The organism is Mangrovicoccus algicola, from assembly GCF_014903745.1.
In the GTDB taxonomy this organism is placed as follows: Bacteria; Pseudomonadota; Alphaproteobacteria; order Rhodobacterales; family Rhodobacteraceae; genus Mangrovicoccus; species Mangrovicoccus algicola.
Genome location: NZ_JACVXA010000001.1, coordinates 1 through 55,483 on the forward strand (window position 1 = coordinate 1; position 55,483 = coordinate 55,483).

Consider the following 55,483-nt stretch of genomic DNA (forward strand, 5'->3'; position numbering starts at 1 on the left):
GCCTCCTGCCGCAGCGTCGCCAGCAGGGTCTCGCGCGCCCGGGCCTCGCGGCGGGCCTCGTCCAGCGTCGCCTCGCGCTCGGCCAGCGCGCCGCGGAGCGCGGCGGCGCGGTCCCGCTCCAGTCCCAGCGCCTCGGAGAGCGACCGGATATCGGCGCCCAGCTGGTCCAGCTCGCTCTCCTGGCCGGTGATCTCCTGGGTCAGCAGCGACTGCATCACCATGAAGATCGTCAGCACGAAGAACAGCACCAGCAGAAGCCCGGTCATCGCATCGACGAAGCCGGGCCAGATCGAGGCCTGGAAACGGCCGGAACGGCGGCTCAGCGCCATCTCAGCGCGCCCCGTCCGCCCCGGTGGCGGTCTCGATCACGCGGATCAGCCGGGTGAGGTCGTGGCGCAGCTCGGCCACGCTTTCCTGGCGGCCCGCATTGATGTCCTCCATCAGCCGCAGCAGCTGCACATCGATGCTGCGCAGCCGCATCCGGGCCTCGGCGCCGGGCTCGTCCTCGGCCTCGCGCTGTTCGGCCAGGACCTGAAGGGCCCGGCTCAGCCGCTCCTGCCCCTCGGCGACACGGCCCAGGGTTTCGGCCATGCGCGATTCCCCCTCCATGCGCGCGCCCAGCCGGTCCAGCGCCGCGCCCAGCCCGGCCAGACGGCTGTCCATCGCTACGCGATGCGCCTCGGATTCGCGCATGACGGTGTGCAATTCGCCCATCTGCAGCGCCACCTGGTCCAGCGCGGCGGCGATCGCCGCCCCGTCGGTGCCGCCCTCGCCCTCGCCCCCGGCAAAGCCCAGCCGGGTGATGGTCGACAGCCATTCCTCCAGCTCGCGGTAGAACCGGTTCTGCCCGTGGCTGGCGAAAAGCTCCAGCAGGCCCACGACCAGCGACCCCGCCAGGCCCAGCAGCGACGAGGCAAAGGCCGTGCCCATCCCGCCCAGCTGGGTTTCCAGCCCGCCGATCAGACGCGCGAAGACCGCGGTCGGATCCTCGCCCTCGGCGGGCGCCAGCGCGCGGATCGTGTCCACCACCGCCGGGACGGTCGTGGCCAGCCCGTAGAACGTGCCCAGAAGCCCAAGGAAGATCAGAAGGTTGCCGAGATAGCGCGTGATGTCGCGCGCCTCGTCGATGCGGGTGGCGACGGTATCGACGATGGTGCGCGAGGAGGCGGCGCTGATCTGCATGCGGCCGCGGCGCGACCGCATCAGCGCGGCAAGCGATCCCAGCAGGCGCGGCGGCTTGGCCGCTTCATGGCCCGGACGCTCGGCGGCGAAACCCTCGATCCAGCGCACCGAGGCGACCAGCTGCCCCACCTGCCAGAAACAGGCCAGCACGCCGATCACGAAGACGACGCCGATCGCCCCGTTCAGATAAGGGTTCGCGGAAAACACGCCCCAGACACGGGGCAGAAGCAGCCAGCCCCCGGCCGCGAAGGCGGCGGAGACGGTCACCATCATGAAGATCTGGCGGACCGGCTGGGAAAACTGCGGCGAGGCGCTTTGTTCGGACATGACCATGGCCCCGGTCTAACCGATTGCGCGCGCCCGATGAAACACGACCTGCAGCGGGTCGGCGCCGCTGGCAGTTTTGTCACACCGCCCGCGCGCCCCCGTCATGCGCGGGCCAGCGCCCCGGCCAGCCAGGCCATGTCGGCATCCTCCAGCCCCAGCTCCAGCAGGTGGCGGTGGGTATTGTCGAGGTAGTCGCGGTTGGGCCCCTTCCGGCCCGCGGCCGCGCCGATCACCGCCGCCTGCTCCTCCAGCGACAGCCCGCCCGCATATTGCGGATGGGCAGGGTCGACCACATAGGTGACCGCCTCCACCCGCCGCCCGTCCGGCAAAAGCACCGGCAGCCATTCCTCGCGATAGGCCGAGGAGACCAGTTCGCGTTCGCGCAGCGCCGCCAGCGCCGCCTCCCGGGCAGGGGCCGCGACGCGGAAGGCCACCCCGAGACAGGCGCCGCCCTCCGCCGCGTCCAGCGCCAGAACCAGCCCCGGCCGCTCGGGCGTGCCGCGGTAATGCACCGACCACATGCAGAAGGACCGGTGCCAGCCCTCCAGCCGCGCCAGCTGGCGTTCCGCCGGATCGAAACAGGGGCTCCATAGCAGCGAGCCGTAACCGAAAACCCACAGGTCGGGGGATGTCATGAGGCTGGTCCTCCCTTTGCCCGACTTGTACACAAGGCGCGGAGCCGGAGAAAAGGGACGCTCATGAAATATCTGCTTGCCGCGATCCTCGCCGCCGCCTGCGCCTGGGGGGGCTACTGGGTCTGGGGCGCCCATGCCACCGAGGGCGCCATCCGCGACTGGCTGGAGGCGCGCGCGGCGGAGGGCTGGGTCGCCAATTACGACAGCGTCGGGACGCACGGCTTTCCCAACCGCTTCGACACCACCATCGCGGCGCCCGAACTGGCCGATCCCGAAACCGGCCTGGCCTGGTCGGCGCCGTTCCTGCAATTCCTGTCGCTCAGCTACAAGCCGCATCAGATGATCGTCGTCTGGCCCGAGGAACAGGTCCTGGCGACGCCGCTGCAGACCATGACCTTGGCCGGGTCCGGGCTGCGCGCCAGCCTGGCGGTCGACCCGCTGTCGCGCATGGCGCTGAACCGCACCACGATCGAGGGGCAGGACCTGCGCCTGTCCTCCTCGCTGGACTGGCAGGCCACCGCCTCGGCGATGCAGCTTGCCGCGCGGCGGGTGGAGGGCGGGATGCCCAGCTACGACATCGCGCTGAGCCTGTCCGACGTGACCCCCCCGGCCTTCCTGGCGCGGCTGGCCGAACGCGCGGGGCTGGACCCGGGGGCGATGGGGGTGGCCGAGATCGAGGGAACGGCCGCCTTCGACGCGGCCTGGGACCTGGATGCGCTCGAGGAGGCCCGTCCGCAGCCCCGGCGGATCGAGCTGCGCCGCGCCCGCGCGGGCTGGGGCGAGCTGGAGCTGCAGGCCCGCGGCACGCTGGACATCGCTGCCGACGGCACGCCCGAGGGCGAGATGACGATCCGCGCGACCAACTGGAAGGCGATGCTGCAGGTCGCCCGCGCCAGCGGGGCGCTGAATTCCGAGATGGCCGGGCTGATCGAGGGCGGGCTGAACCTGGTGGCGCGCATGTCCGGCGGCAAGGACGCGATCGACGTGCCGCTGGCCTTCAGCGGCGGACGGATGACGCTGGGCGGGGTGATCCCGCTGGGCGCGGCGCCGCGCATCGTGCTGCGCTGAGCCCCCCCGGCCCGGCCCCGCGCGGGCCGGGACCGGTTCAGCGGCAATAGGGGCCCGAGCGGTAACTGGCCGTGTCCAGGTGGAAATGGTTGGCGTGGAACCGGTCGGATTTCGGCCCCAGCACGGTGCCGAAGATCCCGCAGGCCGCCTCGTGCAGCGACTTCAGCATCGGGCCCTCGCGCCGGGCATTCCAGCCCTCCAGCACGGTGATCTCGCTGCCGTCGCGCAGTTCGAACCCGCCGATATCGATGGCCTTGCCGCGCCCGTGTTCCGAGACCTTGGCCCCGGCGATGCCGTTGCGGGGCCGGCAGGTATAGCTGGCGAAGACCTTCAGCTCCGCCACACCGCCGCCGCGCCGTCCCACCGCAGGGCGAAGCCCGGTATCCACCCAGGATTTCAGCGCCTTCGCCGTGGTGCAGTCCACCACCGCCGGGGTCGAGAGCGTGATGCCCGAGACCGACATGACCCGCACCCCGTCCTGCAGGCCGCAGCCCGCCGCGCGGCCCTCGATCTGCGGGGCCAGCTCGCCCAGGATGCCAGTGGAGCCGCAGAGCCTCTGGCCCTGCAGCGCGCGTGCCGACCCGGTCTTCTCCGCCCCGTCCGAGCCGCAGCCCGACAGGATCAGCACCATCGCGGCGGCCGCCGCGGCCAAAGCGGCGCGGGTCATTCGCCCGGCCGCGTCTTGGCGCGACCGAAATCCGGCGCGGCCGTATCCTGCCCCGCCTCGATGATGCCCTTGCGGATTGCGCGGGTGCGCGTGAAGTAGTCGTGCAGCATGTCCCCGTCCCCGGTACGTATCGCCCGCTGCAAGGCAAACAGCTCTTCGGTGAAGCGGCCAAGGATCTCCAGTGTCGCATCCTTGTTGTTCAGGAAGACGTCGCGCCACATCGTCGGATCCGAGGCCGCGATCCGGGTGAAGTCGCGGAACCCCGCCGCCGAGAACTTGATGACCTCCTGGTCGGTCACGCGGCGCAGGTCGTCGGCGACGCCGACCATCGTATAGGCGATCAGGTGCGGCGCGTGGGAAATCACGGCGCAGACCAGGTCGTGATGGTCGGGCTCCATCTCCTCGACCGTCGCGCCCATGCCCGTCCAGAGCGCCCGCAGCTGGCGCAGCGCCTGCGGGTCGCAGCCCTCGGGCGGCAGAAGAAGGCACCAGCGCCCGTCGAAAAGCTCGGCAAACCCCGCGCGCGGCCCAGAATATTCCGTCCCCGCCATCGGGTGGCCGGGGATGAAGGTGACATCGGGCGGCAGATGCGGCGCGACCGCGTCGATCACCGACCGCTTGACCGAGCCCACATCGCTGACGGTGGCGCCCGGGCGCAGATGCGGGCCGATCTCCTCGGCCACGCCGCCCATCGCCCCCACCGGCACGCAGAGCATCACCAGGTCGGCATCCTGCACCGCCGCGGCCGCGCTGTCGGCCAGCATGTCGCACAGCCCGTCCTCGCGCGCCTGCGCCATGTGCAGCGCGCTGGCATCGTATCCGGTGATGGTCCCCGCCAGGTCGGCGCGGCGCATCGCGTGGATGAGCGAAGAGGCGATCAGCCCCAGCCCGATCACCGCCACCCGGTCATAGAGCCGCGTCATGGGCCGCGCCGTTCCGCCAGGAAGTCGCGCACCGCCTCGGCCACCAGCCGGCAGGCGCGCTCCTCGCCGATGGTGATGCGCAGGCAGCTGGGCAGGCCGTATCCCGCCACCTGCCGCACGATCAGCCCCCGCGCCTTGAGGAAGGCATCGCAGGCGACCGCCTCGTCGCGATCGGCGAAGCGGGCGAGGATGAAATTGGCGCAGGACGTGTCCGAGGGCACGCCCATCTCCGCCAGCGCCCGGGCCAGCCAGGTGCGCAGCCTGGCATTCTCGGCCAGGCAATCGGCGGCATAGTCGCGGTCGCGGATCGCGGCCTCGGCGGCGGCCAGCTGGGTCTCGGACAGGTTGAACGGCCCGCGGATGCGGTTGAGCACGTCGATGACGTCCTTCTGCGCATAGCCCCAGCCGATGCGCAGCCCGCCCAGCCCGTAGAGTTTCGAGAAGGTGCGCGTCATCACCACGTTGGGGTGCAGATCGACCAGCGACGCCCCGCCGTCATAGCCCTCGACGAATTCGGCATAGGCCCCGTCGAGCACCAGGATCACGTGATCGGGCAGCCCCGCCGCCAGCCGTGCCAGCGCGTTGCCGCCGATCATCGTGCCGGTGGGGTTGTTCGGATTGGCGATGAAGACGATCTTCGTGCGCTCCGTCACCCCCGCCAGCAGCGCGTCGATATCGGTGGTGCGCTCGCGTTCGGGGACCGACACGCTGGAAGCCCCGGCCGCCAGCGCCGAGATGCGGTACATCGAAAACCCGTGCTCGGTCTGCAGCACCTCGTCGCCCGGCCCGGCATAGGCCTGGCACAGCAGGTTGATGATCTCGTCCGAGCCCACCCCGCAGATGATCCGCGCCGGGTCCAGACCGTGCACCTCGCCGATCGCCGTGCGCAGCTCCGCATGATCCGTCGAGGGATAGCGGTGCAGCCGGTCGGCCGTCGCCCGGAACGCCTCGATCGCCCGGGGCGAGGGGCCGCGGGGATTCTCGTTCGAGCTGAGCTTGATGACCTCGGCAACGCCCTCCACCTTGGACTGGCCGCTTTCGTAAAGCGCGATATCCATGATGCCGGGCTGGGGAACGGGTGTGGTCATGACGGGCCTCCTAGGGCGCCTGTTAACCCCGCGCGGGCCGCATGACCAGCGGGAGCGCAGCAAAAAGGCCGCGGGCGGGATGCGCGCGGCCTTCGGGATCGGGTTTCCGGCCGGGGGCCGGGGCGCGCGGAACCTTAGTTCTGCGCGTAGTATTCGATGACCAGGTTCGGTTCCATGATGACCGGGTAGGGCACGTCGGCCAGGCCCGGGGCGCGCACGAAGGTGGCGCTCATCTTGGAATGGTCGGCCTCGATGTAATCGGGGACGTCACGCTCGGCCAGCTGCACGGCTTCCAGCAGGACGGTCATCTGGCGCGACTTCTCGCGCACGGTGATCACGTCGCCTTCCTTCACGCGGTAGGACGGGATGTTGACGCGGCGGCCGTTCACTTCCACATGGCCGTGGTTCACGAACTGGCGCGCGGCAAAGACGGTCGGCACGAACTTGGCGCGGTAGACGACCGCGTCCAGGCGGCGCTCCAGCAGGCCGATCAGCAGCTCGCCGGTGTCGCCCTTCAGACGCTCTGCCTCGGCGAAGATGCGGCGGAACTGCTTTTCGGTCAGGTCGCCGTAATAGCCCTTCAGCTTCTGCTTGGCGCGCAGCTGCAGGCCGAAGTCGGACATCTTGCCCTTGCGGCGCTGGCCATGCTGGCCCGGGCCGTATTCGCGGCGGTTGACCGGGGATTTCGGACGGCCCCAGATGTTCTCGCCCATGCGGCGGTCGATCTTGTACTTGGCAGACGTGCGTTTGGTCACGGCTGATCTCCTTCTGCGGCCCCTTGCGGGGCGATTGTCGAAGGGCGTTGTCCTCCTGCCGCATCTTCCGGGTTTGCGGGAAGACGGGCCGACAGGCCTCCCCTTGCGGGGGCCACCAACACCAATGACCCGGCCACCAAGCCGGGATGGCGCGCTCTACCCGCAGGGCCGGGCGGTGTCAATCCCCGCCGCGCCGGTTGCCGCGGCAGGCCCGCGCGGCTAGCCTCGGCGGCGGACCGTGACAGGGAAAGGACGCGACCATGGCCCCGCAGCCGCTGGAGATACCGCCCGGAAACGAGATGTTCGACGGCTACCGCGCGGCCTTCGAGCGCTACGGGTTTTCCCCGGCCGTCAGGTCGCGGGGGTTCCTGTTCATCTCCGGGCAGGTCGGGGTGCGCCCCGACGGCACCGCCCCCGGCGACATCGCGGGCCAGACCGAATGGGCGCTGCGCCGGGTCGCGGAACTGCTGCGCATCGCCGGGCTGGACATGGCCGACCTGGTCGATGTCACCAGCTATCACTTGGATATCGAGGCGACGCTGCCGGACTTCCTGGAAGCGAAGGCGCGGATCGTCACCCCGCCCTATCCCGCCTGGTCGATCATCGGCATCGCCGGGCTGAGCCGTCCCGAGCTGAAGCTGGAGATCCGCGCCGTCGCGGCGCTGCGCGACTGACGGCCGGTCCGGGCGCCCGGCCTCAGCGCAGCCTCTGCCAGCTCTGCGCGACGCAGAAGGGACCGACGCAGCCCGAGACCTCCATCACCTCGCCCCGAAGCCGCATCTTGGAGCGGAAGGTCTTGTCCCGCTGCGGGTCCCAGATCTGCCCGTTCTCGTATTGCCCCGCCCCCGCGGGCTGCATGTCCCAGACCACCGCGCGCCCGAGCGCGGTGCTGTCGCGCGGGCTGCCATCGGCGTTGAAGGCCGCCGCCAGCGTGCCGCACAGCGCCGCGCCGCAGGGCGCGATCCGCACATGGCCGAAGGCCCCGCCCCTGCCCGGCTCGGTCCGCCACAGGCCCTCGGCCGGGTCTGCCCCGGCCAGCGCAGGCAGCGCGGCCAGCGCCGCCGCCCAGATCAGATGTCGCATCCTTGTCTCCCCCCGGTTGCAACCACGCCCCGCGCACCCCCTCCGGGTCAAGCGGAACTTCGCGTCGCTTGGCTTCGGGGCGCGCTCGTGGCATGGGGACGCGGCAATCACGAAAGGGACCGACCATGATCCTCTATCCGGCCATCGACCTGAAGGACGGCGCCTGCGTCCGGCTGTTCAAGGGCGACATGGAGCAGGCCACGGTGTTCAGCGACGACCCCGCCGCGCAGGCCCGCGCCTTCGTCGAGGCGGGCTGCGAATGGCTGCACCTCGTCGATCTGAACGGCGCCTTCGCGGGCCAGCCGGTCAATGCCGCGGCAGTGGAGGCCATCCTGGCAGCCTGCAAGGTGCCCGCCCAGCTGGGCGGCGGCATCCGCGACATGAAGACGATCGAGACCTGGCTGGAAAAGGGCCTGGCCCGCGTGATCCTGGGCACGGTGGCGGTGGAGAACCCCGCCCTGGTGCGCGAGGCGGCACAGGCCTTTCCCGGGCAGGTGGCGGTCGGGCTGGATGCCCGCCACGGCAAGGTCGCGACCCGCGGCTGGGCCGAGGAGACCGAGATCGAGGTGACCGACCTGGCGCGGCAGTTCGAGGATGCCGGGATCGCCGCCATCATCTATACCGACATCAACCGCGACGGCGCGATGCAGGGTCCCAATATCGAGGCGACCGCCGCGCTGGCCCGCGCGGTCTCGATCCCGGTCATCGCCTCGGGCGGGGTCTCGTCGCTGGCCGACCTGATCGCGCTGCGCGATTGCGGCGTGGCGCTGGACGGGGCGATCTCGGGGCGCGCGCTCTATGACGGGGCGCTGGATCTGGGCACGGCGCTTGCGGCGCTGGCCGACTGACCCGCCGGGCTTAACGCCACCGAAACCACGGCACGTCCAGAAGGGACGGATCGAGGAGGTGGCCGATGGCAAGTCACGGAGCAGGGACCGCGCGGCAGGACCCCGCGGATGCCCCGCAGCAGGGCCCGGGCGGCAGCCTGTCGCGCGACACGCGCCTGCAGACCCCCGGCGGCATGCGCCGGATCAGCGACCTGAAGGTCGGCGATCTGGTCGGCACGCAGGACCGGGGCCCGCAGGAAATCCTGTGGATCGGGCGGACGCGCCTGTCGCGGGCGGCGCTGGCGGCGGCGCCCTGGCTTTGCCCGGTCCGCATCCGGCGCGGTGCGCTGGCCCCCGGCCTGCCCCGGCGCGACCTGATCGTCGCGCCGCTGCAGCGCATCGCGCTGCGCGATCCGGCCTTCCTGCGCCGCTACCGCTCGGCCACGGTGATGCTGCCCGCGCTCGCGCTGGTCGATGGCGGGGCGATCTCCACCCTGCCGCCGAATCGCGGCTGGACGCTCTACCAGCTGCTGCTGCCGCATCATGCGCTGCTGCTGACGGAGGGCTGCGCCTCGGAAAGCCTGGCCGGCGAGGCGGCGCTGCGCATCGGGGCGGAGCTGGCGATCCGCATCGACGGACTGCCGGTCGTGCGCAACGGCCTGCCGCGCCCCGCGCCCTCGCTGGGCGAGGCGCGCGGGCTGTGGCGGGGGCGCGGACGGCCGGATCCGGAACCGGGCTGAGCCTGCGCGGCTTGGCCGCTTTGCCCGCGGGCCCGCGGGACGGTATCCGGCCAGGGCGCGCAATCCCGGTCCCGTCATGTCCCTCTCCGTTCCGCTGCTGATGCGACACCTGCCACCACCGCGGCTCTGGCCCTGGCTGCTGCTGGCCCTGGCCATCGCAGGGCTGGTGCTGCTGCCGCTGGGGACGATCCTGTGGCTGGCCCTGGGCAATTCCGGCGGGGTCTGGTCGCATCTGGCCGCCACGACGCTGCCGCGCTACCTGGGCAACACGCTGATCCTGATGGGCGCCGTCGGGGCGCTTGCGGGGGTCAGCGGCACGCTGACCGCCTGGCTGGTGACCATGTACCGCTTTCCCGGGGCGCGCTGGCTGGGCTGGGCCCTGCTGCTGCCGCTGGCCATACCCGCCTATATCGGCGCCTATGCCCTGACCGACCTTCTGGACTATTCCGGCCCGGTCCAGACCGCGCTGCGCGGCATCTTCGGCTGGCAGAGCGCGCGCGACTACTGGATCCCGGAAATCCGCTCCCGCTGGGCGGCGGTGCTGGTGCTGTCCGCCGCGCTTTCGCCCTATGTCTACCTGCTCAGCCGCGCTGCCCTGCGCGAACAGTCCGCGGCGATCTTCGATGTCGCCCGCACGCTGGGCGCCGGACCGGTGGCGCGGTTCCTGCGGATCGGCCTGCCGCTGATCCGCCCGGCCGCTGCCGCGGGGATCGCCATCGTGATGATGGAGACCGGGGCCGATTTCGGCGTGGTGGACTTCTTCGCGGTCCAGACCCTGACCACGGGCATCTTCTCCACATGGCTGGAAGGCGGATCGGCGGCGGGCGCGGCGCAGATCGCGCTGGTCAGCCTGGCGCTGGTGCTTGTGCTGGCGGGAACCGAGAGGCTCAGCCGCCGCCGCGCCCGCTCCCATGCCCATGCGCGGGGACTGACGCGGCCCGCGCCGGTGCGGCTGCACGGGGGGCGCGCCTGGCTGGCGACCCTGGTCTGCCTCCTGCCGGTGGTGGCGGGATTCCTGCTGCCGGGCGCAATCATCCTGCATCTGGCGCTGCGCCATGCCGGGGCATGGCTGGACCCGCGGCTTCTGGGGGCGGCCGCCAACACGCTGGTCACGGCCGGGGCCGGGGCGGTTCTGACCGTCGCGCTCAGCCTCCTTCTGGTCTACGGGCTGCGGCTGGGCGGGGCCCGGGCAGCGCGCGGGCTGCTGCCGGTGACGGCGCTCGGCTATGCCGCGCCGGGGGCGGTGCTGGGCCTGGGGCTGCTCCTGCCGCTGGCGGCGCTGGACCATCGCATCGCCGACCTGGGCGAACGGCTGGGCCTGGATGCCGGCATGGTGCTGACCGGATCGGCGGCGGCGGTGGTGCTGGCCTATCTGGTGCGGTTCTTCGCCATCGGCCAGGGCGCGGCCGAGGCGGCGATGGACCGCATCCCGCCCAGCCTGCCGATGGCCGCCCGGTCGCTGGGGCGCAGCCCGGCCGGGGCGCTGCGCGACGTGCACCTGCCGATGATCCGCGGCTCGGTGGGCACCGCGCTGCTGCTGGTCTTCGTCGACGGGGTGAAGGAATTGCCCGCGACGCTGCTGCTGCGCCCGTTCAACTTCGACACGCTGGCGACGCGGGTCTATGACCAGGCCTCGCTGGAGAAGATCGGCGATGCCGCCCCGCCCGCGATGCTGGTGATCCTGACCGGGCTGTCGGCGGTGATCCTGCTGGCGCGCACCAGCCGCTAGGACGCGAAAGGCCGGGCACAGGCCCGGCCTTCCAACCGTTCCAAGGGCCGCAAGCCTACATCTGCACGCCCAGATGCTCGGCCACCGCGAAGATGTCCTTGTCGCCGCGGCCGCACATGTTCATGCAGATGATGTGGTCCTTCGGCAGTTCCGGCGCGATCTTCAGCACATGGGCCAGGGCGTGGGAGGGCTCCAGCGCGGGGATGATCCCCTCCAGCGCGCAGCAGAGCTGGAACGCGTCCAGCGCCTCGCGGTCGGTGATCGCCACGTATTCCGCGCGCCCCGTGTCATGCAGCCAGGCATGTTCCGGCCCGATGCCGGGATAGTCGAGCCCCGCGGAGATCGAGAAGCCCTCGAGGATCTGCCCGTCCTCGTCCTGCAGCAGGTAGGTGCGGTTGCCATGCAGCACGCCCGGGCGCCCGCCGGTCAGCGAGGCGCAGTGCTGCATCTTGTCGTCGACGCCCTTGCCGCCGGCCTCGACGCCGATGATGCGGACCTCCTTGTCGTCGAGGAACGGGTGGAACAGGCCCATCGCGTTCGATCCCCCGCCGATCGCGGCGATGATCGTGTCGGGCAGCCGGCCCTCCTGTTCCTGCATCTGGGCCTTGGCCTCCTGGCCGATGATCGCCTGGAAGTCGCGCACCATCGCCGGATAGGGATGCGGCCCCGCCACCGTGCCGATGCAGTAGAACGTGTCGCGCACATTGGTCACCCAGTCGCGCAGCGCGTCGTTCATCGCGTCCTTCAGCGTGCCGCGGCCGGAGGTCACCGGCACCACCTCGGCGCCCAGAAGGCGCATGCGGAACACGTTGGGCTTCTGCCGCTCGACATCATGCGCGCCCATGTAGACCACGCATTTCAGCCCGAATTTCGCGCAGACGGTGGCGGTGGCCACCCCGTGCTGGCCCGCGCCGGTTTCCGCGATGATCCGGGTCTTGCCCATGCGCCGCGCCAGGATGATCTGGCCCAGCACGTTGTTGATCTTGTGCGCGCCGGTATGGTTCAGCTCGTCGCGCTTGAGATAGATCTTCGCGCCGCCGCAATGCTCGGTCAGGCGCTCGGCGAAATACAGCGGCGAGGGACGGCCGACATAGTGTTTCCACAGCCAGTCCATCTCGGCCCAGAATTCCGGGTCGGTCTTGGCGAAATCATACTGCTTCTCCAGCTCCAGGATCAGCGGCATCAGCGTCTCGGAGACGAAGCGGCCGCCGAAATCGCCGAAGCGGCCATTCTCGTCGGGGCCGTTCAGGAAGCTGTTGATCAGGTCGTCGGGCATGGGACATCTCCTCTCGCTCGGCCCGCTTGAACAGCGAACCGGGCGCCGGGTCAATGGAAATGGGCCGGAAACCGCGCCGGGGCGTCGCGGGACCTTCCGCAGCGCGGCCATCCCCCCTAGGGTCCGTCCATCGGAAAGACGAGGAGAACACCGATGAGAGTACAGATCACCGCCGCGCTGATGGCCGGCACGCTTGCCCTCTCCGCCTGCGAAGGCATGACCGAACAGGACGGACGCACGGTGATGGGCGGCACGGCAGGCGCGGTCGGCGGCGCCGTCATCGCCCAGCTTCTGGGCGCCAGCAGCGGCTGGACCGCGGCAAGCGCGCTGGCCGGCGCCGCGGCCGGGGCGATCGTCGCGCGCAACCAGGAGACCCAGGAATGCTATTTCGCCAATGGCGACGGCACCTACTACAAGGCCCCCTGCGAATGATCGCGGGCCGGGCCCCGCGGCCCGGCCTTCCCGCCGCTCAGGCCAGCAGCCCCGTCTGCGTCCGCCCGGTGATGCGCGCGGGCACGATGCGGCCCTCGGGCCGGTCGGCGGCAAAATGCACCTCGGCGAATTGCGCGGTGCGCCCCATGCGCGGATTTTCCATCAGCACCTCGTGATCGCGCCCGACCTGCGCCGCGAGATGCCGCGTCACGGCCGCCTCGCCCGCGGCCCGCAGGCGCGCCGCACGCTCCTTGATGGCGCGGCCATCGACGGCCGGCATCCGCGCGGCGGGCGTGCCCTCGCGCGGGGAATAGGGAAAGACATGCAGCCAGGTCAGGCCGCACTCCTCCACCAGCCGCAGCGAGTTGAGGAACATCGCCTCGGTCTCGGTCGGGAAACCGGCGATGATGTCGGCGCCGAAGGTCATCTCGGGGCGCAGGCGGCGCGCCTCCTCGCAGAAGCGGATCGCGTCGTCGCGCAGGTGGCGGCGCTTCATCCGTTTCAGGATCATGTCGTCGCCCGCCTGCAGCGACAGGTGCAGATGCGGCATCAGCCGCTCTTCCTCGGCGATGGCGCGCATCAGGTTCTCGTCCACCTCGATCGAATCGATCGAGGAGATCCGCAGCCGCGGCAGCTCGGGCACCAGTTTCAGGATGCGCATCACCAGATCGCCCAGCCGGGGCGTCGCGGGCAGGTCGGCCCCCCAGCAGGTCAGGTCGACCCCGGTCAGCACCACCTCGTTATAACCGCGTCCGACCAGCCGCCGGATCTGGTCGACCACGACGCCCGCGGGCACGGAGCGGGAATTGCCGCGGCCGAAGGGGATGATGCAGAAGGTGCAGCGGTGATCGCAGCCGTTCTGCACCTGGACATAGGCGCGGCTGCGCGTGCCGAACCCGTCGATCAGGTGGCCCGCCGTCTCGGTCACCGACATGATGTCGTCGACCTGCACGCGCTCGGTCTCGCCGATGAAATCGGCCGCCATGCCGCGCCAGGTCTCGGGCTGCATCTTCTCGGTATTGCCGACGACGAAATCGACCTCCGCCATGGCGGAGAAACCGTCCGGGTCGGTCTGCACGGCACAGCCCGTCACCACGACCTTGGCATTCGGGTTCTCGCGGCGCAGCCGGCGGATTTCCTGGCGCGACTTGCGCACCGCCTCGGCGGTGACGGCGCAGGTATTGACCACCACGGTCTCGCCCAGCCCGGCGGATTGCGCCAGCTCCTTCATCGCCTCGGTCTCATAGGCGTTCAGCCGGCAGCCCAGCGTGGCGAATTTGGGGACGGGCGCGTCCATCACACGGCCTCCAGGAAGGCGGCATCGAATTCCGCCGAAAAGACATGGGCAACCGGACCCGATAGCCAGACGCCGTCCGCGCGCCAGTCGACCAGCAGACGGCCGCCATCGAGGTCCAGCGTGACGGTGCGCCCGGTCAGCCCGCGCAGATGCGCCGCGACCGCCGTGGCGCAGGCGCCCGAGCCGCAGGCCAGCGTCACGCCGGTGCCGCGTTCCCAGACCCGCATCCGCAAATGGTCCGGACCGGTCAGGCTGGCATATTCGACATTGGTGCGTTCCGGGAAAAGCGGGTCATGCTCCACCCCCGGCCCCTGCCCTTCGAGGTCGACCGCCCCGGCATCGGCGACGAAATGCACCGCATGGGGATTGCCCATGCCCACGGCCACCGGATCGCCCGGCAAGGGCAGCGCGGTCACCTCCATCTCGCGCGCCAGGGGAACCTCGTCCCACGAAAGCTGCGGCGCGCCCATATTGACCCAGACCGCGCCGTCGCGGCGCTCGGCCAGAAGCAGGCCGCGCATGGTGCGGATCGTCACGGCATCGCGTCCGAGCCCCGCCATCACCAGATCCGCGACGCAGCGGGTCGCGTTTCCGCAGGCCCCGGCGCGGCTGCCGTCGGAATTCCAGAAATCCAGGCAGATATCGCTGTCCGCGCCGTCGCGGATCTCGGCCAGCTGGTCGAAGCCGACGCCGCGATGGCGGTCGCCGACGGCCCGCGCCAGGGCCGCGGTCACGCGCGCGGACCGGCCGCGACTGTCGATGATGACAAAGTCGTTCCCGGCCCCGTGCATCTTGAGAAAGGGCAGCCTGCTATCCGTGGTGTCGCGCATGCGCGGCCATATACGCCTGCCGCGCGGGAATATCCACAGGCCCGGCGGGCGGGCATGAAAAAAACCGGCGGAAATCTGCATCGGGGCTCTTGACCCCCCCTCCCCCAATCCGTAGAGACCGGCCTCACAGCGGGCCGGGCGCCCAGCTGGCAGGGATCTGCCAACTGGAAAACCGGCCACGACCGCGCGACACGGACCCAGGTCCGGTCGCAACGGGAAGCCGGGCCGCCTTTGGGCCGACCGGTGGAAGAGATGGGCCGTTAGCTCAGTTGGTAGAGCAACTGACTTTTAATCAGTGGGTCGCAGGTTCGAATCCTGCACGGCTCACCATCCCTTCCCGTAGCGCGGAAACGCCGGTCGCCACCCCGGGCCACGCGCCCCTCCCCTCCCCCATGAATGCAAGCACCCGCAAGACAGGGAAGCCCCTTCCTCGTCAGCCCTTTCCGCGCCCATGACGGGGACGAAAACGGCCGCCCCCGAAGGCGCGGCCGACAGTGCGAATCCGGGAGCGCCTCGGGGGCGCGTCCTCTCATGCGCGCCTCAGGGGCGCCCCCCCCTGCGCGCCTCAGGGGCGCGACACGCATTTGGTTTCCAGGAAATCCTCGATCCCCATCTCGCCGCCCTCGCGGCCATTGCCGGACATCTTGTAGCCGCCGAAGGGCGAGCCATAGTCGATATCGGACCCGTTCAGCCGCACCATCCCCGCGCGCAGGCGGCGGCCCACGGCCATGGCCCGGTCGACATCGGCGGATTGCACATAGGCCGCCAGTCCATAGGGCGTGTCATTGGCCAGGCGCACCGCCTCGTCCTCGTCGGCATAGGGGATCATCGCCAGAACCGGGCCGAAGATCTCCTCCTGCGCAATGGTCATGTCGTTGGTCACATCGGCAAAGACCGTCGGACGCACGTAATAGCCGTGATTCATCCCGTTGGGGCGGCCCGTCCCCCCCGCCAGAAGGGTCGCGCCCTCGTCGATCCCCTGCTGGATCAGCGCCTGCACCTTCTCGAACTGGATATCGGAGGCCAGCGGGCCGATATGCCGCCCGTCCACCGCCGGGTCGCCCACCTCGGTCGCCTCGGCCGTGGCCTGCGCCACCTCCTTGGCCCGCTCGTAGAGCGAGGCGGGCACCAGCATCCGCGTCGGCGCGTTGCAGCTTTGCCCGGTATTGGAGAAGACCGCCCTGCAGCCCTGGCTCACCGCCGCCTCGACATCGCAATCCTCTAGCAGGATATTCGGCGACTTGCCGCCCAGCTCCAGCGCCACGCGCTTGATGTTGGCCGCCGCGTCGATGCTGATCTGGCGCCCCGCGCGGGTCGATCCGGTGAAGCTCATCATCGCGATGTCGGGATGTTTCGACAGCGCCGCGCCGACCTCGGGGCCGGTGCCGTTGACCAGGTTGAACACCCCCGGCGGCATCCCCGCCTCGTCCAGGATCTCGGCATAGAGCAGCCCCGAAAGCGGCGTCAGCTCCGAGGGTTTCAGCACCATGGTGCAGCCCGCCGCCAGCGCGGCCAGCACCTTGAGCGCGATCTGGTTGATCGGCCAGTTCCAGGGCGTGATCAGCCCGACCACGCCGATAGGTTCCTTCACGATCAGGTCGCCCGCCAGGTTCGTGTATTCGAACTCCATATGTTCCAGCGCCTGCACGAACCCGTCGAGATGGCCGATCCCCACCGCCGCCTGGGCATTTTTCGACAACCGGATCGGCGCGCCCATCTCCGAGGTGATGACCGCCGCCATCTCGTCCTGGCGCCGGGCATAGACCGCGCGGATCGACGCCAGCAGCTCCAGCCGCTCGGCCTTGCTCGTGCGCGAGAACCCCTCGAAGGCGGAAACCGCCGCCATGACGGCGCGGTCCACATCCTCGGCATTGCCGAGCGCGATCTCGGCCACCGGCGCCTCGGTGGCGGGGTTGACCACCGCCATCCGGTCCTGGCCCGCGGGCTGCATCCAGGTGCCCGCGTAATAGAACTTGTCGGTTTTCAGCTCGGTCATCTGTCTCTCCTCAGAACCGGTCGCGCAGGGCGTACCATGTCATTGCAGCAGCCAGCAGCGGTTCGCGCAGCAACACGCCGCCGGGAAATTTCGTGGCGGGCAGTCCCGCCATCAGCTCAAAGCCCCCGCGCCGCCCGCCGACCGCCTCGGCCAGCATCCGGCCCGCCAGCGTGCCCATGGCGATGCCGTGGCCGGAAAAGCCCGAGGCCGAGAAGACCCCGGGCGCCAGTTCGGCGAAATGCGGCAGGCGCTGCATGGTGATGCCCAGCGTGCCGCCCCAGGCATGGGTGATCGCCACGTCGCGCAATTGCGGGAAAACCTGCAGCATAGGGCGGCGCACCTTGGCGGCGATGTCGGACGGAAAGCGGTAGCCATAGCTTTCGCCGCCGCCGAAAAGCAGCCTGCCATCCTGCGAAAGGCGGAAATAGTTGATCACGAAACGCGAGTCGCAGACCGCATGGCCGTTGCGGATGACCTGCGCCGCGCGGTCGCCCAGCGGTTCGGTCGCGGCGATGAAATTGTTGATCGGCATGACCCGCCGGGCCAGGGCGGGCAGCGCGTTGTCATGATAGCCGTTCAGCCCCAGCACGACCGTGCCCGCGCGGATGCGGGCGCGCGGCGTGACGACGGTGGTGCCCTCGATGGCCGTCATCCGCGACTGCTCGTGGATCGTGACGCCCGCGGCGCGGCACAGCCGCGCCAGCCCGAAGACATAGCGCAGCGGATGCAGATGCGCCCCGCCCATGTCCAGCGTGCCGGAATGATATCCGGGGCTGCCGACCTCGTGGCGGATCTCCTCGCGGCCGAGATAGCGGATCAGCTCATAGCCGTAATGGCGCGCCATGTGATCGGCATGGGCGCGGCTCTCGGCGGCAAGGCGGGGACGATGATCGGCATGGAGGATGCCCGGGCTCCAGCCCGCATCGCCGCCGGCCTCCTCCGCCAGCGCCCGGGTCAGCGCCACCGCCTCCAGCCCGATCTGCCACAGCTTGCGGGCATCGTCGCGGCCGACGAGCTTCTCCAGCGCGGGCTGTTCGACCCGCTGGCCGGTCCCGACCTGGCCGCCATTGCGCCCCGAGGCGCCGGATCCGATGCGGTTCGCCTCGATCAGCACGACGCTGTGCCCGGCCCGCGCCGCATGCAGCGCCGCCGACAGCCCGGTGAAGCCGCCGCCGACCACCGCGACATCCGCCACGATCTCTCCCTCCGCCGGGTCGAAGGGCCCGGGCGGATGCGCCGTCTCGGCATACCACGACCGCGGCAGCTCGCCCTCGGGATCGTTGACCCGCAGGATATCCATCAGCGCCGGACCTCCGCCGCAGCGGCCCCGGAGGCGCGGGGTCTGCCTGCCCTCCCCGGCGCCCCGGCCGGAGGTCTCCCTGCGGCTGGTCGCGCCCTCGCCCGGACGGGGGTCATTCCGCGGCCTGCCAGAGGCCCTTCGCCTTCACCTCCTCGAAGGTCTCATCCAGCGCCCGGCGCGCGCGCTCGGCCAGCAGGTCGATCTCGCCATGCGAGATCACCAGCGGCGGCGAAATGATCATCCGGTCGCCAACATGGCGCATCACCAGGTTGTTGGCAAAGCAGCGCTCGCGGCAGATCAGGCCGACCGTGCCCTCCTTGGCCGCGAATTTGGCCCGCCTCTCCCGGTCCGGCGTCATGGCCAGCGACCCCATCAGCCCGGCGATCCTCGTCTCGCCGACCATCGGGTGGTCGCCGAGGCTCTCCCAGGCCTCCGCCAGATAGGGCGCGATCTCGGACCCGGCCCGCTCGACGATGCCCTCCTCGTCGAGGATGCGCAGGTTCTCCAGCGCCACCGCCGCGGCCACGGGATGCCCCGAATAGGTATAGCCATGGGCGAATTCATCGGCGGAATTGATCGTCCTGGCCACCTCGTCCGAGACCATCGAGGCGCCGATCGGGATATAGCCCGAGGACAGCCCCTTCGCGAGGGTCATGATGTCGGGGCGGATCCCCATCGTCTGCGACCCGAACCACTTGCCGGTGCGGCCGAAGCCGGTGATGACCTCGTCGGCGATCAGCAGGATCTCGTATCTGTCGCAGATGCGCTGGATCTCCGGCCAGTAGGTGGCCGGCGGCACGATCACCCCGCCCGCGCCCTGCACCGGTTCCGCGATGAAGGCCGCGACGCGGTCCTCCCCCAGGTCCAGGATCTTCGCCTCCAGCTCCTGCGCGCGCATCAGGCCGAAATCCTCCGGCGTCATGTCGCCGCCCTCGGACCACCAGTCGGGCTGGTTGATATGGGTGATGTCGGGGATCGGCAGGCCGCCCTGCTTGTGGATGCCCTTCATGCCGCCCAAGGACCCCCCGCCCATGGTCGAGCCGTGATAGCCGTTCCAGCGCGAGATCACGACCGTCTTGCCGGGCTTGCCCTTGGCCGCCCAGTAATGGCGCACCATGCGCAGGTTGGTGTCGTTGGAATCCGAGCCCGAGCCGTTGAAGAACGCGTGGTTCAGATCGCCGGGGCACAGTTCGGCCAGCCGCGCGGCCAGCTCGATCGCGGGGACGTGGCTGGTCTGGAAGAAGGTGTTGTAGAAGGGCAGTTCCTGCATCTGCCGCGCGGCCGCCTCGGCCAGCTCGCGGCGGCCATAGCCGATATTGACGCACCACAGCCCGGCCATGCCGTCGAGGATCTCCTGGCCTTCGCTGTCGGTCAGGAACACGCCCTTCGCGCCGGTGATGATCCGCGCGCCCTTGGCATTGAGGGCATCGCCATCGGTGAAGGGATGCAGGTGATGGGCGGCGTCAAGCGCCTGCAGCTCGGCGGTGGGCAGGTGGTTCAGGGGCATGGTCGGTCTTCTTTGCGTCGCGTTACACGTTGAGCATCAGGTGCTGGCGTTCCCAGGGGGAAATCTCCTGGCGGAATTCGTTCACTTCGGCGGTCTTGATCGCGGCATAGAGCGCGCAGAACTCTTCCGACAGCACCTCCCGGATCGCTCCGGCCTCCTCGAAGGCGGCCAGCGCCTCATAGGCGCCTTCGGGGATGGTCTCGCCGATCTCGGTCCAGACCTCGCCCACTGCCGGGGCGCGCGGCTCGATCTTTTCCACCAGCCCCATATAGCCCGCCGCCAGCGACCCGGCGATGGCCAGGTAGGGATTGGAGTCGATGCCGATCACCCGGTTCTCCACCCGCCGGTGCTGGGCCGGAGAGGAGGGGATGCGCAGACCCGTGGTGCGGTTGTCGGCCCCCCATTCCAGGTTGGTCGGCGCCGAAAGCCCGCCCGACAACCGGCGGTAGCTGTTGATGTAGGGGGCGAAGAGCGGCATCAGCTTGGCCACGTAATGCTGCGAGCCGCCGATGAAATGGTAGAATTCCGGCGTCTCGCGCCCGTCCTCGCCGGTGAAGATGTTGCGCCCCGTGGCGGCATCCAGCACCGACTGGTGGATATGCATGGCCGAGCCGGGCTCGTCGCGCATCGGCTTGGCCATGAAGGTGGCGAACATCCCGTTCTTCAGCGCCGCCTCGCGGATCGTGCGCTTGAAATAGAACACCTGGTCGGCCAGCCACAGCGGGTCGCCATGCAGCAGGTTGATCTCGATCTGGCCCGCGCCGCCTTCCTGGATCAGCGTGTCGATCGCCAGCCCCTGGGCCTCGGCATAATCGTAGATCGTGTCGATCACCGGGCCGTATTCATCCACCGCCGCCATCGAATAGGCCTGCCGCCCCAGCCCGCGCCGCCCGGTGCGCCCGACCGGCGGCTCGACCGGCTCGTTGGGATCCAGATTGGGCTTGGTGAGGTAGAATTCCAGCTCCGGCGCGACCACGGGCTGCCAGCCGCGCGCGCCGTAGCATTCGATCACCCGCCGCAGCACGTTGCGCGGCGCGATCTGCAGCACCTCGCCCTGGCGGGTCTCCAGGTCGCAGATCACCTGCAGGGTCACGTCCTCCTCCGCCCAGGGGGCGGCCGCGGCGGTGGACATGTCCGGGACCAGGATGATGTCCGTCTCGGTCCATTGCTGGTCGATCTCCTCGATATCGACCCATTCGCCTGTGATCGTCTGGTAGAACAGCGAGATCGGCAGGTGGAACCGGCTTTCGGGATTGAACTTGTGGAAGGGCATGGCCTTGCCGCGCGACTGGCCGACAAGGTCCGGAATGACGCATTCCACCTCTTCGATGCGACGGTCGGCACGATAGGCCTGGAAGGCCACCGGCAGCAGGTCCCGCCAATCGGCGGCAGTCTCGGAAGGCACGGAAATCACCTGTGTATCGCGAAAGACAAGGCCGCCCCGGGCATGGCCGGGGACGGCTCGTGCGTACCGTGCGTAGGAACGCGGCAGGTGTCAATCGCGACGCAGGCCATTTCCCGGCTGACGGCACGGGCGCTCTTGCGGCGCGCGGTGAATCTTCACACAGTGCGGCTGAACAGTCAGGTTCAACGGGGAAACCACACATGAAAAAGGCAATGCTGCCGCTGGCCGCGGTGCTTCTCGGCGGAACCGCCGCAATGGCCACCGAAGGCACCGTCCATGTCTATAACTGGTCGGATTACATCGATGAATCGCTGCTTGCGAAATTCGAGGAAGAGACCGGGCTGGAACTGGTCTACGACGTGTTCGACAGCAACGAGCTGCTGGAGACCAAGCTGCTGGCGGGCGGTTCGGGCTATGACGTGGTCGTGCCCACCGGCACCTTCCTGGAACGCCAGATCCAGGCGGGCGTGTTCCGGGAACTGGATTTCGGCCAGCTGCCCAATTCCGAGAACCTCTGGGACGTGGTGAAGGAACGCACCGAGAAATACGACCCCGGCAATGCCTATTCGGTCAATTACATGTGGGGCACGACCGGGCTGGGCGTGAACATGGCCAAGGTGCAGGAGGTGCTGGGCGAGGACGCGCCGATCGACAGTCTCGACCTGGTCTTCAAGCCCGAGAAAATGGAGAAGCTGGCCTCCTGCGGCGTCCATTTCCTGGATGCCCCGACCGAGATCATCCCCGCCGCGCTGCGCTATCTGGGCGAGGATCCCGACAGCCACGACCCCGACGTGATCGGCAAGACCGAAGACCTGCTGATGTCGGTGCGCCCCTATGTCACCAAGTTCCACAGCTCGGAATATATCAACGCGCTGGCCAATGGCGAAATCTGCGTGGCCTTCGGCTGGTCGGGCGACATCCTGCAGGCGCGCGACCGTGCGGCCGAGGCGGATAACGGCGTCGAGATCACCTATAATGCGCCCAAGGAAGGCGCCCTGATGTGGTTCGACCAGATGGCGATCCCGGCGGATGCGCCGAATCCGGAAGGGGCGCTGGCCTTCCTGAACTTCATCATGGATCCGCAGAACATGGCGGCGGCGTCGAACTACGTCTATTACGCCAACGGCAACAAGGCGTCGCAGGAATTCCTCAACGAGGACGTGATCGGCGACCCGGCGATCTATCCCTCCGAGGAGACGCTGGAGAACCTCTATACCGTGACCGCCTACGAGCCCAAGGTCCAGCGCGTCGTCACGCGCCTGTGGACCAAGGTCAAATCCGGGACCTGATCCCCGTTCCCGCGGACCGTGCGCCCCCGGGGAGGCGCGGTCCGCGCCTTTCCGATCCCAGTGTCCAAGGTCGTCATGGAATCCAAGCCCGCCCCCGCTCCCTTCGCCCCCTGGGAGGACGCCGCCGCCCATCCGCTGATCCGCTTCGAGGGCGTGACCAAGCGCTTCGGCGACTTCACCGCGGTCAGCGATCTCAACCTGAAGATCTATCCGCGCGAATTCTTCGCGCTGCTGGGGCCCTCGGGCTGCGGCAAGACCACGCTGATGCGGATGCTGGCGGGGTTCGAGACCCCGACCGAAGGCACGATCTGGCTGGACGGGCAGAACATCGCCCCGGTGCCGCCCAACAAGCGGCCGGTGAACATGATGTTCCAGTCCTACGCGCTGTTCCCGCATCTGTCGGTCTGGGACAACATCGCCTTCGGGCTGCGCCGTGCGGGGAAGGACAAGGAAACGGTCAGGGCGCGCGTCGAGGAGATGCTGCGCCTCACCCGGCTGGACCAGTTCGCCCGCCGCAAGCCGCACCAGATCTCGGGCGGGCAGAGGCAGCGCGTGGCGCTGGCGCGCAGCCTCGCGCTGGGGCCGAAGCTGCTGCTGCTGGACGAACCGCTGGGCGCGCTGGACAAGAAGCTCCGCCAGGACACGCAGTTCGAGCTGATGGACATCCAGGAGAAGACCGGCACCACCTTCGTCATCGTCACCCATGACCAGGAGGAGGCGATGACCGTGGCCAGCCGCGTGGCGGTGATGGATGCCGGCAGGCTCTGCCAGGTGGACACGCCACAGCATATCTACGAGACCCCCAATTCGCGCTATGTCGCGGATTTCATCGGCGAGGTGTCGATCATCGAGGGCCGCGTCGCCGCGCTCGGCGAGGAGGCCGAGATCGCCTATGCCGAGGGCGCCCGCCCGATCGTCACCCGCACCGGCGGCGCGGCGCTGGAGCCGGGACAGTCCGTCTTCTACGCGATCCGCCCCGAGAAGATCTGGGTCGGCGCGGCGCCGCATCCCGACCGGATCAACTCCGTCGAGGGCACGATCGTCGATATCGGCTATCTCGGCGATGTCAGCACCTATCACGTCCGCCTCGATACCGGGCAGATGGTCAAGGCGCTGATGACCAATGCCGAACGCTATGCCGCCAGCCGCTTCACCTGGAACGACCGCGTCTGGCTGAGCTGGAGTCGCCATGCCGGGGTGGTGCTGGCCTCATGAATCCCCGTCGGCTGGTCCTGATCGCGGCCCCCTATGCGTGGCTGCTGGCGCTGTTCATGGTGCCCTTCCTGATCGTGCTGAAGATCTCGCTGTCGGACACGGCGGTGGCGATCCCGCCCTATGCGCCGACCTTCGACCTGTCGGCCGGCTGGGCGGGGATCCGGGAGTTCTTCGGCGGGCTGGATTTCGAGAATTTCATCTGGCTGACCGAGGATGACCTCTACTGGAAATCCTACCTCTCCTCGATGAAGATCGCCGCCGTCGCCACGTTTCTGACGCTGCTGGCGGGCTATCCGGTCGCCTATGCCATGTCGCGGGCGAAACCCGAATGGCGCCCGACGCTGATGATGCTGATCATCCTGCCCTTCTGGTCCTCGGCGCTGATCCGCGTCTATGCCTGGATCGGCATCCTGCAGAGCGAGGGCTATCTCAACCAGCTGCTGCTGTGGAGCGGGGTGATCGACACGCCCCTGAGCATCCTCAACACCCAGGTCGCGGTCTATATCGGCATCGTCTACACCTACCTGCCCTTCATGATCCTGCCGATCTATGCCAGCCTCGAGAAGATGGATGAAAGCCTGCTGGAGGCGGCGGAGGATCTGGGCTGCACCCGCATCACCGCCTTCTGGCGCGTCACCTTCCCGCTGTCGAAACCCGGCATCATCGCGGGCTGCTTCCTGGTCTTCATCCCCTCGCTGGGCGAATTCGTCATCCCCTCGATCCTCGGCGGGTCGCAGACGCTGATGATCGGCAAGGTGCTGTGGGAGGAGTTCTTCTCCAACCGCGACTGGCCGGTGGCCTCGGCGGTGGCGGTCGTGCTGCTGCTGATCCTCGTCATCCCGATCGTGCTGTTCCAGCGCAACGAGGAGCGCAACGCATGAAACGCAGCATGTCCGTCTTCAACATGACCACGCTGACGCTGGGGCTGGCCTTCCTCTACCTGCCGATGCTTCTGCTGATGGTCTACAGCTTCAACGCCTCGCGGCTGGTGACGGTCTGGGCGGGGTTCTCGACGCAGTGGTACGGCGAGCTGTTGCGCAACCAGCAATTCCTGGACGCCGCCTGGGTGACGCTGCGCGTCGCGGTGGTGTCCTCGACATTGGCGACGGTGCTGGGCACGATGGCCGCCTGGGTGCTGGTGCGCGAACGCCGCTTCCTGGGCCGGACGCTGTTTTCCGGCATGATCTATGCGCCGCTGGTGATGCCCGAGGTGATCACCGGCCTGTCGCTGCTCCTGCTGTTCATCGCCATCGGGCTGGACCGCGGGATCCTGACCATCATCCTGGCGCACACCACCTTTGCCATGTGCTATGTCTCGGTCGTGGTGTCGTCGCGGCTGGTGACCTTCGACCGCTCGCTGGAGGAGGCTGCGCTGGACCTGGGCTGTTCGCCGATGCAGGCCTTCGGCCATGTCACGCTGCCGATCATCGCGCCCGCGGTGGTCTCGGGCTGGCTTCTGGCCTTCACCCTGTCGCTCGACGACCTGGTGATCGCCTCCTTCACCTCCGGCCCCTCTTCCACAACGCTGCCGATCAAGATATTCTCCTCCATGCGCCTGGGCGTCTCGCCCGAGATAAATGCGCTGTCTACCATCCTGATCTCCATCGTCGCTGTCGGGGTCGTGGTCGCGGCCCTCGTCTCGAAACGTCAGATCGCGCGGCGAGAGACCGAGGAACGGGAAGGCCTGACGTGACATTCGAAGAAGAGTACAAGGCCTTTTGCGCCGAACATGGCGAGCCCGAGCGCATCGAGCTGCTGCTATGCGATCTCAACGGGATCTTCCGCGGCAAGTGGATGCCGGGCGACCAGTGGAAGAAGATCGCCAAGGGCAAGGTGCGCATTCCCTATTCCACCTGCGCCGTGTCGATCCGCGGCCATGAGGTGACCGAAACCGGGCTGGGCATCGTGGTGGGCGATCCCGACGGGGTGCTGGTGCCCGTGCCGGGCACGCTGCTGCCCGTGCCATGGGCCGACCGGCCGACCGCGCAGGTGCTGGTCGACCTGGAGGAAGAGCTGGGCGTGCCCTCCGACCTCAGCCCCCGGACCCTGCTGAAACGCGTGCTGGCGCGCTTTGCCGAGAAGGGCTGGACCCCGGTCGTCGCGCCCGAACTGGAATTCTACGCGCTGGAGCACCGCGAAAGCGTCGACCACCCGCCGCAGCCGCCCGAGCGCACCCCGCCCGCGCAGAATTACGACATGGAGGTGATGCACCGCGCCTCGGCCTGGCTGGACGAGATCGGCGATATCTGCGCCGCCCAGAACATCCCCACCGACACGGTCACGGCCGAATACGGGCCCGGCCAGTTCGAGGTGAATTTCCACCACGGCCCGGCGCTGCAATCGGGCGATCATGCCGTGCTGTTCCGCCGGGCGGTGCGCGGCGTGCTGGGCCGGCACGGGCTGGAAGGCACCTTCATGGCCAAACCCTATGGCGACGAGCCGGGATCGGGGATGCATGTCCATGTCTCGGTGATCGATGCCGAGGGGCGCAACGTGTTCGATCAGCCGGGGGAACCGGGGCCGCTTCTGGCCTCCGCCGTGGCGGGCACCCTGGAGACGATGCGCGACCTGCACGCGATCTTCGCCCCCCATTTGAACAGCTTCCGCCGCTTCGGCGCGCTCAGCTTCGCGCCCAACGCGCCGGAATGGGGGCTGGACCATCGCGGCGTGGCGGTCCGGCTGGCCGAAAGCTCGGGCGTGGCCGCGCGGCTGGAACACCGCATCGCGGGGGCCGATGCCAATCCCTATCTGGTGATCGCCGCGATCCTGGGCGGCATGCTCTACGGGATCGAGCGCGGGCTGGAACCCGGCCCGATGATCGACGAGGAGCACGAACCGCCGGAGCCGCTGACAGCGCATTGGGAATCCGCCGTCGACCGTTTCGCGAAATCCGAGGTGGCGGCCGAGATCTTCGGCACGGCCTTCCGCGATGTCTTCGTCGCGGTGAAGCGCAAGGAGATCGAGGAACTGACCACGATCATCCAGCCGCTGGAATACGAAACCTACCTGACCCGGTTCTGAACCGGGCGGGGCGGAAGGGGGCAGCGGGCTACCCCCGGCATCTACTTGCCGTTTTCCGCCTCGCGCTCCAGCCGCGCCGAACGCAGCGCGGCGGTGCGCGCATCGCGGGTCTGCTTTTCGCTGTCGATGATGTCCTTCGCCGCCGCCGCGGTCCTTTCATAGGGCGTGAGCGTGCGCGTCGGCTGCCCGAACGGATCGCGGGGCGTGTTCTTCGTCGTCATGATGGGTCCTGAGCCTCCCCGGAGAATCCCGGGGATTGTGGAATGGATTTCAGCCCGCGCCCCGTCGCCCGCCGCACCGGCCGTCGCGATCCTGTCGCTGCGGCCCGGGCGGCGCGAGGCCGCGCCTGCTTTCGTCGTCATCGGGCCGAACGACACCGACCTCCCCGGCCTGCCCGATCGGTGCCGCGCCGGATCCGGCGGCGGCGCCGTCGCTGTTTCCGGACGGCCCGCCATCGCGCAGCCGCCCCGCCGTGTCAGATCGGAGAGCAGGCCCGGCCCGGGGACCGCGACTGCCGCGGCGACAACGCGGACGGGTCCAGCCTCGGGCATTGCCGCCGCCGTGTCAAAGCCCGAATCCGCCGAGCGGGGAAAATCATCTGGAGGTTTCGCGCATTGCGTGCATTTTCCGGCCCCGGACCGGGCCCGTGCAACCGCTGCGGTCCTGCGCTGCTGCGCGGCGGCAGGCGCGCGGCGCGAAAGACGGCGCTTGAACTCGCACCCGGCCACGGCGATGGTGATGCCGCAGGAGCCTTGGGAGGGGCAGATGACAGACCGACGCCACGGGCCCGCGTGAGCCTGGCCGTCACCGATCTGAGCTATGCCTTCGGCAGGCGCAAGGCGCTGGACCACGTCAGCTTTGCCGTCGAGCCGGGCCGGTTCTGCGCGCTGCTGGGCCCCAACGGAGCGGGAAAGTCGACGCTCTACAACCTGCTGACCCGGCTTTACGTGCCCGATGCCGGCAGCATCCGCGTGGCCGGCCAGGACCTGGCGCGGCACCCGCGCCGGGCGCTGGCGCGGATGGGGGTGGTCTTCCAGGGCCAGACGCTGGATCTGGATCTGACGGTGATGCAGAATCTCCGCTATTTCGCCGCGCTCCAGGGCATTGCCGGGCGCGAGGCCACGCGCCGCGCCGAGGTGGCGATGGACCGGCTGGGCATTGCCGACCGGCGCCGCGACCGGGCGCGCGACCTCAATGGCGGGCACCGGCGGCGGCTGGAACTGGCCCGGGCGCTGCTGCACGACCCGGCGGTCCTGCTGATGGACGAACCGACCGTGGGGCTGGATGCGGCCGCCCGCGCCGCGCTGGTGGCCCATGTCCATGACCTTGCCGCGACCGGCGGGCTGACGGTGCTGTGGGCCACGCATCTGACCGACGAGATCGCGCCCGGCGACGACCTGGTGATCCTGCACCGGGGGCGCGTCCTGCGGCGCGGAAAGGCGGGCGAGATCGCCGGGACCCGGCCGCTGGAGCAGACCTTCCTCGACCTGACCGCGGCGGAGAGCGCGCCGTGAGGCCCGGCATCTGGATGACCGCGCTCGGCGCGGTGCTGGCCCGCGAGATGCTGCGGTTCTGGCAGCAGCGCGCGCGGCTCTTCTCGGCGCTGGTGCGGCCGCTGGTGTGGTTCCTCGTCTTCGCCGCGGGGTTCCGCGCCGCGCTGGGACTGTCGATCATCCCGCCCTACCAGACCTACATCACCTACCAGACCTATATCGTGCCCGGGCTGTGCGGCATGATCCTGCTGTTCAACGGGATGCAATCCTCGCTGAGCCTGGTGCATGACCGCGAGACCGGGTCCATGCGGCTGCTGCTGACCGCGCCCCTGCCGCGCTGGTGGCTGCTTTTCGCCAAGCTGGCGGCGGGCACGGGCGTGTCGGTGATCCAGGTCTATGCCTTCCTGGCCATCGCCGCCTGTTTCGGCGTCGCGATGCCCTGGCAGGGCTATCTGATGGTGCTGCCCGCGCTGATGCTCGCGGGGCTGATGCTGGGGGCGCTGGGGCTGGCGCTGAGCGCGACGGTCACGCAGCTTGAGAATTTCGCCGGGGTGATGAATTTCGTCATCTTCCCCTGCTTCTTTTTGTCCAGCGCGCTCTACCCGCTGTGGCGCATGGCCGAAAGCTCGGATCTCTTGCGCGACATCTGCGCGGCCAATCCCTTCACCCATGCGGTGGAGATGATCCGCTTCGCGCTTTACGGCCAGGTGAACGGAACGGCGGCGGGCTGGGTGTGCCTCGCCTTCGCGGTCTTCTCGGCGGCCGCGCTGCGCGGCTATGATCCGGCCCGGGGCATGATCCGGCGCAGGGGATAGGGGCGGATCACGCCGCCGCCAGCCTGTCCGTGATCTGCCCGAGGCTCGCCTGCTCGGCCGTGCCCCACGCCGCGCTCAGCGACCGGAACAGGTTGGCCTGGCTGGCATGGATCGGCGCCTCGCCCAGGATCTTCAGGTGGTTGGCGCGCAGCGTCTCGCCGGTGGAGGTGATGTCGGCAATCGCCTCGGCGGTGCCGTTCTTCACCGTGCCCTCGGTCGCGCCCTGGCTGTCGACCAGCTGGTAATCGGCCACCCCGTGCTGGCGCAGGTAGTCGCGCACCATCCGGTGATACTTGGTCGCGATCCGCAGCCGGTGGCCATGCTCGGCGCGGAACGCGGCAGCGGCGGCATCCAGGTCGGACAGCGTTTCCACATCCAGCCAGAATTTCGGCACGGCCAGGATCAGGTCGGCATGGCCGAACCCCATCAGCGACAGGCTCTCGACCCGGTCCTGCCAGCGCGCCAGCTTCTCGCGGACCAGGTCCGAGCCGGTGACGCCCAGATGGATGCGCCCGGCGGCCAGTTCGCGCGGGATCTCGCCCGCCGAAAGCAGCACCAGCTCGACCCCGTCCACGCCCGTGACCGAGCCCGCGTATTCGCGATCCGATCCGGTGCGCGCCAGATGGATGCCGCGATCGGCGAACCAGTCGAAGGTCTGTTCCATCAACCGCCCCTTGGAGGGCACCCCGAGCTTCAGCATTGGGCTTCCCTCAGCTTCAGGACCTGTTCGGGCCGGATCACCCCGCCCACGGCCGGGGCGGCGCGGCCATTGCCCAGCACCCGGGTCATGGCGTCATAGCGCCCGCCCGAGGCCAGGGGCGGCCAGTTGTCGGGCCGCTGGCCGTCGACGAGGAAGCCGAAGACGAACCCGTCGTAATATTCCAGCGAGGTGCGGCCGAAACTGCCCTCGAATTCCAGCGCGTCCAGGTCGATGCCGCGCGATTCCAGCGCCGCCAGCCGCGCCTCCATCCGGGCCGCTGCCGCCGACAGGCTGGGGATCACCCCGGACATCTCGCGCAGGGGGGCCGCCATCGCCCAGGCCGCCCCGCGCAGCCGCAGGATGCGGTCGACCAGCGCGACCTGCTCCGCCGGGATCGGCGGTTCCTCGGCATCGGCGGCCAGCCGTTCCAGCCGCGCCAGGACCTCGCCCCCGCTGCGCAGCCCGATTTCCGGACCGGCCTCGGCCAGGACATCCGCGCCTGCCTTGACCCGCGCCAGAAGCCCGCCGCGCAGCCCGTCCAGCCCCGCAGGCGCCGCATAGCGCGCCAGCAGCGCCTTGAACCGTTCCGGCCGCCACAGGTGGCGCCGCAGCGCCGCCTTGCGGATCGCCGTCGTCTCCAGCCCCTCGACCGCCGCGATCAGCACGCCGATATCGCCGGTCACCGCGCGCACCGGCAGGTCCGACAGTTCCGCCGCGATGGTGGCGAAGACCTCGGCATCGGCCTCGGCCGGATCGCCGCCGAAGATCTCCAGCCCGGTCTGGAAATATTCCGTGGGCCTCTCGGGATGCTCGTCCTGCTGGCGGAAGATCAGCCCCGAATAGGCATAGCGCGCCTCGGTCCGGCCGCTTTCCATATGCGCCTGCACGACCGAGACGGTGAAATCCGGGCGCAGCATCTGCTCCCCGCGCAGCGGATCGGCCGTCACATAGGCGCGCGCGCGGATATCCTCGCCGTAAAGGTCCAGAAGCGTATCGGCCGGCTGCAGGATCTCGGCCTCGAAAGGCTCCGCCCCCTGCGCCTCGAAGACCCGGCGGATGCGGTGCGCCTCGTCGCGGATCGCCGCGCGGTCAGGCATCGGACTTGTCCAGCAGCTTGCGGATCTCGGCGACCAGGTCGCTGCGCGCGATCTCGAACTGGGCGGGCTGGGATTTCCATTCCTCGAGGCTGGCCTCGGCCGCGATCTTCGCGCCCAGCACCAGGTCCTTGATCTGCACCACGCCGCGATCGGCCTCGTCCGAGCCCTGGATGACGGCGACCGGCGCATCGCGCTTGTCCGCGTATTTCAGCTGGTTGCCGAAATTCTTGGGATTGCCCAGATAGACCTCGGCGCGGATGCCCGCATTGCGCAGCTCGGCCACCATCTCCTGATAGGCGCCCATGCGGTCGCGATCCATGACGGTGACGATCACCGGCCCGGTCGTGGCGCCGCCCATCCGGCCCTTGGCCCGCAGCGCCGCCAGCAGCCGATCGACGCCGATGGAGACGCCCGTCGCCGGGACCTCCTGGCCGGTGAAGCGTTTCACCAGGTCGTCATAGCGCCCGCCGCCCGAGACCGAGCCGAACTGCCGCGGACGGCCCTTCTCGTCGAGGATCTCGAAGGTCAGCTCCGCCTCGAAGACCGGGCCGGTGTAATAGCCCAGGCCGCGCACCACCGAAGGGTCGATCTCGATCCGGTCGCTGCCATAGCCCTGCGCGCCCAGCAGCTCGGCCATGGTCTCCAGCTCGGCCACGCCCTCCGCGCCGACCGCCGAGGCGCCGATCGCGTCGCGCAGATTGGCCAGGGTCCGGCCCGCATCCGCGCCCTTCGAGGTCAGGAAGGCCAGGACCGGCGCCGCCTGGTCGTCCGACAGCCCCACGCCGTCGATATAGGCGCCCGAGGCGTCCAGACGGCCCTTGCCCAGAAGCTCGCGCACGCCCGCCTCGCCGACCTTGTCGAACTTGTCGATGGTGCGCAGGACGGCGGCCTGCTGGGCGTCATCGGCCAGGCCCATCGTCTCCAGCACGCCGTTGAGCACCTTGCGGTTGTTGACCCGCACCAGGTAATCGCCGCGCGGGATGCCCACGACTTCCAGCACATCCGACAGCATCGCGCAGATCTCGGCATCCGCGGCGACGGTCGGCGCGCCGACCGTATCGGCATCGCATTGATAGAACTGGCGGAACCGGCCGGGCCCCGGTTTCTCGTTGCGCCAGACCGGCCCCATCGCATAGCGGCGATAGGGGGTCGGCAACTCGTTGCGGTGCTGGGCATAGACCCGCGCCAGCGGCGCGGTCAGGTCATAGCGCAGCGCCACCCAGCCGCTATCCTCCTCCTGCCAGGCAAAGACGCCCTCGTTCGGGCGGTCCACATCGGGCAGGAATTTCCCCAGCGCCTCGACGGTCTCGACCGCGGAACTCTCCAGCGCCTCGAAGCCGTAGAGGTGGTAAACCTCGGCGATGCGGTCCAGCATGGCCTTGCGCTCGGCCACATCCGCGCCGAAATAGTCGCGGAACCCCTTGGGGGTCTCGGCCTTCGGCCGGGGAGCTTTCTTTACCTTGGCAGCCATGGCGCACCTCACCCTTGTCTCGGGCGCCGCTCTAGCCCAAGGGGGCACGGGGGGCAAGGCACGGGCAGGATACGGAGGCGCTTATGACCGACACGCAGGCACTGGAAGAGAAGATCGCCCATCTGGAACGGATGGTCGCGGACCTGTCCGACGAGGTGGCGCGGCGCGGCCGCGAAACCGACCGGCTGTCGCGGCTGGTCGGGATGCTGGCCGAACGCGAGGCCGCGCGCGAGGCGGATGGCGCGGATTTCATCCCCCTGGCCGACCAGCGCCCGCCGCATTGGTAGCACCGGGGCGTCACGCAGGGGCACCAGCACAGCGGGGCCGCCACATCGGCGGCTGCCACGTCCCGGACCGGGTGCCGGGGCCAGCCGCAGGCGCCCGGCCGGCTCGGCTCCAAGGCGTGACAGCAGGTGGCCCGGACTCTATCCCGCCCCCCCTTCCCGGACCCCATGATCAGCTCTGCCTCGACAAGGGCGCAGCTTGGCCTGATCCCGGCCGCGACGAAGGCCTGCCCGCCGCCTGCCCGCGCGCGAAGCCGGCTGCCGCGCCGCCAGGGTCGCCAGGCAGGAGTGATCCTGCCGCACACGACCCTGCTTTCCTGCCGATGCCTTCGCGCCGGCCCGGGCGGCTCCGGGACGTTTCGCGGCATGGCCCGGGACGGCGCCCTCACATCCGGCGGATGCGGATATCCACGGCAAACAGCCGTTCGGGCGCCTCGGCCGGGGCCAGGTGGCGCAGATTGGCGGTCCCGGTCCAGGGGTCGCGCAGGGTCAGGGTCTCGGGCCGCATCGGACGGCCCGGCGCATCGACATAGCTCATTTCGGTCAGCACCATGGAATGCCCGGCGCTGCCGACGATCAGCGGCCGCGCGCTCAGCGCCTCGACCAGCGGCGCGAAGGCCTCTTGCGACGGGGTTTCCGCCGCCAGGTCGCCCAGCCGCCGCGCGGTCACGAGGAAACTGCGCCCGGTGTCATCGACCCAGCCGCCCGTGGCCGCCATCAGCCGCGCCGCATCATTGTCCCGCCCGCAGGCGCCCGTCCGCCGCATGTGCCACAGCACCGACCCGGCGGAGACCGACATGCCGTAGCCGGTCAGCACATAGGCCAGGCAATTGGCCCAGCAGGAAGACCGGCAGTCCTGCGGATCGATGAAGGGCGCATCCGGGAAACCCACCTGGCAGCGCACCTCACCCGGTTGCGCACGGTAGCAGCCATGCGCAGCCCCGGCCCGGGCAAGCCCGGGCATGGTCGTGGCGATACAGGCGGCAGCCCCGCCGCCCAGGACGTCACGTCGATTCATCTGGCCCCTCCGCAAGGAGACGCCCCCACGCGGGGCGGTCTACCAGCAGAGACTTAAGCGCCGGTTTGCGCAACCCCGCCGCAAATGCGGAAATATGCGCAACTCTAGGCAATTCGCGAGGATCACAGATCCTCGACAAGCTCGACCCCCGGCAGCGACTTCACCGCCCCCTTGATCTGCGGCGTCACCACGTATTCGCCCAGATCGACCAGGCCGTCCCCTTCATAGCCCGCGCGGTTCATCCGCAGCAGCAGCTGCACCGGCGCCCGGCGCTGGCGGCGGGCCTCCTCGGTGGCGCGCGCCAGCAGATCGGCGATCATCGCCGCCGGGCCGCCGGGCGCGGCCTCGGCATCCAGCGTCACGCGCATCCCCACCGGCCCGGCCTGCGCGGCGACGTCATCCACCGGCGTCACCGTCCGGCACAATAGCTTCAGCTGGTCGGACTCGCTCTCCGCCTCCACCGTCAGCACGACATTCTGCCCCGGCTCCAGCAGGTCGCGGCTCTGCTCCAGCGTGTCGGAGAAGACCGTCACCTCGTAAAGCCCGGTCGGATCGGAGAGCTGCACGAAGGCAAAGCGGTTGCCGCGGCTGGACTTGCGCTCCTGGCGCGCGGCGACGGCCCCGGCCAGCTTGGCGATCACCTTCCCGTCGCGCCGCGCCGCCTGCGCGACCTCGGCCAGGGTCTGGACCTTCTGCCGTTTCAAGGGCGCCATGTAATCATCCAGCGGGTGCCCCGACAGGTAGAACCCGATCGCCTTGTGCTCCTCGCCCAGCCTTTCGGTCGGCAGCCAGTCCGAGATGTCGCGCAGCCGCGGTTCGGGCAGATCCTCCCCCGCCTCGCCGAACAGCGACACCTGGTTGGAGGCGCGCTGCTCGTGGATCGCCGCGGAATAGGCAACCAGCTGATCCAGCGCGGCGAAGACCCGGTGGCGGTTGCGGTCGAGCTGGTCGAAGGCGCCCGCGCGCGCCAGCATCTCCAGCGGGCGCTTGCCCACCCGTTTCAGATCAACCCGGCGGGCGAAATCGAAAAGCGTCGCGAAGGGTTTCCCCGTCCCGCCCCGGGCCTGACCCGGGGCCTCCCCGCCGCCCCGCGCCTCGGTGATCAGCCGCATCGCCTCCAGGCCGACATTCTTCAGCGCGCCCAGCCCGTAGACGATCCGCCCGTCCTCCACCGTGAAGGTCTCGGCCGAGCGGTTGACACAGGGCGGCACGATCTCGATCTCCAGCCGCCGCCGCGCCTCCTCGGCATAGACCGAGAGCTTGTCGGTCAGATGGATGTCGCAATTCATCACCCCGGCCATGAATTCCACCGGGTGGTTCGCCTTCAGCCAGGCGGTCTGGTAGGACACGACCGCATAGGCGGCGGCGTGGGACTTGTTGAACCCGTAATTGGCGAATTTCTCCAGCAGGTCGAAGACCTCGGTCGCCTTCTTCCTGTCGACGCCGTTGCGGGCCGCGCCCTCCTCGAATTTGGGGCGCTCCGCATCCATCGCCTCCTTGATCTTCTTGCCCATGGCCCGGCGCAGAAGGTCGGCGCCGCCGAGGCTGTAGCCCGCCATTTCCTGGGCGATCTGCATCACCTGTTCCTGGTAGACGATGATGCCCTGGGTCTCGGCCAGGATATGGTCGATCAGCGGATGGATGGAGGTGATCTCGCGCAGGCCGTTCTTGACCTCGCAATAGACCGGGATGTTCTCCATCGGACCGGGCCGGTAAAGCGCCACCAGCGCCACGATATCCTCGATGCAGGTGGGCTTCATCCGCCGCAGCGCATCCATCATGCCCGAGCTTTCCACCTGGAACACGGCGACCGTCTTGGCCTCGGCATAGAGCCGGTAGGTGCGCGCGTCATCCAGCGGGATGGCGTTGATCTGCCCCTCCGTCCCCGGCTCGGGCCGGTAAAGCTGGGCGCCGTCGGCGGCGACATGCAGCGTGCGGCCCTGCCCCTCGATCAGGTCGATGGCGTTCTGGATCACGGTCAGGGTCTTGAGCCCGAGGAAGTCGAACTTCACCAGACCGGCCTGCTCCACCCATTTCATGTTGAACTGGGTCGCGGGCATGTCCGAGCGCGGATCCTGGTAGAGCGGCACCAGCGCATCCAGCGGCCGGTCGCCGATCACGACGCCCGCGGCATGGGTGGAGGCGTTGCGCAACAGCCCCTCGACCTGCTGGCCATAGGTCAGCAGGCGGTTCACCACCTCCTCGGATTTCGCCATCTCCGCCAGCCGCGGCTCGTCCTTCAGCGCCTGCTCGATCGAGACGGGTTTCACGCCCTCCACCGGGATCATCTTGGACAGGCGGTCGACCTGGCCGAAGGGCATCTGCAGCACCCGGCCGACATCGCGCACCGCCGCCTTCGACAGGAGCGCGCCGAAGGTGATGATCTGGCCCACCTTGTCGCGGCCGTATTTCTCCTGGACGTATCGGATCACCTCCTCGCGGCGGTCCATGCAGAAGTCGATGTCGAAATCGGGCATCGACACCCGCTCGGGGTTGAGGAACCGCTCGAACAGCAGGCTGTAGCGCAGGGGATCGAGGTCGGTGATGGTCAGCGCATAGGCCACCAGGCTGCCCGCGCCCGAGCCCCGCCCCGGCCCGACCGGGATGTCGTGATCCTTGGCCCATTTGATGAAATCGGCCACGATCAGGAAATAGCCCGGGAACCCCATCCCCTCGATGATGCCCAGCTCGAAATCCAGCCGCTTGTGATACTCCTCGACGCTGACCGCATGGGGGATCACGGCCAGGCGCGCCTCCAGCCCGGCGCGGGCCTGGCGCCGCAGCTCCTCGACCTCGTCATCGGCGAATTTCGGCAGGATCGGCGGGCGGGTGGAGGCGGCGAAGGCACAGCGCCGGGCGATCTCCACGGTGTTCTCCACCGCCTCGGGCAGGTCGGCGAAGAGCGCGACCATCTCGGCGGGGGATTTCAGGTAATGCTGCGGCGTCAGGCGGCGGCGCGGCTGGGACTGGTCGACATAGGCGCCCTCGGCGATGCAGATCAGCGCGTCATGCGCCTCGTACATGTCCGGCTTGGGGAAATAGACGTCATTCGTGGCCACCAGCGGCAGGTTCATCGCATAGGCCATCTCGACATGGCCCCTCTCGGTCAGACGCTCCGCCTCGGGCTGGCCGTCCTCGCCGGGATGGCGCTGCAGCTCGACATAGAGCCGGTCGGGATAGGTCCGCGCGAGGAAGCTCAGGAAGGCCTCGGCCTTGGGACGGTGCCCCGCCTGCAGGAGCCGGCCCACCGGCCCGTCCGGCCCGCCCGAGAGGCAGATCAGCCCCGCCGCGTGGCGCGCCAGCTCCTCCGGCGTGACATGCGGCTCCTCGCCGGGACGCGCGAGGTAAAGCGCCGAGTTCAGCTTCATCAGGTTGCCATAGCCGGTCTCGTCCTGCGCCAGCAGCACGACGGGCGCGGGCGGCAGGACCTTCTCGCCCGGCACCGGCGGGGCGTATTTCACCGAGACCTGGCAGCCGAGGATCGGCTGCACCCCGGCCTTCGCGGCGCCGAGGGAAAATTCCAGCGCGGCGAACATGTTGTCGGTATCGGTGACGGCCACGGCGGGCATGTCCATCGCCGCGATCTGCCCGGGCAGCTTCTTGACGCGCATGGCGCCTTCGAGAAGCGAGTATTCGGTATGCAGGCGGAGATGGATGAATCGGGGAGCGCTGGTCATGGGCCAAGCCTATGCCCTCGCCGGAGGCTGGAAAAGAGCCAAGCGCCCGCGCTCGGCAAAGCTTTGCCATGGCGCGCTTTTACCACTTCCCACCGGGGCAGGCACCAGTCTATAGATCGATCGATTGTACATAACGGACCCGTGGCGGTCCTCCGGAGCAAATACGCGTGCCCAAACACCGCTTTCCGCCGGTCGTCCCCGCGGATCACCAGCAGCGCCTGTCCGATCCCGATCGGCTGGCCTCGCTTGATCGCACCGCTTTGCTCGACACGCTGCCCGAAGAGGCCTTCGACCGGGCCGTCCGCCTGGCCACCGAGGTGCTGCGCGTTCCCGTGGGACTGCTGTCGCTGGTCGATGACCGCCGCCAGTTCTTCAAGGCGCAGATCGGATTGCCCGATCCCGTCGCCTGCAAGCGCGAAACGCCCCTGTCGCACAGTTTCTGCCAGTATGTCGTGACCTCCGACCGTCCGCTGGCGGTGGAGGATGCGCGCAATCACCCGCTGCTGGAAACCAATGGCGCCGTCGCCGACCTGAACGTCGTGGCCTATCTGGGCCTGCCGGTGCACGGGCCGGACGGACAGGTCCTGGGATCCTTCTGCGCCATCGACGACCGGCCGCGCAACTGGACCGAGCGCGAGCTGAAGGTGCTGGAGGATATCTGCGCCATCGTCGAGAGCGAGATCCGCCTGCGCCAGGAAGTCGCCCAGAGACAGCTCCTGGTGGGAGAGCTGAACCACCGGGTGAAGAACCTCTTCTCCGTCGTTTCCGGCATGATCGGCATGACCGCGCGTTCCGCCGAGAACACTGCCGAGATGTCCCAGACCCTGCGCGGGCGGATCAACGCGCTGGCGCGGGCCCATGACCTGATCCGCCCGGTCGTGACCCAGCAGACCGAGGGCCGCGCGGATGTCTCTCTCCAGGCGCTGGTCGTGACCCTGCTGGAGCCGCATCTGATGCGCCAGGACGACCATATCACCGTGACCGGGCCGACCCTGTCGCTGGGCGCGGGCGGGGCCACCAACCTGGCGCTGGTGCTGCATGAATTCGCCACCAACGCCGCCAAATACGGCGCGCTGTCGGTGGCCGAGGGCCGTCTGGACGTGACCTGGTCCGAACATGGCGGGCGGCTGATGCTTGACTGGGCGGAAACCTGCACCCCCGGCATCGAGAAGCCCACGGGCACCGGCTTCGGCTCGCGGCTGGTGGAAATGACCGTGCGCGGACATTTCCGCGGCACGATGGAGACCGAATGGCGCGATGACGGGCTGCGCCACCGGCTGCTTCTGCCGATGGGACGCGTGGAGATCTGACCGGTCCCGCCGCCCGCAGAGGCGGCGCAGGCTGAATTGCCGAAATTAGAGGCAACCGCCCGGAAAAGCGCAACACCGTCCCGCCGGGCGCTTGCATCGCCCGGCATTCCGGGCAAGCTGGGACAGAATTTCCGCCACCCCAGCTTTCCGCCGCATCGGGCCGGGGCGGCACGCCCGCGGGACTGTCCGGGCACGAAGCAGAGAAAGCGGCGACAGGACGACCATGGCCGACGTCTCGTTTCTCCTCAACGGAGAGACCGTGCGCCTCGACGGCATCGACCCCACGGCAACATTGCTGGACTGGCTGCGCGACACACGCGGGCTGACAGGCACCAAGGAAGGCTGCAACGAAGGCGATTGCGGCGCCTGTTCCGTCATCGTGACCGGCGGCGACGGAACCCCGAGGGCGCTGAATGCCTGCATCCTGCTGCTGCCGCAGCTGCATGGCCGCGCGGTGCGCACGGTGGAGGGCATCGCCGGGCCCGGCGGAGAGCTTCACCCGGTGCAGAAGGCGATGGTGGAACTGCACGGATCGCAATGCGGCTTCTGCACGCCCGGCTTCGTCGCCTCCATGGCGGCGGCGCATAGCGCGGGCGCCACCGACTACGATGACAGGCTGGCAGGCAACCTGTGCCGCTGCACCGGCTATGCGCCGATCATCCGCGCCGCCGAGGCGGCGGCATCGGCGCCGGTGCCGGAATGGATGGCCGAGGATACCGGGCTTTTGGGCGCGCTGGACTCGGACATGCCGACCACGGCGGATGCGCTGGCAGAGTGGTACCTGGCCAATCCCGAAGGCACGCTGATCGCCGGCGCCACGGATGTCGGGCTGTGGGTGACCAAGCAGTTCCGCGCCCTCGGGCCGGTCGCCTTCCTCAACCGCATCCCCGACCTGCGCGGCATCACCGTGACCGAGGACCGGATCCGCGTCGGCGCGACCACCACCGTCGCGGAATTCGGCAGCTTCATTGCCGGGCATCACCCCGGCCTGGCCGAGATGATCCGCCGCTACGGATCGACCCAGGTGCGCAACGCCGCCACGATCGGCGGCAACATCGCCAACGGCTCGCCGATCGGCGACAGCCCGCCCGCGCTGATCGCGCTCGGCGCCACGCTGCACCTGCGCCGCGGGCCGGACCGTCGGCAGATCCCGCTGGAGGCGTTCTTCCTGGAATACGGCAGGCAGGACCGCCGCCCTGGCGAATTCGTCGAGGCGGTCAGCTTCCCGCGCCAGCCCGACCGGCTGAAATGCTACAAGCTTTCCAAACGCTTCGACCAGGACATCTCGGCCGTGATGGGCGCCATCGCCATCACCGTGGAGGACGGCACCGTCACCGCCGCGCGCCTGGCCTTCGGCGGCATGGCGGGCATCCCCGCGCGCGCCGCCGCGGTGGAGGCCGCGCTGACCGGACAGCCCTGGACGCTGGAGACCGTGACCGCCGCGGCCCGCTGGATGGGCGAGGATTTCACGCCGCTCTCGGACATGCGCGCCAGCGCCGGATACCGGCTGAAGGCCGCGTCGAACATGCTGCTGCGCTATTTCCACGAGGATCGGGGCACCGCCGTCAACGTGCTGGAGATCACCGCATGAGCGTCGCGACCCCCCTGCCCCATGACGCCGCCCGGCTGCATGTCACCGGCGCCGCGCGCTATGTCGACGACATCCCCGTGCCCGCCAATTGCCTGCACCTGGCGTTCGGCCTGTCGCAGGTGGCGCGCGGGCGGCTGGGCGCGCTGGATCTGGATGCGGTGCGCGCCGCGCCCGGGGTGGTCCTGGTGCTGACGGCGGCGGATTTCGACCCTGTCCCCGACTGTTCGCCCGGGGCGCATGACGAGCCGCTCCTGTGCACCGGCGACATCCATTTCGCCGGGCAGCCGCTGTTTCTGGTCGTGGCCACCAGCCACGGGGCCGCGCGCCGCGCCGCCGCCCTGGGGCGCGCGGAGATCGCGCAGGACACCCCGATCCTCTCCATCGACGACGCCCTGAAGGCGCGGAGCTTCTTCGGCGACAGGCTGGTCTGGGGCCAGGGCGATCCCGATGCCGCCATCGCGGGCGCCGCGCACAGCGCCGAGGGATCCATGGAGATCGGCGGGCAGGAGCATTTCTACCTGGAGGGCCAGGCCGCGCTGTCGGTGCCGCAGGAAGGCGGCGACATGCTGGTCCATTCCTCCACCCAGCACCCGACCGAGATCCAGCACAAGGTCGCCGAGGCGCTGGGAACCGGGATGCATGCCGTGCGGGTGGAAACCCGGCGGATGGGCGGCGGCTTCGGCGGCAAGGAGAGCCAGGGCAACTGGCTGGCCATCGCCACCGCCCTCGTCGCCGCGCGCACCGGGCGGCCCGCCAAGATGCGCTATGACCGCGACGACGACATGATCATCACCGGCAAGCGCCATGATTTCCGCATCGATTACCGCGTGGGGTTCGATGCGGCAGGCAAGATCGCGGGGATCGAGTTCACCCAGTTCTGCCGCTGCGGCTGGTCGCAGGATCTCAGCCACGCCATCGCCGACCGCGCGATGCTGCATGCCGACAATGCCTATCACCTGCCGCATGCGCGCATCACCTCGCACCGGCTGCGCACCAACACGGTCAGCGCCACCGCCTTCCGCGGCTTCGGCGGGCCGCAGGGCATGGTCGCCATCGAACGGGTGCTGGATCACATCGCCCACGAGGTCGGCCGCGATCCGCTGGAGGTGCGGCGGCTGAACTATTACGACAGCGTCCCGCGCCCCGCCGAGGGGCTGGCGACGGGGCTGGAGGACGGGCGCGGCAAGGTGCCGGGCCCGCATCCGGTGCCGCAGGTCACGCCCTTCGGCATGCCGGTCGAGGATTTCGAGCTGCACGAGATGACCGAAACGCTGGCCGCGTCCTGCGACTATGCCGGGCGCCGCGCCGCGATCCGCGACTGGAACGCGGCCAGCCCCGTGCTGAAACGCGGCATCGCGCTGAGCCCGGTCAAGTTCGGCATCAGCTTCACCCTGACCCATCTCAACCAGGCCGGGGCGCTGGTGCATGTCTACCAGGACGGCACGATCGCGATGAACCATGGCGGCACCGAGATGGGACAGGGGCTGTTCCAGAAGGTGGCGCAGGTCGCGGCCAGCCGCTTCGGCGTGGGCCTGGAGCGGGTGAGGATCACCGCCACCGACACCGCCAAGGTGCCCAACACCTCGGCCACCGCCGCCTCCTCGGGCTCGGACCTCAACGGCATGGCGGTGCGCGCCGCCTGCGACACGATCGTCGCGCGCCTGGCGGAATTCGTCGCCCAGAAACACCAGGCCGCCCCCCGCGACGTCGTCTTCGCCGGGGACCGGGTGACGGTGGGCGGGGCCGAATACGGATTCGCGGAGGTCGTCAAGGCCGCCTACGAGGCGCGGATCAGCCTTTCGGCCACGGGCTTCTACAAGACGCCCAAGATCGAGTGGGACCGCATCGCCGGGCGCGGGCGGCCGTTCTTCTACTTTGCCTATGGCGTGGCCTGCACCGAGGTGGTGCTGGATACGCTGACCGGCGAGAACCGCATCCTGCGCACCGATATCCTGCATGATTGCGGCACCTCGCTGAACCCGGCGCTGGACCGCGGCCAGGTGGAGGGCGCCTATGTGCAGGGCACGGGCTGGCTGACGACGGAGGAACTGGTCTGGGACGGGGCCGGACGCCTGCGCACCCACGCGCCCTCGACCTACAAGATCCCCGCCTGTTCCGACCGCCCGCCGGTCTTCAATGTCGCGCTGTGGGACCGGCCCAACCGCGAGGACACGATCTACCGTTCCAAGGCGGTGGGGGAGCCGCCCTTCATGCTGGGCATATCCACCTTCCTGGCGCTGTCGGACGCGGTGGCCGCCTGCGGCCCGGCCTATCCGGCGCTCGACGCGCCCGCGACCCCCGAACGCCTGCTGGCCGCGGTGGAGCGGGTGCAGGCATGAGCTTCGACCTGACGGCCCTGGCCCGCGCCGTGGATGCCCACGGGCGCGTGGCGCGGATCGTGATCGCCCAGGCCAGGGGATCGGCCCCGCGGGAAGCGGGCACCTCGATGCTGGTCTGGCAGGCGGGGCAATCCGGCACGATCGGCGGCGGCGCGCTGGAATACCGCGCGGTGGCGGCGGCGCGCGCGCTGCTTGAAACGGGCGGAGCGCAAGTGACGCGGCAGGCGCTGGGGCCGGCGCTGAACCAGTGCTGCGGCGGCGCCGTGGTGCTGGTCACCGAGGTCTTCGATGCCGCCACCCTGCCCGGCCCCGGCCCCGTCGCGCGGCGCGTCGAAGGCGGCGCGGCCATGCCGCTGGCGATGCGCCAGGCGCTGAAGGCGGCCCGCGGCGAGGGCACCGCCCCCGCGATCCGCCTGCAGGAGGGCTGGCTGATCGAGGCGGCCCGCCCGGCGCGGCGCCCGCTGTGGATCTTCGGGGCGGGCCATGTCGGCAGGGCGCTGGTCGCCGTGCTGGCGCCGCTGCCGGATTTCGCCATCACCTGGGTCGATACCGGGCCGGAGCGCTTTCCCGCGGACATCCCCGCGGACGTCGACGCCCTGCCAGCCCCCGATCCGGTCCGCGCCCTGGCCCTGGCCCCGCGCGAGGCGCAGATCCTGGTGCTGACCTATTCGCACGCGCTGGACCTGGCGCTGTGCCATGCCGCGCTCGGCCGCGGCCAGGCCCGGATCGGGCTGATCGGATCGGCGACGAAATGGGCACGATTCCGCACAAGGCTTGGGCAGCTGGGCCATTCGCAGGCGGAAATCGCGAAAATTGCCTGTCCGATCGGCAATCCCGAGCTTGGAAAGCACCCGCAGGCGATTGCCGTGGGCGTGGCTGCCGCGCTACTGAGCGCAGGCGAGCGCGACAAGACAGCAAGACAGGACCTCAGGGCGTGACTTCGACAGACGAGCTTCTGGCCATCGACGGGGTGACCAAGGCCTATCCCGGCGTGGTGGCCAATTCCGACGTGTCCTTCCGCATCCGCAAGGGCGAGGTCCATGCCCTGCTGGGCGAGAACGGCGCCGGGAAATCGACGCTGGTCAAGACGATCTACGGGCTGGTGCGGCCGGATGCCGGGACCATGACCCTCGACGGACAGCCCTATGCCCCCGCCGATCCCTCCGCCGCGCGGCAGGCGGGCGTGGCGATGGTGTTCCAGCATTTCTCGCTCTTCGATGCGCTCAGCGTCGCCGAGAACATCGCCCTCGGCATGGAAACCCCGCCCAAGCGGCGCGTGCTGGCCCGCCGGATCCGCGAGGTCTCCGAAGCCTACGGCCTGCCGCTGGCGCCGGGGCGCCGGGTGGGCGACCTGTCGGCGGGCGAACGCCAGCGCGTGGAAATCGTCCGCTGCCTGCTGCAGAATCCGCGGCTCCTGATCATGGACGAACCGACCTCGGTGCTGACGCCGCAGGAGGTGGAGATCCTGTTCCGCACGCTGCGCCAGCTTTCGGCAGAGGGCACCGCGATCCTCTACATCTCGCACAAGCTCGACGAGATCCGCACGCTTTGCGACGGCGCCACGATCCTGCGCCATGGCAAGGTGGTCGGCGATTGCGTCCCGCGCGAGACCTCGGCGCGCGACATGGCCGAGATGATGGTCGCCGCCAAGCTGGACATGCCGGTCAAGACCCCGGCCGCGCCCGGCCCCGAAGTGCTGGCCGTGAACGCCCTGTCTCTGCCCGCGCAGGGCCAGTTCGGCACCGCGCTGAAGGAGATCGGCTTCACCGTCGCGGCCGGCGAGATCCTGGGGATCGGCGGGGTCGCGGGCAATGGCCAGGACGAATTGTTCGCCGTGCTCTCGGGCGAGACCCGCACCGAGCCGGACACCGTCACCTTCGAGGGCGCCCCCGTCGGACGGCTGGGCCCGCATGAACGCCGCGCTCTGGGCCTTCTTTCGGCACCGGAGGAACGGCTGGGCCATGCCGCCGCGCCCGAGATGAGCCTGGCCGACAATGCGCTGATGACCGCAGCGCGGCGGATGGGGCTGGCGCCGGGCGGCTGGATCGACCGCAGGGGCGTGCGCGCCTATGCCGAGAAGGTCATCGCCGCCTTCGACGTGCGCACCCCGGGGCCGCAGACCGCGGCCGGGGCGCTCTCGGGCGGCAACCTGCAGAAATTCGTGGTCGGCCGCGAGGTGATGCAGGATCCGCGCCTGTTGATCGTCAACCAGCCGACCTGGGGCGTCGATGCCGCCGCCGCCGCGCATATCCGCAAGGCGCTGATCCGCCTGGCCGAGCAAGGCGCCGCGCTGATCGTCATCAGCCAGGACCTTGACGAATTGATGGAAATCTCCGACCGGATCACCGCGATCTGCGACGGGCGGATGGTGCGCCCGCGCCCGGCCGCGGGGCTGGGCATGAACGATCTGGGGCTGATGCTGGGCGGCCGCGATCCCGAAGAGGAGGCCGCGGCATGATCCGGCTGGAACGGCGCCCGGCGCCATCGAGGACCTGGACCTATCTGGCGCCGCTGCTGGCGGTTCTGGCAACGATGATCGCGGGGGCGATCATGTTCGCGCTTCTGGGCAAGGACCCGGTGCTGGCGATCCGCACGATCTTCTGGGACCCCATCTTCTCGGCGCAGTTCGGCGCCTATTCGCGGCCGCAGCTTCTGATCAAGGCCGGGCCGCTGATCCTGATCGCCATCGGCCTGAGCCTCGGGTTCCGCGCGGGGATCTGGAATATCGGCGCCGAGGGGCAGTACATCATGGGCGCGCTGGCGGGGGCCTCGGTCGCGCTGGCCGTCTACCCGATGGAGCTGCCGGTGCTGTTGCCGCTGATGGTGATCGCGGGGGCGCTGGGAGGCTGGGCCTGGGCGATGATCCCCGGCGTGCTGCGCACCATGTTCAACACCAACGAGATCCTCGTCTCGCTGCTCCTCGTCTATGTCGCGGAACAGATCCTGTCGGCCGCCGCCGTCGGATTCCTGCGCAACCCCGAGGGCGGCGGCTTTCCCGGCTCGCGCAACCTGCAATCCTACGCGTCGGCGCATAATGCCGAGATCATCGCCGGATCGGGTCTGCACTGGGGGGTGGTGGCCGCCTTCATCTCGGTGATCGCCGCCTATGTGCTGCTGCAGCGCCATATCCTGGGCTTCCACATCAAGCTGGCCGGCGAGGCGCCGCGCGCCGCGAAACTGGCCGGGGTCGTGCCCGCGCGGCTGGTGCTGTTCTGCCTGGGCGTCTCGGGGGCGCTGGCGGGCATGGCCGGGCTGTTCGAGGTGGCCGGACCGGCGGGCAAGATCTCGATCGATTTCGGCGCGGGCTACGGGTTCACCGCGATCATCGTGGCCTTCCTGGGGCGGCTGCATCCGGCGGGGATCCTGCTGGCGGGGCTGCTGATGGCGCTGACCTATATCGGGGGCGAACTGGCGCAGCTGATGCTGGGCCTGCCTGCCGCCGCGATCCAGGCCTTCCAGGGGATGCTGCTGTTCTTCCTGCTGGCCTTCGACGTCTTCGGCCATTACCGGCTGCGCATCGCCACCGGGAGGACCGCGTGATGGACATTTCCCTGATCAACCTGATCCCGCTCCTGATGGCCGCCTCCACCCCGATCCTTCTGGCCGGGCTGGGCGAGCTGGTGGTGGAGAAATCCGGCGTGCTGAACCTGGGCGTCGAGGGGATGATGATCACCGGCGCGATCACCGGCTTCATGGCCGCGGTCTCCACCGGCTCGCCCGCCCTGGGGTTTCTCGGCGGCGCGGCCGGCGGCGCGGTCCTGGCGCTGGTCTTCGGCGTGCTGACCCAGGGGCTGATGTCGAACCAGGTGGCCACCGGCCTGGCGCTGACGCTGTTCGGGCTGGGGCTGTCGGCGCTTCTGGGGCAGAGCTTCACCGGACTGAAGCCGCCCCATACCCCCGACCTGCACCTGCCGGTGCTGTCGGATCTGCCGGTGATCGGGCCGATGCTGTTCCGCCATGACGCGATGGTCTATCTCAGCCTCGTGGCGCTGGTCGCGGTCTGGGCCTTCCTGCGCCATTCGCGCCCCGGTCTGATCCTGCGCGCCGTGGGCGAAAACCACGCCGCCGCCCATGCGCTCGGCTATCGCGTCACCCGCATCCGGCTGCTGGCAATCGTCTTCGGCGGCGCGATGGCGGGGCTGGGCGGCGCCTATCTGAGCCTGGTGCGCGTGCCGCAATGGACCGAGGGCATGACCGCGGGCGCGGGCTGGATCGCGCTGGCGCTGGTCGTCTTCGCCGCCTGGCGGCCCGTCCCGCTGCTGATCGGCGCCTATCTTTTCGGCGGCATCACGGTTCTTCAGTTGAACATGCAGGCCGCAGGCGTCAACGTGCCGGTGGAGCTTCTGTCGATGTCGCCCTATCTCGTGACCATCTTGGTGCTGGTCGTCATGTCCGCGCTCGGCGCGGCGGCGGGCGCGCCGGGGTCGCTGGGCCGGGCCTTCCATGCATCGCGCTGAGGCGGGAGCGGGACGGACCGATGCGGCGCAGCCAGATCCTCGAGGCGCTGGAAGGCGATCATCCCCGGCTGGGCCGGGCGGTGGCCTTCGCGCTGAACGGGGCGATCCTTCTGTCGGCGGCGGCGATCACGCTGGAGACGGTCGAGGGGCTGCCGCCCTGGCTGCGCGCCCTGATGCGCGATCTGGAATGGCTCATCCTGGCGATCTTCACCGCCGAGTACCTGATCCGCCTGTTCTGCGCCCCCAGGCCGCTGCGCTATGGCTTCAGCTTCTGGGGGCTCGTCGACCTGATGGCCTGCCTTCCCGCGCTGGCCGTGCTGAACCCGCAATGGGCGGCGCTGCGGACGCTGCGCATCGTGCGGCTGTTCCGGCTGATGAAGCTGTTGCGCGCCGCGCATGCGCTGGACCGGCTGTCCGGCGCGCTGGCCTCGGTGCGGGGCGACCTTGCGGTCTTCGCGCTTCTGGCCGCGATCGTGCTCTATATCGCGGGCACGGGCATCTACATCCTCGAACACGAGGCCCAGCCCGAGGCCTTCGGCTCCATCCCGGCCAGCCTGTGGTGGGCGGTGGTCAGCTTCACCACCGTCGGCTACGGCGACGCCTATCCGATCACCGCCGGGGGGAGGATCTTCACCTCGGCCGTCCTTTTCGTCGGGCTGGGGGTGATTGCCGTCCCGGCCGCCGTCATCACCTCGGCGCTCATCGACCAGTCCCGGCATCATCACAGCAGGAAGGAACCCCATGACATTCCCTACCATCTCCGCAATCGCAACGGGGCTCGGCCTCGCCATGGCCGCAGCGACCGGCGCCCTCGCGGCTGACCCGGTCAAGGTCGGCTTCGTCTATGTCGGCCCGGTCAATGATGGCGGCTGGTCCCAGCACCACCACGAAGCCGCGATGACGCTGAAGGAGCATTTCGGCGACCAGGTCGAGCTGATCGAGCAGGAATCGGTGCCCGAGGGCCCCGATGCCGAACGCGTCATGACGCAGATGGCGCTGACCGGCGCGGACATCGTCTTCGCCACCTCCTTCGGCTACATGGACCAGGTGGAAAGCGTCGCGGCGAAATTCCCGAACGTGAAATTCGAGCACGCCACCGGGTTCAAGTCGGGCCCGAACTTCGCCAACTATTCCGCCCGCTTCTACGAAGGCCGCGCGGTGATGGGCACGATCGCGGGCATGATGACCGAGTCGAACAAGATCGGCTATCTCGCCTCCTTCCCGATCCCCGAAGTGATCCGCGGCATCAACAGCTCCTTCATCCATGCGCAGAAGGTGAACCCGGACGTGGAGATCCGCGTCGTCTGGCTGAACACCTGGTATGACCCGGCCAAGGAAGCCGACGCCACCCAGGCGCTGCTGGAACAGGGGGTCGACGTGATCCTGGCCCATACCGATTCCACCGCGCCGCTGGCGACGATGGAGAAATCCGGCGGCTACGGCTTCGGCCAGGCGGCGGACATGGCGCAATACGCGCCCGAGCCGCGGCTGAGCTCGATCATCGACGACTGGGCGCCCTATTACGAGGAACGCGTGCAGGCGGTCATGGACGGCACCTGGGAAACCGCGGCCACCTGGTCGGGGATCAAGGACGGCATGGTCGGCATCGGCGATTTCTCCGACGCCATGCCCGACGAGGTGAAGGCCAAGGCGCAGGAGGTCATGGACGGCATCGTCGACGGCTCCTACCACCCGTTCACCGGCCCGCTGAACAAGCAGGACGGCACCCCCTGGCTGGCAGAGGGCGAGATCGCCGATGACGGCACGCTGGCGGGCATGGATTTCTATGTCGAGGGCGTGACGGGCGACATCCCGAACTGATCCTGACCGCCAGGCAGGAACGCGGGCGCGCGGGGCATCCCCCCGCGCGCCTGTCGCATTCAATGGGGGCGGGCGCGCTCCTCCAGCGGGCGCGGCCCGGCGCGCGCGGCCAGGAAACGGTCGACCATCACCCGGTATCCGGCGGGGATGTCGCGCATCGACAGGATCCCCGCGACCTGCCCCGCGGCGAGCACCGGCAGGTGCCTGATCCCCGCCTTCAGCATCACGTCCAGCGCCTCGGCCAGCCCTGCATCGGCCCCGATGCTGCGCGGGTCGCGGGTCATGACCTCGGCCACCTGCGTCACGTCCATCCCCCGGCTTTCGCAGATGCCGCGGCGGATCACGTCGGTTTCGCACAGGATGCCCTCCAGCCGCGGGCCGGTCATCACGGCGACCGCCGCCGCATCGGCCGCGCGCATCGCCAGGCAGGCCTGGCGCAGGCTGTCCCCGGGCGCGGCGCGGGCAAGGGCCTGGCCGCGGATCGCCTCCGCCACGGATCGGATCACCATCCTCTGTCTCCTCCCGGCTGCATTCCGAAAACCATATGGCGTGAATTTGTTACCAAACCGTGGGGATTGCCCGCCCCTGCCCCGCCGGCGGCGATGCCTTGCCTGTCGGCGCCGGGTTTCGTAGGACAGCCGCGTCAGCCGGGAGGGCATCATGGACATCTGCCGCAGCAAGACCGGGATCCGCCGCGCCATCGCCACGATGCGCGCCGCCGGGGCGGAGCGGATCGGCTTCGTGCCCACGATGGGCGCGCTGCATGAGGGACATCTGTCGCTGGTGCGGATGGCGAAGGCCCGGGGCGACCGGGTCGTGGTGTCGGTCTTCGTCAATCCGACCCAGTTCGAGGATCCCGCCGATCTGGCGAAATACCCCCGCGACGACGCGCGCGACCTCGACCTTTTGCGCGCCGAGGGGGTGGATGCGGTCTTCCTGCCCGGGGTGGAGGAGATGTATCCCGAGGGCGCGCAGACCATCGTCGAGACCACGACCCTGTCGAAAGTCCTGATCGGGGCGCTGCGCCCCGGCCATTTCCGCGGCGTGGCCACGGTGGTGACGAAGCTCTTCAACATCGTCGGCCCCGATTTCGCGGTCTTCGGCGAGAAGGACTATCAGCAGCTGGCGGTGATCCGCACCATGGTGCGCGATCTGGACATGCCGGTGGAGATCCTCGGCCACCCGATCCTGCGCGAGACCGACGGGCTGGCCATGTCCTCGCGCAACGTGCGCCTCGACCCAGCCCATCGCGCCGAGGCGACCGTGCTGTCGCGCGCGCTGGACCGGGCCGAGGCGCTGGCGGCACGGCCGGTGACGGCAGAGGAGCTGCAGGCCGAGATCGCGCTGACCCTGGCCGAGGCGCCTGCCGCCGAGGTCGAGACGATCGATATCCAGGATGCCGCGACCCTGGCCGATCTGTCCGGCGCGCTGGAGCGCCCCGCGGTCATCCTTCTGGCCGTCCGCTTCGGCCCCGTCCTTCTGATCGACAACCGCGTCGTGACCCCCGCCTAAGGAGAGAAGCCATGAGCACCCAGGCCCCCATCCGCCGCGTCACCGTTCCCCAGATCGCCCGGCGCAAGGGCGGCGAACCCATCGTGTCGCTGACCTCCTATCACGCGCATACCGCCGCCATCGTCGACGAGGTCGCCGATTTCATCCTGGTCGGCGACAGCCTGGGCATGGTGATGCACGGCATGGAATCAACGCTGGGCGTCTCGCTGGATCTGATGATCATGCATGGCCGCGCGGTGGTGCGCGGCACGAAGAAGGCCCTGATCGTCGTCGACCTGCCCTTCGGCAGCTACGAGGAAAGCCCGGCCGAGGCCTTCCGCAACGCCGCGCGCATCATGAAGGAAACCGGCTGCGGCGCGGTCAAGCTGGAGGGCGGCCGCCGCATGGCCGAGACCGTCCGCTTCCTGACCGAACGCGGCATCCCGGTGATGGCCCATATCGGCCTGACCCCGCAATCGACCAATGTCATGGGCGGGTTCAGGACCCAGGGCCGCGACGAAGAGAGCTGGCCCCTGCACGAGGAGGATGCCCGCGCCGTCGCCGAGGCCGGCGCCTTCGCCATCGTGCTGGAAGGCATGGTCGAACCGCTGGCCCGCCGCATCACCGGGCAGGTCGCGGTCCCCACCATCGGCATCGGCGCCTCGGCGGCATGCGACGGCCAGGTGCTGGTGCTGGAGGACATGCTGGGGCTGAACCCCTGGACGCCGAAATTCGTCAAGGTCTACGGCCAGCTCGGCGCGATGATCAAGCAGGCGGTGGAGGAATATGCCGCCGAAGTGCGCAGCCGCGCCTTTCCCGGCGAGGACAATGTCTATCGCTGAGCGGAATCGGTTGACCCGGCGGGACGGGGCGGTTTCTGATCCGCGTCGATGTTTTCCGCAGATTTGACGTGACGGGACGGACATGACGCTTCTCAGCGCGCTTGCGCAATTCAGCCTGGTGCAGAGCCGGATCGAAGGGCTGCTGGCGCGGGAGGAGACGGAACCGGCCGACCTGTCGCTGCTGCTGCGCCAGGCACGCGACCTGCGCCGCGCGGTCCTGGAGGCACAGCCGCTGGACCAGCAGGAGGCGATGCAGAAACTGGCCTGCATCGTCAACCTGATCCAGCGCGACGCCCGCCTGCAGGGATTCGATGCCGAGATCGCCGCGCTTCTGGACGTCGCCTACGAGACCTGCAGCGCCATCGCCCTGCCCAGCCGCTCGGCGCCCGTGCCGCGGCGCAGCCCGGACCGGCGGCCCTCGCATTTCGGCGGCTCGGTCGCGGATTACGTGGCCTTCGCCGAGGGGCGCCTGACGCTGGTGGATACCGGCTACCAGATCGTCGCGACCAGCGAGGAGACCGCGCAGCATTTCGGCAGCCAGCAGATCGCGCTGATGGGGCGGCCGCTGCACGAGGTGATCGGCGCCCACCGGTTCGAAACCCGGACGAAACCGCGGCTCGATGCCTGTTTCGCCGGACAGCCCCAGAGCTATCACATCGCCATGCCCGATGGCGGCACGGCCCGCATCCTGCGCTGCGACATGCGGCCGGTGAATTCCGGCGAGGGCACGATCCTGGGCGCATTGATCTACATGACCGACGTGACCGAACAGGCCCGGCGGCTGCGCGCCAAGACCGGCCGTTTCACGCCCGCCCGCGCCCGCCACGGATCCTGACCGTCGCCGGGCCCGCCCGGTCACAGCATCCCGGGAATGACCTGGTCGGGCGGCCGGTGTCCGTCGGCGAAGGTCTTGATGTTGATGATGACCTTCTCGCCCATCTCGATGCGCCCCTCGACGGTGGCCGAGCCCATATGCGGCAGCAGGACGACATTGGGCAGCTCGCGCAGCTGCGGCGAGAAATCCGGCCCCTTCTCGAAGACATCCAGCCCCGCCCCCGCCAGTTCGCCCGCCCGCAGCGCGCGGGTCAGCGCGGCCTCGTCGATCACCTCGCCGCGCGAGACATTGACCACCACGGCGCTGCGTTTCATCAGCCGCAGCCGCCGCGCATTGACCAGGTGGAACGTGTCGGCAGTGGAGGGACAGTTGACCGACAGGATGTCGGCGCGGCGGATCATCTCGTCGAGATCCTCCCACCAGGTCGCGCCCAGCTCCTCGGCCAGGGGCACCGCCACGGGGCGGCGGTTGTGATAGTGGATTTCCATGCCGAAGGCGCGGGCACGCCGGGCGATGGCGGTGCCGATGCGCCCCATGCCGATGATGCCCAGCCGTCCGCCGCCCAGCCGTCCCCCCAGAAGCGCCGTCGGCGCCCAGCCCTTCCACTGGCCGGACTGCATCAGCGACAGCCCCTCGGGGATGCGCCGGGTCACCGCCAGCATCAGCGCCAGGGCCATGTCGGCCGTGTCATCGGTCACCACCCCGGGCGTGTAGGTCACCAGGATGCCGCGCTGGCGCGCCGTGCGCACGTCGATATGGTCCACGCCCGAGCCGTAATTTGCGAAAAGCTTCATCCGCGGCCCGGCCTGGGCGATCATCCCCGCATCGATCACGTCGGTGACCGTGGGGACCAGGACATCGGCGGTGCGGATCGCCTCGACCAGCTCGGCGCGGGTCATCGGCGTGTCGTCCTCGCGCAGGGTCGTGTCGAAAAGATCGGCAAGCCGCTTCTCCACGGGCTCGGGCAACCGCCGGGTCACCACAACTTTCAACCGCTCCTGCCCCATTCGCGTCACCCTCGGACTTTCCTTGGACCCCGTTCGGTGGCAAGTTGCGGCATAAGATCAGGGGACACAAGAACCCCGCGGGACGCGCGGCAAATAATCCGCCGTCCGGGCAGAGCAGAGGCGTGGCGATGAGACCATGGTTGAGGGCCGTCCTCCTGGCCGCGACGGCCGCGGCAGGACTGGCGGGAACGGCACAGGCCCAGGAACAGGCCCTGGGCCCGGAGACGGGGCAGCCGCTGCCGCGCTGGGTCTCGATGAAGGCGCCCGAGGCGAATGCCCGCCGCGGTCCCTCCACCGGCCACCGCATCGACTGGGTCTTCCGCCACCGCAACATGCCGCTGATGGTGACGGCCGAATACGGCCATTGGCGCCGGGTCGTGGACCGCGAGGGCTTCGGCGGCTGGGTGCATTACGTCCTGCTCAGCCGCAACCGGACGGTCATCGTCGACCAGGACCTGATGCCGATCCGGCGCAGCCCCTCCGAAGAGGCCGATATCGTCGCCGAGGCGCAGGAAGGCGTGATCGCGATGCTGAAGGAATGCGAGGCGGGCTGGTGCCGGATCACCGCCGACGGGGCACGGGGCTGGGCACGGGAATCCGCGCTGTGGGGCGCGGGGGACCCGGTGATGCCGGAGCGCGACGCGATCGCGCCGCCCCCCTCCGCGCCGCTCGGCGAGGGCGCCGCGCTTTCGGCGGAGGCCCCGCCCGCGGAATGACCGCCCCGGCCGGGCGCGCCCCTATCCGGGCGCGGTGACGGTGACAGGGGTCTCGAGCCAGTGCTCTTCCAGGTTGGCGGTATCGCCGATGCGATCGACCACCGCGAAGAGCCCCGGCGCCGCAAGCGGCGTCAGCACGCCGTGCCAGGTCCCGCGGCGCAGGTTGATCCCCTGTCCCGGCGCCGAGAGGAAGGCATGGATCCGCCCCGGAACCGGCCCGGTCCCCTCGGCGACGATCACCAGGAAGGGATCCATCGACATCGGCAGGAAGGCCTGGCTGCCCTCGGGATGGCGTTCCAGCATCTCCAGCCGGTAGGGCAGCGCCCGCGGCTCGGCCCGGAACAGGCTGATCCCCGCGCGTCCGCCGGGCCCGAAATCGAGCCCGGCCCGGTCGTGGAAACGGCCGCAGAGCCCCTGGTTGATCAGCCGGTCGGGATCGCCCGCCGCCTCCAGGACCTCGCCGAAAGGCGCGAAGGCCTCCCGGCTAAGCGGCCGCGCGGCAAGTCCGGTCATGCGGGACGGCCGAACAGGCGCAGTCGGCTGACCCCGCCATCGGGATAGATGTTGAAGCGCACATGGGTCGCCGCGCCGAAATCTTCCGCCAGCTCGTCGGTGAAGCTGTGGATCGCATCCGCCGTCAGCCGCTGCTGGGGCAGCAGTTCCTTCCAGAACATGGAGTCGGTGATCAGCGCGTCGGTCAGACCATCCCCGAACTGCGACAGGTCCGCCGCCTGGATCGAGCAGCGATCGGGGAAGTTGCCCTTGAAATGGCAGGTATCGACCACGGCCTTGTGGATATGGCCGCGCGCGCCGAGCGCCAGCACCATCCAGTCATAGCCCGGCTCGCGGCGGCGGCGGGTTTCCCAGCCATCCCCCATGTTCAGCCCGCGCCCCGGCGCCAGCAGGCGGTTGAAATCGCCGTAATGGGCATCCGAGAACCCGAGGATCCGCCCGCCATTGAGCGCCGCGACCAGGTCGATATCCTGGCCGTCGCCGGTCGGGTCGAGTTCCGGCACGCCATAGACCCGCAGCCGCGCCACGCCGCCATCGGGATAGATGTGCAGCCTCAGATGGGTCCACAATTCATAGCTCTGGCAGGCGAAGTAATGATGCGCCGAAGCCCCCAGCGCCTTGTGCCCCAGGATCGTCACCCAGGAAGTGTCGGCATCGGGCAGCTGCCCGGCGGGGACATGCGCGGCCTCGATGCGGCAGGCCGGGGCATAGTTGCCGGTGAAATGCGACGTATCCACATCAAAGCCCAGCACGCGCCCGGGCGCGGCCAGCTTGATGATGCCCCAGTCATGGCCGCCGTCGCGGCGGCGCTGGGTTTCCCAGCCATCCATCCACTTGCCGTGATCGTCGAACTTCTCGGGGATGAAGATGGCGGGCGGGTCGGCCAGCATCCGCTCCAGCGGGGCGAAGAATTCGTTGGAGGTGCTGATCGCGCTGGCACCGAGGCCGGCGGAGGCAAGGTTGATGCCGGTGCGCGCGAAAAGCGGCATGTCCGGGCTGATGGTCTCGATCGACGGCATTCCGCGTATGTCTCTGTTCTAGTTGGGGGTCTTGAAAAGATCTGTCAGGCGCAGGTATGCGATGCGCTCCACCTGCCGGCAAGCCTCGGCCAGTTCCGTTTCCGCATCATGGGACAGACGGCGCCGGAATGCCTCGAGGATGGACGCCTTGGCATGGTCGCGCACCGCGATGATGAAGGGAAAGCCGAACCTGGCGGTATAGGCGGCATTCATCTCCTCGAAGGCGGTCCTCTCGTCATCGGTCAGCGCATCCAGCCCGGCCGAGGCCTGCTCTGCCGTCGACTCGGCGGTCAGCCGCTTCGCCGCCGCCAGCTTGCCCGCGAGATCGGGATGGGCGTTGAGCACGCCGAGCCGCTCCTCGCGGCCGGCGGCGCGGAAGGCCCGGGCCAGCGCCA

52 protein-coding genes, 1 tRNA gene and 1 pseudogene (1 of these 54 cut by a window edge) are annotated in these 55,483 nt (G+C 69.5%); 28 read left to right on the top strand and 26 right to left on the bottom strand.

What is annotated here, in order from left to right:
* From ICN82_RS00005 to ICN82_RS00015, 3 genes and pseudogenes are all read right to left on the bottom strand, one after another.
* Positions 1-329: pseudogene (locus ICN82_RS00005) on the bottom strand (peptidoglycan -binding protein); the annotation flags it as partial.
* A 1-nt stretch (position 330) separates the two neighbouring features.
* Positions 331-1,515, bottom strand: coding sequence for a biopolymer transporter ExbB (locus tag ICN82_RS00010; RefSeq protein WP_193178770.1), 1,185 nt, complete (start codon positions 1,513-1,515; stop codon positions 331-333).
* Between the two features lie 95 nt (positions 1,516-1,610).
* A complete protein-coding gene (locus ICN82_RS00015; protein ID WP_193178771.1) occupies positions 1,611-2,144 on the bottom strand; it encodes a gamma-glutamylcyclotransferase in 534 nt (177 codons plus the stop codon).
* Positions 2,145-2,207: 63 nt separating this feature from the next.
* On the opposite strand from ICN82_RS00015, the gene ICN82_RS00020 reads away from it, so the two are divergent.
* Positions 2,208-3,212, top strand: a complete 1,005-nt coding sequence (locus ICN82_RS00020; RefSeq protein WP_193178772.1) for a DUF2125 domain-containing protein — start codon at positions 2,208-2,210, stop codon at positions 3,210-3,212.
* Positions 3,213-3,249: 37 nt separating this feature from the next.
* Here ICN82_RS00020 and ICN82_RS00025 read toward each other — a convergent pair whose 3' ends face one another.
* From ICN82_RS00025 to rpsD, 4 genes are all read right to left on the bottom strand, one after another.
* Complete coding sequence (locus tag ICN82_RS00025; protein ID WP_193178773.1) at positions 3,250-3,879, bottom strand: extensin-like domain-containing protein; 630 nt, start codon at positions 3,877-3,879, stop codon at positions 3,250-3,252.
* On the bottom strand, positions 3,876-4,802 hold the full coding sequence (locus ICN82_RS00030) for a prephenate/arogenate dehydrogenase family protein (RefSeq protein ID WP_193178774.1): 927 nt from the start codon (positions 4,800-4,802) through the stop codon (positions 3,876-3,878). The genes ICN82_RS00025 and ICN82_RS00030 overlap by 4 nt, the downstream gene beginning before the upstream one ends.
* Positions 4,799-5,890 carry a histidinol-phosphate transaminase gene (hisC, locus tag ICN82_RS00035; protein WP_193178775.1) on the bottom strand — a complete coding sequence of 364 codons (1,092 nt, stop codon included), beginning with the start codon at positions 5,888-5,890 and terminating at the stop codon, positions 4,799-4,801. The genes ICN82_RS00030 and hisC overlap by 4 nt, the downstream gene beginning before the upstream one ends.
* Before the next feature lie 134 nt (positions 5,891-6,024).
* The gene (gene rpsD, locus ICN82_RS00040; RefSeq protein WP_193178776.1) at positions 6,025-6,645 is read right to left on the bottom strand and encodes a 30S ribosomal protein S4; all 621 of its coding nucleotides are present in this window, start codon (positions 6,643-6,645) and stop codon (positions 6,025-6,027) included.
* Positions 6,646-6,905: 260 nt separating this feature from the next.
* Here rpsD and ICN82_RS00045 point away from each other — a divergent pair, with 260 nt between their 5' ends.
* Complete coding sequence (locus tag ICN82_RS00045; RefSeq protein WP_193178777.1) at positions 6,906-7,319, top strand: Rid family hydrolase; 414 nt, start codon at positions 6,906-6,908, stop codon at positions 7,317-7,319.
* Between the two features lie 22 nt (positions 7,320-7,341).
* Here ICN82_RS00045 and ICN82_RS00050 read toward each other — a convergent pair whose 3' ends face one another.
* Positions 7,342-7,728 (bottom strand): DUF2147 domain-containing protein, encoded by a 387-nt coding sequence (locus ICN82_RS00050; protein ID WP_193178778.1) that lies wholly within the window; start codon positions 7,726-7,728, stop codon positions 7,342-7,344.
* Positions 7,729-7,853: 125 nt separating this feature from the next.
* On the opposite strand from ICN82_RS00050, the gene hisA reads away from it, so the two are divergent.
* From hisA to ICN82_RS00065, 3 genes are all read left to right on the top strand, one after another.
* Positions 7,854-8,576 carry a 1-(5-phosphoribosyl)-5-[(5-phosphoribosylamino)methylideneamino]imidazole-4-carboxamide isomerase gene (hisA, locus tag ICN82_RS00055; RefSeq protein ID WP_193178779.1) on the top strand — a complete coding sequence of 241 codons (723 nt, stop codon included), beginning with the start codon at positions 7,854-7,856 and terminating at the stop codon, positions 8,574-8,576.
* Between the two features lie 65 nt (positions 8,577-8,641).
* Complete coding sequence (locus tag ICN82_RS00060) at positions 8,642-9,295, top strand: Hint domain-containing protein (RefSeq protein WP_193178780.1); 654 nt, start codon at positions 8,642-8,644, stop codon at positions 9,293-9,295.
* Positions 9,296-9,371: 76 nt separating this feature from the next.
* Positions 9,372-11,024, top strand: a complete 1,653-nt coding sequence (locus tag ICN82_RS00065; protein WP_193178781.1) for an ABC transporter permease — start codon at positions 9,372-9,374, stop codon at positions 11,022-11,024.
* Between the two features lie 55 nt (positions 11,025-11,079).
* On the opposite strand, the gene trpB is transcribed toward ICN82_RS00065, so the two are convergent.
* Complete coding sequence (trpB, locus tag ICN82_RS00070; RefSeq protein ID WP_193178782.1) at positions 11,080-12,300, bottom strand: tryptophan synthase subunit beta; 1,221 nt, start codon at positions 12,298-12,300, stop codon at positions 11,080-11,082.
* A 153-nt stretch (positions 12,301-12,453) separates the two neighbouring features.
* Here trpB and ICN82_RS00075 point away from each other — a divergent pair, with 153 nt between their 5' ends.
* Positions 12,454-12,732, top strand: coding sequence for a glycine zipper 2TM domain-containing protein (locus tag ICN82_RS00075; protein WP_193178783.1), 279 nt, complete (start codon positions 12,454-12,456; stop codon positions 12,730-12,732).
* Between the two features lie 37 nt (positions 12,733-12,769).
* Here the strand turns inward: ICN82_RS00075 and mtaB are convergent, their stop codons facing one another.
* Together mtaB and dapF are read right to left on the bottom strand one after the other, a co-directional pair.
* A complete protein-coding gene (mtaB, locus tag ICN82_RS00080) occupies positions 12,770-14,029 on the bottom strand; it encodes a tRNA (N(6)-L-threonylcarbamoyladenosine(37)-C(2))-methylthiotransferase MtaB (protein ID WP_193178784.1) in 1,260 nt (419 codons plus the stop codon).
* The gene (gene dapF / locus ICN82_RS00085) at positions 14,029-14,859 is read right to left on the bottom strand and encodes a diaminopimelate epimerase (protein WP_193178785.1); all 831 of its coding nucleotides are present in this window, start codon (positions 14,857-14,859) and stop codon (positions 14,029-14,031) included. Before dapF ends, mtaB begins: the two co-directional genes overlap by 1 nt.
* 254 nt (positions 14,860-15,113) lie before the next feature.
* Between dapF and ICN82_RS00090 the strand changes: the two genes are divergently transcribed.
* A tRNA-Lys gene (locus ICN82_RS00090) sits at positions 15,114-15,189 on the top strand.
* Between the two features lie 235 nt (positions 15,190-15,424).
* On the opposite strand, the gene ICN82_RS00095 is transcribed toward ICN82_RS00090, so the two are convergent.
* The 4 genes from ICN82_RS00095 to ICN82_RS00110 all read right to left on the bottom strand — a co-directional run bounded on the left by ICN82_RS00095 (position 15,425) and on the right by ICN82_RS00110 (position 21,067).
* Positions 15,425-16,855, bottom strand: a complete 1,431-nt coding sequence (locus tag ICN82_RS00095; protein WP_193178786.1) for an aldehyde dehydrogenase family protein — start codon at positions 16,853-16,855, stop codon at positions 15,425-15,427.
* A 10-nt stretch (positions 16,856-16,865) separates the two neighbouring features.
* Positions 16,866-18,155: an NAD(P)/FAD-dependent oxidoreductase gene (locus tag ICN82_RS00100; RefSeq protein WP_193178787.1), complete on the bottom strand. Its 1,290-nt coding sequence runs from the start codon at positions 18,153-18,155 to the stop codon at positions 16,866-16,868.
* A 112-nt stretch (positions 18,156-18,267) separates the two neighbouring features.
* Positions 18,268-19,662: an aspartate aminotransferase family protein gene (locus ICN82_RS00105; protein WP_193178788.1), complete on the bottom strand. Its 1,395-nt coding sequence runs from the start codon at positions 19,660-19,662 to the stop codon at positions 18,268-18,270.
* A gap of 22 nt (positions 19,663-19,684) precedes the next feature.
* Positions 19,685-21,067, bottom strand: coding sequence for a glutamine synthetase family protein (locus ICN82_RS00110; RefSeq protein WP_193178789.1), 1,383 nt, complete (start codon positions 21,065-21,067; stop codon positions 19,685-19,687).
* 200 nt (positions 21,068-21,267) lie between these two features.
* Between ICN82_RS00110 and ICN82_RS00115 the strand changes: the two genes are divergently transcribed.
* From ICN82_RS00115 to ICN82_RS00135, 5 genes are all read left to right on the top strand, one after another.
* Positions 21,268-22,356 carry a polyamine ABC transporter substrate-binding protein gene (locus ICN82_RS00115; RefSeq protein WP_193178790.1) on the top strand — a complete coding sequence of 363 codons (1,089 nt, stop codon included), beginning with the start codon at positions 21,268-21,270 and terminating at the stop codon, positions 22,354-22,356.
* Positions 22,357-22,431: 75 nt separating this feature from the next.
* Positions 22,432-23,571 (top strand): ABC transporter ATP-binding protein, encoded by a 1,140-nt coding sequence (locus ICN82_RS00120; RefSeq protein WP_193178791.1) that lies wholly within the window; start codon positions 22,432-22,434, stop codon positions 23,569-23,571.
* Positions 23,568-24,452 (top strand): ABC transporter permease, encoded by an 885-nt coding sequence (locus ICN82_RS00125; RefSeq protein WP_193178792.1) that lies wholly within the window; start codon positions 23,568-23,570, stop codon positions 24,450-24,452. The genes ICN82_RS00120 and ICN82_RS00125 overlap by 4 nt, the downstream gene beginning before the upstream one ends.
* A complete protein-coding gene (locus ICN82_RS00130; protein WP_193178793.1) occupies positions 24,449-25,264 on the top strand; it encodes an ABC transporter permease in 816 nt (271 codons plus the stop codon). The genes ICN82_RS00125 and ICN82_RS00130 overlap by 4 nt, the downstream gene beginning before the upstream one ends.
* Positions 25,261-26,592, top strand: a complete 1,332-nt coding sequence (locus ICN82_RS00135) for a glutamine synthetase family protein (RefSeq protein ID WP_330998939.1) — start codon at positions 25,261-25,263, stop codon at positions 26,590-26,592. Before ICN82_RS00130 ends, ICN82_RS00135 begins: the two co-directional genes overlap by 4 nt.
* A 41-nt stretch (positions 26,593-26,633) precedes the next feature.
* Here the strand turns inward: ICN82_RS00135 and ICN82_RS00140 are convergent, their stop codons facing one another.
* Positions 26,634-26,813, bottom strand: a complete 180-nt coding sequence (locus ICN82_RS00140) for a hypothetical protein (RefSeq protein ID WP_193178794.1) — start codon at positions 26,811-26,813, stop codon at positions 26,634-26,636.
* 570 nt (positions 26,814-27,383) lie between these two features.
* Between ICN82_RS00140 and ICN82_RS21200 the strand changes: the two genes are divergently transcribed.
* The gene (locus ICN82_RS21200; RefSeq protein ID WP_330998940.1) at positions 27,384-28,106 is read left to right on the top strand and encodes an ABC transporter ATP-binding protein; all 723 of its coding nucleotides are present in this window, start codon (positions 27,384-27,386) and stop codon (positions 28,104-28,106) included.
* A 14-nt stretch (positions 28,107-28,120) separates the two neighbouring features.
* The gene (locus ICN82_RS00150; RefSeq protein WP_193178920.1) at positions 28,121-28,900 is read left to right on the top strand and encodes an ABC transporter permease; all 780 of its coding nucleotides are present in this window, start codon (positions 28,121-28,123) and stop codon (positions 28,898-28,900) included.
* A 7-nt stretch (positions 28,901-28,907) separates the two neighbouring features.
* Here ICN82_RS00150 and hisG read toward each other — a convergent pair whose 3' ends face one another.
* From hisG to hisS, 3 genes are read right to left on the bottom strand one after another with little or no spacing between them, the layout of a single operon-like run.
* The gene (gene hisG / locus ICN82_RS00155) at positions 28,908-29,600 is read right to left on the bottom strand and encodes an ATP phosphoribosyltransferase (RefSeq protein WP_193178796.1); all 693 of its coding nucleotides are present in this window, start codon (positions 29,598-29,600) and stop codon (positions 28,908-28,910) included.
* On the bottom strand, positions 29,594-30,697 hold the full coding sequence (locus ICN82_RS00160) for an ATP phosphoribosyltransferase regulatory subunit (protein WP_193178797.1): 1,104 nt from the start codon (positions 30,695-30,697) through the stop codon (positions 29,594-29,596). The genes hisG and ICN82_RS00160 overlap by 7 nt, the downstream gene beginning before the upstream one ends.
* Positions 30,690-32,168: a histidine--tRNA ligase gene (gene hisS, locus ICN82_RS00165; protein WP_193178798.1), complete on the bottom strand. Its 1,479-nt coding sequence runs from the start codon at positions 32,166-32,168 to the stop codon at positions 30,690-30,692. Before hisS ends, ICN82_RS00160 begins: the two co-directional genes overlap by 8 nt.
* Before the next feature lie 83 nt (positions 32,169-32,251).
* Between hisS and ICN82_RS00170 the strand changes: the two genes are divergently transcribed.
* Positions 32,252-32,455, top strand: coding sequence for a SlyX family protein (locus tag ICN82_RS00170; protein WP_193178799.1), 204 nt, complete (start codon positions 32,252-32,254; stop codon positions 32,453-32,455).
* A gap of 382 nt (positions 32,456-32,837) precedes the next feature.
* Here the strand turns inward: ICN82_RS00170 and ICN82_RS00175 are convergent, their stop codons facing one another.
* Positions 32,838-33,470, bottom strand: a complete 633-nt coding sequence (locus ICN82_RS00175; protein WP_193178800.1) for a hypothetical protein — start codon at positions 33,468-33,470, stop codon at positions 32,838-32,840.
* A gap of 122 nt (positions 33,471-33,592) precedes the next feature.
* Entirely contained in the window at positions 33,593-37,147 is a 3,555-nt protein-coding gene (gene dnaE / locus ICN82_RS00180; RefSeq protein WP_193178801.1) for a DNA polymerase III subunit alpha, read from the bottom strand.
* 167 nt (positions 37,148-37,314) lie between these two features.
* Here dnaE and ICN82_RS00185 point away from each other — a divergent pair, with 167 nt between their 5' ends.
* The 9 genes from ICN82_RS00185 (at position 37,315) to ICN82_RS00225 (ending at position 48,665) form a co-directional block, all read left to right on the top strand.
* A complete protein-coding gene (locus ICN82_RS00185) occupies positions 37,315-38,457 on the top strand; it encodes a sensor histidine kinase (protein ID WP_193178802.1) in 1,143 nt (380 codons plus the stop codon).
* A 223-nt stretch (positions 38,458-38,680) separates the two neighbouring features.
* Positions 38,681-40,048: a xanthine dehydrogenase small subunit gene (gene xdhA / locus ICN82_RS00190; protein ID WP_193178803.1), complete on the top strand. Its 1,368-nt coding sequence runs from the start codon at positions 38,681-38,683 to the stop codon at positions 40,046-40,048.
* Entirely contained in the window at positions 40,045-42,387 is a 2,343-nt protein-coding gene (gene xdhB, locus ICN82_RS00195; protein ID WP_193178804.1) for a xanthine dehydrogenase molybdopterin binding subunit, read from the top strand. The genes xdhA and xdhB overlap by 4 nt, the downstream gene beginning before the upstream one ends.
* A complete protein-coding gene (gene xdhC, locus ICN82_RS00200) occupies positions 42,384-43,325 on the top strand; it encodes a xanthine dehydrogenase accessory protein XdhC (RefSeq protein ID WP_193178805.1) in 942 nt (313 codons plus the stop codon). The genes xdhB and xdhC overlap by 4 nt, the downstream gene beginning before the upstream one ends.
* A complete protein-coding gene (locus ICN82_RS00205) occupies positions 43,322-44,845 on the top strand; it encodes an ABC transporter ATP-binding protein (protein WP_193178806.1) in 1,524 nt (507 codons plus the stop codon). The genes xdhC and ICN82_RS00205 overlap by 4 nt, the downstream gene beginning before the upstream one ends.
* On the top strand, positions 44,842-45,927 hold the full coding sequence (locus ICN82_RS00210) for an ABC transporter permease (protein WP_193178807.1): 1,086 nt from the start codon (positions 44,842-44,844) through the stop codon (positions 45,925-45,927). Before ICN82_RS00205 ends, ICN82_RS00210 begins: the two co-directional genes overlap by 4 nt.
* Complete coding sequence (locus ICN82_RS00215) at positions 45,927-46,844, top strand: ABC transporter permease (RefSeq protein WP_193178808.1); 918 nt, start codon at positions 45,927-45,929, stop codon at positions 46,842-46,844. The genes ICN82_RS00210 and ICN82_RS00215 overlap by 1 nt, the downstream gene beginning before the upstream one ends.
* A gap of 20 nt (positions 46,845-46,864) precedes the next feature.
* Positions 46,865-47,665, top strand: a complete 801-nt coding sequence (locus ICN82_RS00220) for an ion transporter (protein ID WP_193178809.1) — start codon at positions 46,865-46,867, stop codon at positions 47,663-47,665.
* Entirely contained in the window at positions 47,586-48,665 is a 1,080-nt protein-coding gene (locus tag ICN82_RS00225) for a BMP family ABC transporter substrate-binding protein (RefSeq protein ID WP_193178810.1), read from the top strand. The genes ICN82_RS00220 and ICN82_RS00225 overlap by 80 nt, the downstream gene beginning before the upstream one ends.
* A gap of 59 nt (positions 48,666-48,724) precedes the next feature.
* On the opposite strand, the gene ICN82_RS00230 is transcribed toward ICN82_RS00225, so the two are convergent.
* Positions 48,725-49,174, bottom strand: coding sequence for a CBS domain-containing protein (locus ICN82_RS00230; protein ID WP_193178811.1), 450 nt, complete (start codon positions 49,172-49,174; stop codon positions 48,725-48,727).
* 151 nt (positions 49,175-49,325) lie between these two features.
* Here ICN82_RS00230 and panC point away from each other — a divergent pair, with 151 nt between their 5' ends.
* From panC to ICN82_RS00245, 3 genes are all read left to right on the top strand, one after another.
* Positions 49,326-50,177 carry a pantoate--beta-alanine ligase gene (gene panC, locus ICN82_RS00235; RefSeq protein ID WP_193178812.1) on the top strand — a complete coding sequence of 284 codons (852 nt, stop codon included), beginning with the start codon at positions 49,326-49,328 and terminating at the stop codon, positions 50,175-50,177.
* An 11-nt stretch (positions 50,178-50,188) separates the two neighbouring features.
* Entirely contained in the window at positions 50,189-50,998 is an 810-nt protein-coding gene (gene panB / locus ICN82_RS00240; protein ID WP_193178813.1) for a 3-methyl-2-oxobutanoate hydroxymethyltransferase, read from the top strand.
* Positions 50,999-51,080: 82 nt separating this feature from the next.
* Positions 51,081-51,833, top strand: a complete 753-nt coding sequence (locus ICN82_RS00245) for a PAS domain-containing protein (RefSeq protein ID WP_193178814.1) — start codon at positions 51,081-51,083, stop codon at positions 51,831-51,833.
* A 20-nt stretch (positions 51,834-51,853) separates the two neighbouring features.
* Here ICN82_RS00245 and ICN82_RS00250 read toward each other — a convergent pair whose 3' ends face one another.
* Entirely contained in the window at positions 51,854-52,840 is a 987-nt protein-coding gene (locus ICN82_RS00250; RefSeq protein ID WP_193178922.1) for a 2-hydroxyacid dehydrogenase, read from the bottom strand.
* 140 nt (positions 52,841-52,980) lie between these two features.
* On the opposite strand from ICN82_RS00250, the gene ICN82_RS00255 reads away from it, so the two are divergent.
* A complete protein-coding gene (locus ICN82_RS00255) occupies positions 52,981-53,556 on the top strand; it encodes an SH3 domain-containing protein (RefSeq protein WP_226898177.1) in 576 nt (191 codons plus the stop codon).
* 21 nt (positions 53,557-53,577) lie between these two features.
* Here the strand turns inward: ICN82_RS00255 and ICN82_RS00260 are convergent, their stop codons facing one another.
* The 3 genes in view from ICN82_RS00260 to puuE are tightly spaced (at most 18 nt apart) and all read right to left on the bottom strand, a layout consistent with a single transcriptional unit that may run on beyond the window.
* On the bottom strand, positions 53,578-54,069 hold the full coding sequence (locus tag ICN82_RS00260; RefSeq protein WP_193178816.1) for an ureidoglycolate lyase: 492 nt from the start codon (positions 54,067-54,069) through the stop codon (positions 53,578-53,580).
* Entirely contained in the window at positions 54,066-55,088 is a 1,023-nt protein-coding gene (gene alc / locus ICN82_RS00265; RefSeq protein WP_193178817.1) for an allantoicase, read from the bottom strand. The genes ICN82_RS00260 and alc overlap by 4 nt, the downstream gene beginning before the upstream one ends.
* 18 nt (positions 55,089-55,106) lie before the next feature.
* On the bottom strand, positions 55,107-55,483 hold the 3' end of the coding sequence (gene puuE / locus ICN82_RS00270; protein WP_193178924.1) for an allantoinase PuuE. 1,051 nt of this gene lie beyond the right edge of the window; the window shows 377 of its 1,428 coding nt (coding positions 1,052-1,428); its start codon lies off the right edge, out of view; the stop codon is at positions 55,107-55,109.

What these genes read in the sequence shown, in the direction of transcription:
- ICN82_RS00010 (WP_193178770.1), bottom strand. Translation starts at nt 1,515, where the DNA reads ATGGTCATGTCCGAACAAAGCGCCTCGCCGCAGTTTTCCCAGCCGGTC.
- ICN82_RS00015 (WP_193178771.1), bottom strand. Translation starts at nt 2,144, where the DNA reads ATGACATCCCCCGACCTGTGGGTTTTCGGTTACGGCTCGCTGCTATGG.
- ICN82_RS00020 (WP_193178772.1), top strand. Translation starts at nt 2,208, where the DNA reads ATGAAATATCTGCTTGCCGCGATCCTCGCCGCCGCCTGCGCCTGGGGG.
- ICN82_RS00025 (WP_193178773.1), bottom strand. Translation starts at nt 3,879, where the DNA reads ATGACCCGCGCCGCTTTGGCCGCGGCGGCCGCCGCGATGGTGCTGATC.
- ICN82_RS00030 (WP_193178774.1), bottom strand. Translation starts at nt 4,802, where the DNA reads ATGACGCGGCTCTATGACCGGGTGGCGGTGATCGGGCTGGGGCTGATC.
- hisC (WP_193178775.1), bottom strand. Translation starts at nt 5,890, where the DNA reads ATGACCACACCCGTTCCCCAGCCCGGCATCATGGATATCGCGCTTTAC.
- ICN82_RS00045 (WP_193178777.1), top strand. Translation starts at nt 6,906, where the DNA reads ATGGCCCCGCAGCCGCTGGAGATACCGCCCGGAAACGAGATGTTCGAC.
- ICN82_RS00050 (WP_193178778.1), bottom strand. Translation starts at nt 7,728, where the DNA reads ATGCGACATCTGATCTGGGCGGCGGCGCTGGCCGCGCTGCCTGCGCTG.
- hisA (WP_193178779.1), top strand. Translation starts at nt 7,854, where the DNA reads ATGATCCTCTATCCGGCCATCGACCTGAAGGACGGCGCCTGCGTCCGG.
- ICN82_RS00060 (WP_193178780.1), top strand. Translation starts at nt 8,642, where the DNA reads ATGGCAAGTCACGGAGCAGGGACCGCGCGGCAGGACCCCGCGGATGCC.
- ICN82_RS00065 (WP_193178781.1), top strand. Translation starts at nt 9,372, where the DNA reads ATGTCCCTCTCCGTTCCGCTGCTGATGCGACACCTGCCACCACCGCGG.
- trpB (WP_193178782.1), bottom strand. Translation starts at nt 12,300, where the DNA reads ATGCCCGACGACCTGATCAACAGCTTCCTGAACGGCCCCGACGAGAAT.
- ICN82_RS00075 (WP_193178783.1), top strand. Translation starts at nt 12,454, where the DNA reads ATGAGAGTACAGATCACCGCCGCGCTGATGGCCGGCACGCTTGCCCTC.
- mtaB (WP_193178784.1), bottom strand. Translation starts at nt 14,029, where the DNA reads ATGGACGCGCCCGTCCCCAAATTCGCCACGCTGGGCTGCCGGCTGAAC.
- dapF (WP_193178785.1), bottom strand. Translation starts at nt 14,859, where the DNA reads ATGCGCGACACCACGGATAGCAGGCTGCCCTTTCTCAAGATGCACGGG.
- ICN82_RS00095 (WP_193178786.1), bottom strand. Translation starts at nt 16,855, where the DNA reads ATGACCGAGCTGAAAACCGACAAGTTCTATTACGCGGGCACCTGGATG.
- ICN82_RS00100 (WP_193178787.1), bottom strand. Translation starts at nt 18,155, where the DNA reads ATGGATATCCTGCGGGTCAACGATCCCGAGGGCGAGCTGCCGCGGTCG.
- ICN82_RS00105 (WP_193178788.1), bottom strand. Translation starts at nt 19,662, where the DNA reads ATGCCCCTGAACCACCTGCCCACCGCCGAGCTGCAGGCGCTTGACGCC.
- ICN82_RS00115 (WP_193178790.1), top strand. Translation starts at nt 21,268, where the DNA reads ATGAAAAAGGCAATGCTGCCGCTGGCCGCGGTGCTTCTCGGCGGAACC.
- ICN82_RS00120 (WP_193178791.1), top strand. Translation starts at nt 22,432, where the DNA reads ATGGAATCCAAGCCCGCCCCCGCTCCCTTCGCCCCCTGGGAGGACGCC.
- ICN82_RS00125 (WP_193178792.1), top strand. Translation starts at nt 23,568, where the DNA reads ATGAATCCCCGTCGGCTGGTCCTGATCGCGGCCCCCTATGCGTGGCTG.
- ICN82_RS00130 (WP_193178793.1), top strand. Translation starts at nt 24,449, where the DNA reads ATGAAACGCAGCATGTCCGTCTTCAACATGACCACGCTGACGCTGGGG.
- ICN82_RS00140 (WP_193178794.1), bottom strand. Translation starts at nt 26,813, where the DNA reads ATGACGACGAAGAACACGCCCCGCGATCCGTTCGGGCAGCCGACGCGC.
- ICN82_RS00150 (WP_193178920.1), top strand. Translation starts at nt 28,121, where the DNA reads ATGACCGCGCTCGGCGCGGTGCTGGCCCGCGAGATGCTGCGGTTCTGG.
- hisG (WP_193178796.1), bottom strand. Translation starts at nt 29,600, where the DNA reads ATGCTGAAGCTCGGGGTGCCCTCCAAGGGGCGGTTGATGGAACAGACC.
- ICN82_RS00160 (WP_193178797.1), bottom strand. Translation starts at nt 30,697, where the DNA reads ATGCCTGACCGCGCGGCGATCCGCGACGAGGCGCACCGCATCCGCCGG.
- hisS (WP_193178798.1), bottom strand. Translation starts at nt 32,168, where the DNA reads ATGGCTGCCAAGGTAAAGAAAGCTCCCCGGCCGAAGGCCGAGACCCCC.
- ICN82_RS00170 (WP_193178799.1), top strand. Translation starts at nt 32,252, where the DNA reads ATGACCGACACGCAGGCACTGGAAGAGAAGATCGCCCATCTGGAACGG.
- ICN82_RS00175 (WP_193178800.1), bottom strand. Translation starts at nt 33,470, where the DNA reads ATGAATCGACGTGACGTCCTGGGCGGCGGGGCTGCCGCCTGTATCGCC.
- dnaE (WP_193178801.1), bottom strand. Translation starts at nt 37,147, where the DNA reads ATGACCAGCGCTCCCCGATTCATCCATCTCCGCCTGCATACCGAATAC.
- xdhA (WP_193178803.1), top strand. Translation starts at nt 38,681, where the DNA reads ATGGCCGACGTCTCGTTTCTCCTCAACGGAGAGACCGTGCGCCTCGAC.
- xdhB (WP_193178804.1), top strand. Translation starts at nt 40,045, where the DNA reads ATGAGCGTCGCGACCCCCCTGCCCCATGACGCCGCCCGGCTGCATGTC.
- xdhC (WP_193178805.1), top strand. Translation starts at nt 42,384, where the DNA reads ATGAGCTTCGACCTGACGGCCCTGGCCCGCGCCGTGGATGCCCACGGG.
- ICN82_RS00210 (WP_193178807.1), top strand. Translation starts at nt 44,842, where the DNA reads ATGATCCGGCTGGAACGGCGCCCGGCGCCATCGAGGACCTGGACCTAT.
- ICN82_RS00215 (WP_193178808.1), top strand. Translation starts at nt 45,927, where the DNA reads ATGGACATTTCCCTGATCAACCTGATCCCGCTCCTGATGGCCGCCTCC.
- ICN82_RS00220 (WP_193178809.1), top strand. Translation starts at nt 46,865, where the DNA reads ATGCGGCGCAGCCAGATCCTCGAGGCGCTGGAAGGCGATCATCCCCGG.
- ICN82_RS00225 (WP_193178810.1), top strand. Translation starts at nt 47,586, where the DNA reads ATGACATTCCCTACCATCTCCGCAATCGCAACGGGGCTCGGCCTCGCC.
- ICN82_RS00230 (WP_193178811.1), bottom strand. Translation starts at nt 49,174, where the DNA reads ATGGTGATCCGATCCGTGGCGGAGGCGATCCGCGGCCAGGCCCTTGCC.
- panC (WP_193178812.1), top strand. Translation starts at nt 49,326, where the DNA reads ATGGACATCTGCCGCAGCAAGACCGGGATCCGCCGCGCCATCGCCACG.
- panB (WP_193178813.1), top strand. Translation starts at nt 50,189, where the DNA reads ATGAGCACCCAGGCCCCCATCCGCCGCGTCACCGTTCCCCAGATCGCC.
- ICN82_RS00245 (WP_193178814.1), top strand. Translation starts at nt 51,081, where the DNA reads ATGACGCTTCTCAGCGCGCTTGCGCAATTCAGCCTGGTGCAGAGCCGG.
- ICN82_RS00250 (WP_193178922.1), bottom strand. Translation starts at nt 52,840, where the DNA reads ATGGGGCAGGAGCGGTTGAAAGTTGTGGTGACCCGGCGGTTGCCCGAG.
- ICN82_RS00260 (WP_193178816.1), bottom strand. Translation starts at nt 54,069, where the DNA reads ATGACCGGACTTGCCGCGCGGCCGCTTAGCCGGGAGGCCTTCGCGCCT.
- alc (WP_193178817.1), bottom strand. Translation starts at nt 55,088, where the DNA reads ATGCCGTCGATCGAGACCATCAGCCCGGACATGCCGCTTTTCGCGCGC.